Source organism: Streptomyces sp. NPDC030798, from assembly GCF_055572275.1.
In genome coordinates this window covers 1-54,821 of record NZ_JBVIDR010000019.1, presented here as the reverse complement: position 1 = coordinate 54,821, position 54,821 = coordinate 1, and the positions used below count along the sequence as shown (strand labels likewise).

Here is a 54,821-nt window from a genome sequence, read left to right as displayed (position 1 = left end):
ACCCGCAGCCGGACGCCCTGCGCGACCAGCGGAGCCAGCGTCTGAAGGCCGAGGGTGCTCATGAACTCCGCGGGCCCGGCCAGGTGCACCGGTAGCGCGTTGCTGCACGGCTCCTCGCCGGTGATCTCGGCCAACTGATCCAGCGGCCCCGACAGGCGCATGGCAAGCATGTCCGCGTGGGGCAGCGGAGTGACGCCGTGCGCCCGGCGTTCGAACAGTTCACGGCCCAGGCGGTTCTCCAGCGCCCGGATCTGCGTGGTCACGGTGGACTGCGACAGGCCCAGCCGTCGTGCAGCGGCGGTGAAGGACCCCAGGCGGTGCACGGCAAGGAAGGTGCGCAACAGGTTCAGGTCCAGCGGACCGAACCCATGAGTGTCCTGATCGCTCACGGCATCGAGCCTACGGGTCTGCACGGCAGCCACCAGCCCGTCTGTCCCCGTGCAGGGCATCGGTTCGTCGATACCTGGTATCGATGCCTTCATTGGCGCGATTACTTCAGCAGCTTTAGCTTCGAAAGCCAGAACGCGCTGACGTTCGCAAGTCGGAACGTCAGCCGTGAACCCCCGGCTCCCGGAGACCACACCATGTCGAAGATCCTTTTCGTGATGACTGGCGCCGACCACTGGACGCTGGCAGACGGCAACAAGCGCCCGACCGGCTTCTGGGCCGAGGAGGTCGTGGCCCCGTACCAGGCGTTCACGGCCGCCGGCCACGAGATCGTCGTCGCCACACCCGGCGGCGTCGTACCGCCTCTGGACCAGGGCAGCCTGGCGCCCGAGTTCAACGGCGGCCAGGAGGGGGCGAAGAAGATGACGGACGCCCTCGCCTCGATCGGCGAGATTCAGCACCCCATCAGGCTGGAGGACGTCGACCTCGACGACTACGCCGTCGTCTTCTACCCCGGTGGCCACGGCCCGATGGAAGACCTGGCCGTCGATGCCACCTCCGGCAATCTCCTCATCGATGCCCTCGCCTCGGGCAAGCCGCTCGGCGTGGTCTGCCACGCCCCGGCCGCCCTACTGGCCGCCACCAAGGCCGACGGCAGCAATGCCTTCGCCGGCTATCGGCTCACCGGTTTCAGCAACGCCGAGGAGACCCAGACCGGCCTGGCGGCCAAGGCCAAGTGGCTGCTCCAGGACCGCCTGGTCGAGATCGGCGCGGACTACCAGGAGGGCGAGCCGTGGGCCCCGAACGTGGTCGTCGACCGCAACCTGGTCACCGGCCAGAACCCCGCCTCCGCCGGACCCGTCGCAGCCGAGATCCTCAAGAAGCTGGCCTGAACTTCGCACATCCGATTGCTGGGGCGACCAGACGCTGCTCTCGCCGGCCGGCCCCGTACGGGCGCAGTGCGCCACGCGGATGACATCGGCCGGCAAGCCGGGTGCGGGGCCGCCCTTCCACATCGGCGCCGGCGACGGCGACCCGTCCGCCTTCCAGCGCATCAACAGCGAGCAGTACCGGGCCGCCACCGTTCCCGAGCCGTTGACGCAGCAGGGCCGGCAGATCGTCGACGAGTTCCACCGCGCCTTCTCCGGCCGCCCCCCAGCGGCCATGTCGCCCCGGTCCACGTCAGCACGGCCGGCAACAGCGCCGGGGCGACGGCCTGGGACCCGCCGGGCTACCGGGAGGCGTACCGGAGGATCTGGGGCGGCTGAGCCACTCCCGCCGGGAGCGTCGGGCCGGTCCGCCCGGCGTCAGGATCCCCCGGCCGCGTACCGGACGCCGAAGCCGAACGCGCGGCGCCCGCCGGGTTCCAGAGAGAGCGCGGCGGCGTGTTCCGGGCGGTTGAAGGCGTCGGTCATCGCCTCGACGGGTTCCAGTGCGACGGCGGCCCGGCGGTCGCGCGCCAAGGTGTCCCCGGTGAAGACGTGCAGGTAGCCGCTGTGCTGCCAGACCGTCAGTTCCTCGCCGGTCGCCGGATCGCTCAGTACGGTCTCCGCCCGGCCGCCGGGGCCCGGGCACAGGTCGGCGAAGCAGGCGTCGATGACCGCGTCGCCGAGCCGTTTCGGCGTCCGGAAGTCCATGCCGGGGCAGTCGTCGAGCGGGAGCAGGGCGGCCTCGCCGGGCAGCGGGATGAGGGAGGCGTCGGTGCGCACCAGGGTGCGGGCGGGGATCCGCAGGACGAGGTCGTCGACGGGGCGCGACAGGGTGAAGTAGGGGTGCCAGCCCGCCGCGTAGGGGGCGGTGGTGTCGCCCACGTTCGTCGCGCGGACGGTGATGTCCAACTCCCGCCCGGAAACGGTGTATTCCACGGCGAGGTCGACGGCGAACGGGTAGCCGGGGTGCCGGCCCGGCCTGATGGCCGCACTGTGCAGCAGCAGGCGCGCGGAGTCGGCTGTCGTCGTGGCGTGGACGAGTGCGAACGGCGTCTCGCGGGCGAAGCCGTGGTAGATCGTGCGGTCGCCGTGGCGGCCGGGCAGCAGGTCGTGGTCCTGTCCGCGGTAGCGGTAGCGGCCGTCGGCGACGCGGTTGGGGAACGGGGCCAGCAGGCCGGCGCGTACGCCGTCCTGCGCCAGGAGTTCCGCTTCGTCGCGGTAGCCGTCCGTCAGCTCCGTGAGCCGGGTGTCCCCCGCGCCTTCGCGCCTGACCTGCCAGCTCAGCAGCGTCGCCCCGCGCAGGGCGATGACGGCGCGTGCGCCGCCGTCCGGCGCGGAGACGACAAGGGTGGGTTCGCCGCCGAGGCGGCTCTCGGCGATCCGGTACTCGGCGGTCATGACCCTCGGTGTTCCCCTCAGCCCGCTTCCGGGGCAAGCTTCTTGGCGCCCGTCATGATGGCCACCGCGTCCTCCATGGAGTGGGCCTGCGGGGTGATGACGCCGGCGCAGGCGCCGAGGCGCTGGATGTGGATGCGGTCGGCGACGTCGAAGACATTGGGCATGTTGTGGCTGATGAGGATGACGCCGAGGCCCTGGTCGCGCAGGTCCCGGACCAGCTTGAGGACCTGGCCGGTCTCCCGGACGCCGAGGGCCGCGGTGGGTTCGTCGAGGATGACGACCCGGCCACCGAAGGCACCCGCGCGGGCCACGGCCACGGACTGCCGCTGGCCGCCGGAGAGCGTCTCCACGGCCTGGTTGATGTTCTGCAGGGTGCTGATGCCCAGCCGCTTGATGTGGTCGGACGCCTGCTTCTTCATCTCGCCGGTGTCGAGCATGCGGAACACCGAGCCGAGCACGCCCTTGCGGCGGATCTCGCGGGCGAGGAAGAGGTTGCTGGCGATGTCCAGGGCGGGAGCGACGGCCAGGGTCTGGTAGACGGTCTCGATGCCGGCCTCGCGGGCGTCCTGGGGCCGCTTGAAGTGGACCTCCTTGCCGTCGACGAGGATGCTGCCCTGGTCCGGCACGAGGGCTCCGGACAGGCACTTGATCAGGGTGGACTTGCCGGCGCCATTGTCGCCGATGACGGCGAGGACCTCGCCGGGGTAGAGGGTGAGGTCCACGGCGTTCAGGCCGACGACCTTGCCGAAGACCTTGACCAGGCCCTTGGCCTGCAGGACGGGGGCGGTGCTGGTCGTCACGACTTCACACTCCGGATCCACTGGTCGACGGAGACAGCCGCGATCACCAGGATGCCGACTGCGAGGACTTGGTAGTTGGGGTCGATCCCGGCCAGCGCCAGGCCGTTGACGAAGACCTGGACGATGAGCGCGCCGATCAGCGAACCGACCACCACGCCGCGCCCGCCGAACAGGCTGGTGCCGCCGATGACGACGGCCGTGATGGACTGCAGGTTGGCGTTCAGACCGCTGTTGGGGTCACCGCCGCCGACCCGGCCGACCAGGATCCAGGCGCCCACGGCGATGGCGAAGCCGCCGACCAGGTAGGCGCTCATCAGCACCCGGTTGACGGAGATGCCGGCCAGCCGCGCGGCCTCGATGTCGTCGCCGACGGCGTACAGGTGCCGGCCCCAGGCGGTGTAGCGCAGGGCGTAGCCGATCACCGCGTACAGGGCGATCATGAGCAGCACGCCGTACGTCAGGTTCAGCTGCCCGATGGAGATCGTCTGGCCGCTCCACATCAGGATGTTGCCCGGCTGCAGCGAGATGGTCTGGCCCTTGGCGTAGATGAGCGTGATCGCGGTGAAGACGCTGAGGGTGCCGAGGGTGACGATGAACGGCGGCAGCTTGATCTTCGTGACCAGCAGTCCGTTGACGGCCTGGGCGGCGATGGCGACGACCGCCCCGGCGAGCAGGGCCGCGAGGCCCGGCAGATGGTTGTCGGCGACCAGCTTCGACATCAGCAGCGAGGCGAGCACCATGACCGCGCCGATGGACAGGTCGATGCCGGCGGTGAGGATGATGACCGTCTGGCCGACGGCGAGCGAGCCGATGACGGCGACCTGCTGGGCGACCAGCGACAGGTTCTGCAGTGCGTAGAAGCGCTCGTTGACCAGGGAGAACACGATCGCGGCGAGCACCAGGACGATGGCCGGGCTGAGGGCCGGCTGACGGTGCAGGACGGAGTGGATGCGCTGGGGCAGGGTGGCCGGCCGGTTGAGGAACTCCTCCACCGGTGCCGGTATGGCTTCGCTGTCCACGGGGGTGGTCACAGGGGGTCCTTCCGGTTCTGTCCCTCATACGGGCCTTCGTACGGCGTGCGTACGGCGTGCGTGCGGGCCTTCATACGGGCTGGTTCGCTCGTGCGGTGCGGGTGCGCCGCCGGGGTCGGGGTCCGGCGGCGCACCCGGCACGGATCGGGGGTCAGCTGCCCCAGCAGGCGGACGCGGCCTGCGACGGGGACTGGACGGTGACGCCGCCGACGGACTTGGCGGCGACGAGGGCGGTGCCGGTGTCGTAGAACGACTTGCCGTTGGTCACGCTGGGCTTGCTGCCGCCGCGGGCCAGCTTGGCGATGGAGCTGACGCCGAGGGCGGCCATCTTGCCCGGGTACTGCACGGCGTCCGCGGCGAACTTGCCGCTGGTGACGTTCTTCAGGCCCGCGCAGCTTCCGTCGATCGCGTAGATCGCGACCTTCTTCTCCTTGCCGGCCGCCTTCAGGGCGTTGTAGGCGCCCTCACCGGCGGGCTCGTTGATGGCGTAGACGACGTTGATGTCCGGGTTGGCCGACAGGCAGTTCTCCATGGCGGTGCGTCCGCCGTCGACGGCGCCCTGGGTGGGCTGGTGGCAGGCGATGGTGTACGTGCCGCCCTTGCCGCCGGTGTACTTGCCGGTCTTGGCCTCCTTGCCGTTCTCGGTCTTGCTGCCCGGGTCGATGCCCATGCCCTCGAGGAAGCCGTGGTCGCGGTTGATGTCGACGGAGACGACCTGGTTGTTGAACAGGTCGAGCATGGCGATGACCGCCGGCTTGCCGTTCAGGGCCGCCGCCGCGTACTGGCCGTCGAGCTTGCCGGCCTGCTCGTTGTCGGTGGCGTAGGTGATGTCCGCGACGTTCGCCGGGTTGGGCGCGGTGTCCAGGGCGATCACGAAGAGGCCGGCCTGCTTGGCGCGCTTCAGCGCGGCGTTGACCGCGTCGCCGTTGGTGGTGATGAGGATGCCCTTGTCGCCGCGCGAGATGGCGTTGTCGATGGCGGTGATCTGGGTCTGGGTGTCGCCGTCGCTGTTGCCCGCCGCCACCGTGAGGCTCACCTTGTCCTTGGCGGCCTGGGCCTTGGCGTCCTTCTCCATGCTGACGAAGTAGGGGTTGGTCAGCGTCTTCAGGATCAGCGAGACGCCCACCTTCCCGCCGCCCGAGCCGGATGCGGAGGAGCTCGAGTCGGAGGAGCCGCAGGCCGCGAGCGTGGCGCCGAGGCACACGGTGACGCCGATCGCTGCCGCCCGGATGCGCCGGCTGCGGCGGCCCGACGCCTGGCTGGTGGAGATGTTCATGGCTTGATCCCTTTCGGAGCCGTCCCTTGGCCGACGCTGAGACAACGTTGACTGACCGGGATACTGGGCCTCTATGGACGACTCCGTCAAGACACTGGTAAACATGCGTCCGCAACGAGTAGGTAACGCGCGATCGGTTGGAGACAACGATGACTCAGGGCGAGCCGCCGCCCCGGTCCACCCGCAGCCGCCCCACCATGCGTGAGGTGGCGGCGCTGGCCGGCGTGGCCATCAAGACGGTCTCGCGCGTCGTCAACGGCGTCCCCACCGTCGATCCGGCCATCGCCGCCCGGGTGCGCGAGGCCGCCGACAAACTCGGCTACCGGCCCAACCTGACCGCCAGCAGCCTGCGCCGCGGAGACGGCCGTACGGCCACGATCGGCATGCTCGTGGAGGACGCGGCGAACCCCTTCTCGGCCGCCCTGACCCGCACCGTGGAGAACGTGGCGCGAGAACGCGGGGTGCTGGTGCTGGTCGGCAGCCTGGACGAGGACCCGGCCCGGGAACGGGAGTTGGCCCAGGCGCTCATCGACCGGCGGGTGGACGGCCTGGTGATCGTCCCGGCGGGACGCGACCAGAGCTATCTGATCAGTGAGCAGCGCTCGGGCACCTGCATGGTGTTCGTCGACCGCGAGGCCGGGCTGCTCGACGCGGACGCCGTCGTCTCCGACAACCGGCAGGGCGCCGTCACCGCCGTCGACCACCTGCTGCGGGCCGGCCACCGCCGCATCGCCTACCTCGGCGACCGTGCGTCCATCCCCACCGCCGCGCAGCGCTTCGACGGCTACCGGCACGCCCTGGAGCTCGCGCACCTCCCCTACGACGAGGAGATCGTCCGCCACATCGGCTCCAGCGAGGCGGCTGCCATCGCCGCGACCGAGGAGGTCCTGGCGCTGCCGGATCCGCCGACGGCGCTGTTCACCAGCCAGAACTTCGTGACCATCGGCGCCCTCCGGGCGCTGCGCGCCAAGGGACTGCAGGACAGCGTCGCCCATGTGGGCTTCGACGACTTCCCCCTGGCCGACATCCTCAGCCCGGGCATCTCCGTCATCGCCCAGGACATCGAGCAGGTCGGCAAGACGGCCGCCGAGATGCTCTTCCGCAGACTGGACGGCGACCCGTCCGCCACCCGCACCGTCACCGTGCCGACCCGGCTGATCGAGCGGGGCTCCGGCGAGATCCCGGCCCCGAGGAGCACACCATGACCGCACCGACGCCCGCGGCGCAGGAGCCGCCCGCCGTGACCGTGATCGGTGAGGCCCTCATCGACATGGTGCAGTTGGGGGCGCCCGGCGACTACCGCGCGCATCCGGGCGGCAGCCCGTTCAACGTCGCCGTCGGTCTGGCCCGGCTGGGGCACCGCACCGCCCTGATGGCCCGGCTCTCCGACACCACCTTCGGCCGGCTGCTGCGATCCCACGCCACCGCCGAGGGCATCGACCTGACCCGCTCCCCGCACGCCACCGAGCCGACCACGCTGGCCGTGGTCTCCATGGACCCGCAGGGCCGGGCGAGTTACGACTTCTACCTCGACGGCACCGCCGACTGGCAGTGGACCGCCGCCGAGACCGCCCGCGTCCCCGACGGCACCGCCGTACTGCACTTCGGCTCCGTCGCCTCCTGGACGCCACCGGGCAGCGAGCACCTGCACACCGCCGCCGAACGGCTGCGCGCCCGCGACACGGCACTGATCAGCTACGACCCGAACGTCCGCCCCGCCCTGCTGGGTGACCCGGAGCGCGGCAGGCAGGCCGTCGAGCGCAGCGTGGGCGTCGCCCACCTCGTCAAGGCCAGCCGTGAGGACGTCGAGTGGCTCTACCCCGGCACCTCCCTGGACCGGATCGCCGCCCGCTGGCTGGACCTCGGCGCACTCCTCGTCGTGATCACCGACGGCCCCGACGGCGCCCACGCGTACACGGCCACGGGGAGCTTCACCCGCCCCGGCCGCGAGGTCGCCGTGGTCGACACCGTCGGTGCGGGCGACGCGTTCACCTCCGGGCTGCTCGGCGCCCTTCTCCGCCGCGGCCTGCACACCCCGCATCGCCTCTCCTCCGCCGGCCCGGCCGCGCTGTCGGCCGCCGTGGACGACGCGGTCCTCGTCTCCGCCCTCACCTGCGAACGCATGGGCGCCAACCCGCCCACCGCCCTGCCCCGCCCGCACCTCTCGGCCGACGCCCCCCTGACAGCGGCGGACTTCGCCTTCGCCGACAGAACCGCCGAGGACACCGGCGAGGGGGCCGGCACGCCGGACACCGCGCAGGCGGTCAGGAGCTGACGGTCCCTTCCCCCTTTCCCCGCTGCTGCTGAACGACCCTCACGCGTCGCTGCGCAGCAGGCGGTACGCCGCTCCCGTCAGGGCGAGCGCGGTCCAGGCGAGCAGGACCAGGAGGCCGGGCAGGGGGGAGAGGGTGGTGGGGTCGGGGGTCAGGGTGAACAGGGACTGGCCGGCGTGGCTGGGGAGGTAGGGGCTGATGTCGTTCTGCCAGGAGGTGGGCAGGAGCGAGGTCAGGCCGGGGATGAGCATCAGAGCGGCGACCAGGACCGAGATCCCGGCGGCCACGGATCGCAGCAGGGCGCCGAGGGCGGTGCCGATGACGCCGACCAGGGCGAGGTAGAGGCCGGCGCCCAGCAGACTGCGCAGGACTCCCGCGTGACCGAAGGCCATCGCGGCCGGCGTGTCGGCGACGATGCGGCTGCCGGAGAGGAAGGCGGTGAAGGCGCCCAGGGTGCCGACCGCCAGCGCGACCAGGCCGTACACGGCCGCCTTGGACCACAGCACGGGCAGCCGGCGCGGTACGGCCGTGAGGGTCGAGCGGATCATGCCGGTGGAGTACTCCCCCGCCGTGACCAGCACGCCGAGGACGCCGAGGGCCAGCTGGGCGAAGTTGGTGCCGAAGAGGGACAGGCTGAGCGCCGTCGACCGGGCGAACTCCTGGTCCATGCGCGGGGAGCCGATCAGGGACCGGTAGCGGATCGCGGCGATGAGCCCGAACGCCACGAGGAAGAGCAGGGCCAGGCCGAGGGTGATCCAGGTCGAGCGCAGGGACCACAGCTTGGCCCACTCCGCGCGCAGCACGCGCACCCCGGTCACCCGGTAGGCGGGGCGGGCCGTCCGGCCGGTGCCGGCGGTCTCGGTGAGGGTGCCGCTCATGCCGTCCTCCCGGCGGGCTCGGTCTCGCTCGTGACGGCCGACATGGAGCCGTGGTACTCCACCGCGTCCCGGGTCAGCTCCATGAACGCCTCCTCCAACGACACGCTGCGCGCGCTCAGTTCGAACAGGGGGATCCCGTGTTCCGCCGCCTTCAGCCCGATCTCGCGGGCGGTCAGGCCGGTGACCTGCAGTTCCTCCGAACCGGGCCGGCCGGTGACGTCGACGCCCGGGCCGGCCAGGACGTCCCGCAGCCGGGCCGGGTCCTGGGTCGCGACCTGCACGGTGGAGCCGTCCGCCGCGCGGACGAGGTCCTGCACGGTGGTGTCGGCGAGCAGCCGGCCCCGGCCCACGACGATCAGGTGGTCCGCCATCTGTGCCACCTCGCTCATCAGGTGGGAGGAGACGAACACCGTCCGACCCTCGGCCGCGAGGGAGGTCAGCAGGGTGCGGATCCAGCGCACGCCCTCCGGGTCGAGCCCGTTGACCGGCTCGTCCAGCATCACGGTCTGCGGGTCGCCGAGCAGCGCCGCCGCGATGCCGAGCCGCTGCCCCATGCCGAGGGAGAAGCCACCGGTCCGCTGCCTGGCCACGCTGCCCAGGCCGGCCAGGTCGATGACCTCGTCCACGCGGCGGCGGGGGATGCCGTGGGTCAGCGCCAGCGCCCGGAGGTGGCCGTAGGCCGAGCGGCCCGGGTGCACGGACTTCGCCTCCAGCAGCGCTCCGACCTCCTGCAGCGGCGCCCGGTGGCGGGCGTAGGGCCGTCCGTTGACGGTGACGGTGCCGCTGGTCGGGGCGTCCAGCCCGACGATCATCCGCATGGTCGTGGACTTCCCCGCGCCGTTCGGCCCCAGGAAACCGGTGACCGTGCCCGGCTTCACGACGAAGTCCAGCCCGTCCACGGCCGTCTTCTCCCCGTATCTCTTTGTCAGCTGCCGTGCGTCGATCATGCGCGCCCTCTCTCTCGGACCGGGCGCCCTTCGCGTCTGACGCCTCACCCGCAACGCTAGAGTCCGAATTGCCCTAGTTCCGTGGTATCGGGGGCTGAACGGGCCACAGAGGCGCGTGTGCGGGTCACCGGCTGCTCCGCTCGAGCCGATGCGTCACGGCTCGAGCGGCCATGGCTCCGGCCTCAGGCGGGGTGCGCGCGGAGCCAGTCCAGCACCTGCTCGGCGTGGTCACCGGGCGGAAAGACCGGATAGAAGGTGTGCTCGACCGTGCCGTCGCGGACGATCAGGGTCAGGCGCCGGAACAGCCGGGTGCCGGCCGCCTCGAAGGTGGGCAGGCCGAGGGCCGACGCCAGGGCCAGGTCCGGGTCGGAGAGCATCGGGAACGGCAGGTGCAGGCGGTCCACCAGCTCGCGCTGGTAGTCGGTGTCCTGGCTGGAGAGCCCGAGGACACGGCCGGCACCGGCGGCCAGGAGCTCCTGGAAGTGGTCGCGGAACGCGCATGCCTCGACGGTGCAGCCACGGGCGCCCGGAATCGAGTTCCAGCCCTCGGGGAGATCGGTGCCGGGACGGCCGCTGAGCGGGTACACGTAGATCACCGTCCGGCGCGGGCCGAGGGCGTCCAGCCGGACCCGGCGGCCCGTGGTGCTGGGCAGCGTGAGGGGTGGCAGGGCGGAGCCGGGGAGGTGGTCCGCCGCGCCGTCGTCCTGCGGGGACGGCAGGTCCGGGGGCAGTCGCAGATACTCGTCCGCGCGCGCTCCCGCACCGCCCACCGCGCGGTGGGCGGCCGCGTTGAGGTGCGAGATCAGTACGCTGCGGCGGGCGGTCAGCGCCTCGATCCGCTCGGTCAGTTCGTCGATGGCCTCGCGGTAGCCGGCCAGCGAAGCCGGGCAGTCGTCGCCGTGCGGGCGGCCCGCCGCGAGGCACTCCAGGAACGGCCGGGTGCGCTCGACGGCAATCCCCAGCTCGCGCAGGGCCCGGATCTCCCGGACCAGGCGCAGCTGTTCCTCGCCGTAGCTGCGGTAGCCGTTCGGCAGCCGCGCGGGCGTGATCAGACCCAGGGACTCGTAGTACCGCACCGCTTTGACCGTCGCCCCGGCCCGCTGGGCCAGCTCACCTATCCGCATGCCGCTCATGGCAGCGCACGCTAGACCCTGCCCCGAGGGGCAGGGTCAAGGGCGGGCTCAGTCGAGCCGAAGGCGGTCCGCGAGGCCGGCCCGCTCGAACGCGGCGACGACGTCCTCGCGTGTCTCCGTGAAGTGCGCCCAGCTGTCGCAGTGGGCCGGTACGACCCGCCGGGCCCCGAGGAGCTGGGCCGCCGTCGCGGCGCCGGCGGCGTCGAGGACCAGGAGGGCGTCGTCCAGGACGGCCAGCCGGGGAGCGCCCGCGAACAGCACGGCGGTGTCGACCGGGCCGTACCGGTCGGCGATCTCCTGGACCAGTTCCAGCGAGGCATTGTCCCCGCTGACGTAGACGGAGGGCAGGTCGGCGGAGGTCAGCAGGAAGCCGGTGACCTCGCCCACGACCGGCTCGGAGCCCTTGGGTCCGTGCAGGGCGGGCGCGCCGGTCACGGTGACGGTGCCGCCGTCGGGGCGGCTCAGCTCGACCGCCTCCCAGGGAGTGAGCGCCCGGGCGGTGCCGCCGAGGCGTTCGGCGGCGCTCGGGGTGGTGAGGGTGCGGGGCACCTCGGCGAGCAGGGCGCGGCCGGAGTGGTCGAGGTTGTCGGCGTGCTGGTCGTGCGAGAGCAGGACCACGTCGACCGGGCCGAGCTCGGCCCGGGTCGTCCGGGGCGGTGCGGTCTTGGTCAGGACGCGGCCGCTGGGCGCGGGGTAGTCGCCGGGGCCGTCGAAGGTCGGGTCGGTGAGGAAGCGGAGTCCGCCGTACTCGACGAGGACGGTGGGACCGCCGAGGACCCGGACGGGGATGCGCTCGTTCACCTGGGCGGGGGCCGGGTCGGCAGAAGCCATGATGCACCTCACGGTCGAAGTTTTCTCACGGATGAATACTCCTCCATCCGTGAGACGACGGTAGCCGTTTCTCACGGATGGGCGCAAGCCGTACCATGAGACTCATGAGAGGGAGCGTGGATGAGGAGCCGGCGCCGCCGCCCGCGCCGGGCGCGGAGCAGTACCCGGCCCTGGACCTCGCCAACAGCGCCGTCGCCCTGCCCGGCGGCCAGTCACTGGACCTGATCGGCACGCCGGCCGCGGCCAACCAGTGGCTCACGCGGCACGGCATGGCCCCGGCCGACGCCGGCATGCGCGAGGTCTGCGCGTCCCGGCTGCGCGCCCTGCGCGAGCAGATCCGCGCCCTGCTCGCCTCCCACGTCGAGGGCCGGCCCGCCCCCGCCGACGCCATGGACGCCCTCAACGACGCCCTCACCCGTGCGCCCGCGGCCGCCCTGCTGCACTGGCATCCCGAGCGGGGGCTGTACCGGGCGGCCGCCCATCCCACCGCGCAGATCGTCGAACACGCCCTGGCGGTCCTCGCCGCCGACGCCGCCGACCTGCTCACCGGGCCCGACGCCGAGCGTCTCACCGCGTGCGGCTCCAGCCCCTGCAACCGCTACCTGCTGCGCCACGGCCGCCGCCACTGGTGCTCCACCCGCTGCGGCGACCGCGCCCGTGCGGCCCGCGCCTACGCCCGCCGCACGGGGTCCGGCACGGCATAGACCCACGGCGGGCCGCTTCTCGCCGCAGACGCCTCGGCAGTACGGCGGCCGACTGGTCGGTGCGGAGGCCACGCCCATCCGACCGACGCGTCCCACGCCGTCATCTCCGCGCACGCCGCGTCGTCACCCGTGAGGGCCACCACCGGGGCGCCGAGGGCCGCCGCGGTGGCGTGGGCGAGGCCGATCTCGCCGGCGGGCGGCCGTCCGGCCACATGTCCTGTACAGCGCCTCGGGGAGCAGATTGCACATGGGGCCGCGGGCGTCGTTCACCAGGGCGGCGCCCGCCCCTGCCGCCAGCGCGCCTCGTACGGCCGCGTTGGCATCCTCGGCCATCATGGAGCGGCCCCGCTCGGAGTCCCGCCCGCCGGGCTGGACGTCGTCGGAGTCCACCAGTCCGGTGACGCCTTCCATGTCGACGCTGACGTAGATCTGCATGGAGCCGACCCCAACCCGACCCTACGTAATGTAGGTTCCCAACCGCCAACGGCCACTTGTCTGTTCAACGGGGGACACATGCAGGACACGGAGACGGAGCCCGGCCCGGTGGGGCGGATCGGCGTGCGCGGCCTCGCCCCGACGCTAACCCTGCTGGTGGTCAGCCTGATGGTCGCCGCCGTCGGCGTGTACGAGCTGTGCGGCTTCGGGCTGCACAGCCTCGACCGGCGCCCGCACCTGTTCAGCGACGGTCTCGCCACCGGCGGGGTGATCGTCGCCGTGGTGGCGGCCGGGGCGGCGGTCGGCAACCTGGCCTGGACCCTGGCGTCGGCCCGACGCGGCACGGAGGCCTCCGGCGGGTAGCGGGCTGTGCGACCCTGTGCACCGGACGGGGCCGCGTCGGCACCCGCGCTACCCTACACGTTGTAGGGTCAGCGTTGCCCCGTCCCCTTCCCCAAGGTGCCCGTCACCATGCCCGCTCACCAGTCGAGCCTGATCTCCCCACAGGTTCCCGCTCAGCGCAAACTCCCCCTCCCCGCCCTGCCCGGCGGCGACGACCGGCTCCGCGCCCGCGCCGCGGCGGCCACCGTCTGGTATCTGCGGCTGCAGGCGGTGCTCAACATCGCTGCGGTGCTCTCGCTGCCGTTCCGCGAGGAGGTGCACGAGCACAACGCGGGCGAGTTCTTCACCCCGTACCTGGCCACCGCCGGCCTGGTCTCGGCGGCCCTCGCCCTGTTCCTCGCCGTGGTGATGCGCCGCCGCAAACGCGCCGCGTGGGTCTTCAACCTGCTCCTGGCCGGCCCCCTCTTCGGCCTCTACGTCCTCGCGCTCACCCGCGCCCCCTACCGCGAGCACCTCTTCAACTGGCTCTCCGCCGCTCTGACCGGCCTGTTCGTGGCGGCTCTGCTGCTCGGCCGGCGCGAGTTCGACGCCGTCGGCGACCGCTCCAACCCGCGTCTCGCGCTCGCCGTCGGCACGGGCGGCGTCCTGGTCAGCGGCACGCTCGGCACGCTGCTGGTGCGCGCGACGAACACGCTGCCGGGTGCCGGCCTCAAGGACGAGATCGCCTACACCCTGCTGCGCGGCATCAGCGTCGGCCCGCTCGCCGACCGCGTCGACGCCGTGCACGCGCCCCGCTGGGTGGACGTGATCGTCAACTTCCTGATCGCCGCGACCTTCCTGCTCGTCCTCTACGCCTGCTTCCGCGCCCCGCGTGGCGCGTGCCTGCTCGGCGCGCAGGACGAGGACCGGCTGCGGGAACTGCTCGACCGGCACGGGGAGCGGGACTCCCTGGGCTACTTCGCGCTGCGCCGCGACAAGGCGGTCATGTTCTCCCCGAGCGGCAAGGCGGCCGTGACCTACCGTGTCGTCGGCGGGGTCAGCCTGGCCTCCGGCGATCCCATCGGCGACCCCGAGGCGTGGCCCGGCGCCATCGACGCCTGGCTCGCCGAGGCCCGCCGGCACGCGTGGACGCCGGCCGTCATGGGCGCGAGCGAGGAAGCGGGCACGATCTACGCCCGGCGCGGTCTGGACGCCCTCGAACTCGGCGACGAGGCGATCGTCGACCTCGCGGACTTCACCCTGGAGGGGCGGGCGATGCGGGTCGTCCGGCAGGCCCACAACCGGGTGCGCCGGGCCGGGTACACCGTCCGCATCCGGCGCCACGAGGACATCCCCGCCGAGGAGATGGCCGTGCTCGTCGACCGCGCCGACCACTGGCGCGACGGCGCCACCGAGCGGGGCTTCTCCATGGCCCTCGGCCGCCTCGGGGACCCGGCGGACGGGCGCTGCGTGATGCTGGAGTGCCGGGACGCGGAGGGGCAGCCGCGGGCGCTGCTCAGCTTCGTGCCCTGGGGCGAGCACGGGCTCTCCCTGGACCTGATGCGTCGCGACCGGGCCTGCGAGAACGGGCTGATGGAGTACATGGTGGTGGAACTGCTGCTCCGGGCCGAGGAGTTGGGCATCCGCCGGGTTTCCCTGAACTTCGCGATGTTCCGCTCGGTCTTCGAACGCGGCTCCCGTCTCGGCGCCGGTCCGGTCCTCCGCCTCTGGCGCTCGACGCTCACCTTCTTCTCCCGCTGGTGGCAGATCGAGTCCCTCTACCGCGCCAATGCCAAGTACCGCCCCGTCTGGGAACCCCGCTTCCTGCTCTTCGCCAAGACCAGCGACATCCCGAGAATCGGACTGGCCAGCGCCCGAGCGGAGGGCTTCCTGACCCTGCCGGGCCTGGGCGGCCGCTAGCGAGGACCGGCGCACCGACGACTCCGGTGCGGCCCGGCGGGCACCGGCGTACGGCCACCGGCCGCCCGCCGCCCGCACCCCACGGCGCCGCACCCGCCGACGCGCGGCCCAGGCCCCTCGGCCCACGCCGGATGCCCCTCAGCCGCCCCCTCGGGCATGACCGCTCCCACTCCCCGCGAGCCCTCCGCCCACAGTGAAGCCGATGACCGCCCCGCCGCCCTCCCGCCGGAAGGCGAACGGCGCCCCGCCGTGCGCCATGGCGACCTCGCGCACGATGGACAGCCCGAGCCCGGACCCGGGCAGGGAGCGCGCGTCGGCGGCCCGGTAGAAGCGGTCGAAGATGCGGATGAGGTCGCCCTCGGCGATGCCCGGCCCCCGGTCGAGGACCTCGACGCGCACCGTGCCCGACCGCGCGGGCCCGGTGATGTTGATCTCGATGGGCGCGCTGCCCTCCCGGTCGAACTTCGCCGCGTTCTCGACCAGGTTCGACATCGCCCGCTGCAGCATCCCCGGCCGCCCCTCGGTGCTGGTCTCGCCGCTGACCCGCAGCACGATCTGCCGGCCGGTGCGCCGCTTGGCCAGCCCCACCACGTCCTCGGCGAGGTCGGCGAGGTCCACCCGCTGCGGCGGCTCGGCGTCGGACTGCCCGGCCGCGAGATCGACCAGCTCGTTGACGAGGTCGGTCAGCTCGCGGGCCTCCTGGGTGAGGTCGGCGACCAGATCCTCCCGAGTGGCGGGCGGCAGCTCGTCGATGCGCCGCAGCAGCGAGATGTTGGTGCGCAGCGAGGTCAGCGGGGTGCGCAGCTCGTGTCCCGCGTCCTGGACCAGCCGCCGCTGGTCCTCCTCGGACTGGGCGAGCCGCCCCAGCATGCGGTCGAAGGCACGGCCGAGCCGGCCGACCTCGTCCAGGCCCGCGACGGGCACCTCGATGCCGAGCTGCCGGGTGCGGGCCACGTCCTCGGCGGCGGAGGTCAGGACCACCAGGCGACGGGTGATGCGGCGGGCGAGCCACCAGCCGAACAGCCCGGCGGCGACGACGACCGCCGCCATCAGGATCAGCGTGCGCTGCTGCAGCGCGCGCAGCAGGTCCTCGGTGTCGCTGAACTCCTGCGCGACCTGCACGGCGCCCTTGCCGTCGCCGAGCGCGACGGTGGCGATGCGGAACAGGTCCTCGCCGACCCGGACGTCCTTGTGCTCGACCAGTCTCCCGGCCGCCCGCGCGCGGGCCACGCCCTTGTCGCGGGCGGTGACCGGCAGCACCGGGCTGCCGTGGTCGACGATCTCCCCGCGCGCGCCGAGCACCTGCACATCGGTGCGGGCCGGCCGGACCAGGTCGTGGCCCGGCCGCGAGGAGGAGAAGTCCTCCGGGACCATCTCGTGCTGCCGCACCTCGTCCTGGACGTCCTGCACGACCTGCGTGAACACCGACTGCTGGTCGACCCGGACGAGCCGGGCGGCGGAGCCGTACGACAGGATGCCGGTGAGGATCGTGACGGCGGCCGTCACGGCGGCGAAGGACACGGCGAAGGTGGTGCGCAGGGAAACCAGCTTGGGCCGTGGCCCGGCCGGCGGCCAGCCGCCGGCCACTAGTCCTCCCGCAGCACGTAACCCACGCCCCGCACCGTGTGGATGAGCTGCGGGGCGCCGGGCTCGTCGAGCTTGCGGCGCAGGTAGCCGACGTACACGGCGAGGTTCTTGGAGCCGGGGCCGAAGTCGTAGCCCCAGATGCGGTCGTAGATAGTGGAGTGGTCGAGCACGATGCCCGCGTTGCGCACCAGCAGTTCCAGCAGCTCGAACTCCGTGCGGGTCAGCTCCAGCTCGCGACGGCCGCGCCAGGCCCGGCGGGCCTGCAGGTCCATGAGGATGCCCGCGGCCTCCACCTGCCGGTCGGAGGCCGGCGCCTCCCGTCCGCCGTCGCCGCCCGCGCCGGCGCCCCCCGCGGGCACGGGGCTGGTACGGCGCAGCAGCGCGCGCAGCCGGGCGAACACCTCCTCGACGTCGAACGGCTTGACCACGTAGTCGTCGGCGCCGGCGTCCAGGCCGGCGATCCGGTCGGCGGTCTCCACCAGGGCGGTGAGCATGAGGATCGGCGTGCGGTTGCCCTCGGCGCGCAGCACCCGGCAGACCTGGAGCCCGTCGATGCCCGGCATCATCACGTCGAGGACGAGGACGTCCGGCGGGGTCTTGTGGGCCTGCGCCAGTGCTTCCACCCCGTCGGCGACCGCCGTCACCTCGTAGCCCTCCAGGCTCAGGGCACGCTCCAGGGCATGACGGATGGCACGATCGTCTTCGGCGAGCAGCACATTCTGGGGCACGCCCCCAGTCTGCCAAGGCCCGCGGCGGTTGGGCCGGGGCGATCGGGCGTACGATCACCCTTTTTACCCGCCTCTCACCGTCACAGAGGCAACCGCGAGGACGCGCCCTACCGTCTTCTCACCGCGACTGCTCGCCCGCCCGGGCCATGAGCGCGGCGTGCGTGGGCGCCTCGGGCACGTCGGCCGGGCGCCCGACGGCGAACTCCTTGCGCAGTACCGGTACGACCTCCTCGCCCAGCAGGTCGATCTGCTCGAGCACGGTCTTGAGCGGAAGCCCGGCGTGGTCCATCAGGAAGAGCTGGCGCTGGTAGTCGCCGGCGTACTCGCGGAAGCCCAGCGTCTTCTCGATCACCTGCTGCGGCGAGCCCACGGTCAGCGGGGTCTGCTCGGTGAACTCCTCCAGCGACGGCCCGTGGCCGTACACCGGGGCGTTGTCGAAGTACGGCCGGAACTCCCGGACCGCGTCCTGCGAGCGGTGCCGCATGAAGACCTGGCCGCCGAGCCCGACGATCGCCTGCTCCGGGGTGCCGTGACCGTGGTGGGCGTACCGGGTGCGGTACAGCTCGACCATGCGCCTGGTGTGGTCGGCGGGCCAGAAGATGTTGTTGTGGAAGAAGCCGTCGCCGTAGAACGCGGCCAGCTCGGCGATCTCCGGGGAGCGGATCGAGCCGTGCCAGACGAACGGCGGTACCCCGTCCAGCGGGCGCGGCGTGGAGGTGAAGCCCTGCAGCGGGGTGCGGAACCTGCCCTCCCAGTCGACGACGTCCTCGCGCCACAGCCGGTGCAGCAGGGCGTAGTTCTCGACGGCGAGCGCGATGCCCTGCCGGATGTCCTGGCCGAACCAGGGGTAGACCGGCGCGGTGTTGCCCCGGCCCGTCATCAGGTCCACCCGGCCGTCGGCCAGGTGCTGCAGCATCGCGAAGTCCTCCGCGATCTTCACCGGGTCGTTGGTGGTGATGAGGGTGGTGGAGGTGGAGAGGATCAGCCGCTCGGTCCGGGCGGCTATGTGACCGAGCAGGGTGGTCGGCGAGGAGGGCACGAACGGCGGATTGTGGTGCTCGCCGGTGGCGAACACGTCCAGCCCCACCTCCTCGGCCTTGAGCGCGATCGCGACCATCGCCTTGATCCGCTCGTGCTCGGTCGGGGTGCGCCCCGTCGTGGGGTCCGGCGTGACGTCGCCGACCGTGAAGATCCCGAACTGCATGGCCGCTCACCCTCCAGGTTGTTTACTGTTCAACTATACAGATCGAACAGTCACCCTCGGGATCCGTATTCCAGTACTCGACGACCAGGCCCGGACCGGGCGGGCTACGCGGGGCGGCGCAGGCGGGCGAGCTGCTCCCCGCTGAACTCCACCGTGCGCTCCATGTGCCGGACGATCACGGCCAGCTCGGTGTCGTCCAGCTCGTCGAAGATCCGCGACCAGTCACCGGCCAGCGCGTCCCACATCCGCCCGAACTCGGCGATCCGCTCCGGCACCGTCACGACCATCACCCGCCGCCGGTCCGCCTCGTCCCGACGCCGCACGACGTACCCCGCCCGCTCCAGCCGGTCCACCAGCCGGGTCGCCGACCCCGTCGTCAGCCCCGTCAGCTCCGCGACCCGGCCCGTGGTGACCGGCTCCGCCTCCAGCGTCAGCAGGTTCAGACACTGCAGATCGGTGGGGTGCAGCCCGATGCGGTCGGCGACGGCCTGGTTGAACAGGGCGTAGGAGGCCATGTACCGCCGGGACACCACCGCCAGCTCCGCCAGCAGCCCGGACCGCCCGGTCCCGTTCCCGGCCATGCCGCACTCCCCTTCGCCCGCTGCGCCCGCGTGAAGCAGCGATCGTACGACGCCGAGAGCATCGGCGACCGGCGGCTCAGAAGGCGTACGCGTCCCCGGTGTCCAGGACCAGCACCTTCATCCGGTCGTTCGTCCGGTCCTTGTCCACCGCGCCCCCGCCCCAGGCGGTGTCCACCTCCAGCGTCACCTCCGACGGCTTCTCCTTCAGCCGCACCCCCACCTCGATCTCCTTCCCCGCCCCGCCCGCCGACAGCGCCCCGGTCCCGCACACCACCGTCCGCTCGTCCGTGCGCGCGCACCTGTCCGGCACCTGCTGCTCCGGCGCGAGCGGCACCGACCAGCGCAGCAGCACACTCGCGCCGGACACGGCGGACGGCCCGTTGTCCCGCGGAGTGAGCCGCACCTGCACCTGGTCCCCGTGCATGACGGCACTCCCGTGGAAGGCCAGATCCGCCTCCGGCGCCGGTGCCGCCCAGGCCGCCGCGCCCACGCCCACGGCCACGGCCCCGCACACGCTCACGCTCACGCCCAGCATCCACGTCCGCCTCATCCGCACGCCACCTCGCCTCGGCCCTCGCTCGTCCCTGTGCCGTACGGATGTATGCCACGCGCACCGGCTCCCAGGCGCCCTCGAACAGGTGACGCGGCCCCGGCGTGCGAAGCTGCCCGCATGCCGATCGTCCGCTCCGCCGCCCTCTTCGTCCTCGCCGCGCTCTTCGAGATCGGCGGCGCCTGGCTGGTCTGGCAGGGCGTACGCGAACACCGCGGCCTGCTCTGGATCACCGGCGGGGTCCTCGCCCTCGGCGCCTACGGCTTCGTCGCCACCTTCCAGCCCGACGCCCACTTCGGCCGCGTCCTCGCCGCGTACGGCGGCATCTTCGTGGCCGGCTCACTGCTGTGGGGCGTGGTCGCCGACGGCTACCGCCCCGACCGCTGGGACATCACCGGCGCCCTGATCTGCCTGGCGGGCATGGCCGTCATCATGTGGGCGCCGAGGAACGGCTCCTGAGCCTCACCTACCCTGGACGCAGCGACGATCCCGTACCCCCAGGAGCAGCCCATGGCCCCCGCCGCCCCGTCCGCCGCCTCCCGCATCGCCGTCGTCACCGGTGCGAGCAGCGGCATCGGCGCCGCCACGGCCCGCCGGCTCGCCGAGGCCGGCTACCGGGTCGTCCTCACCGCCCGTCGCAAGGACCGCATCGAGGCCATCGCCGAGGAGATCAACTCCGCCGGGCACGCCGCCACCGCGTACCCGCTCGACGTCACGGACCGTGCCGCCGTCGACGAGTTCGCGACGGCGTTCAAGACGATCGGCGTCCTGGTCAACAACGCCGGCGGCGCGCTGGGCGCCGACCCGGTCGCCACCGGGAACCCGGACGACTGGCGCACGATGTACGAGACGAACGTCATAGGCACCCTGAACCTCACCCAGGCCCTGCTGCCGAAGCTGGAGGCCGGCGGCGACGGCGTGGTGGTCGTCGTCTCCTCCACCGCCGGCCACGGCACCTACGAGGGCGGCGCCGGCTACGTGGCCGCCAAGCACGGCGCCCATGTCCTCGCCGAGACGCTGCGCCTGGAGATCGTCGGCAGGCCGGTCCGCGTCATCGAGATCGCCCCCGGCATGGTCAGGACCGACGAGTTCGCCCTGACCCGCTTCGGCGGCGACGCGGAGAAGGCCGCCAAGGTCTACGAGGGCGTGGCCGAGCCCCTCACCGCCGGCGACGTGGCCGACACCATCACCTGGGCGGTCACCCGCCCCAGCCACGTCAACGTCGACCTCCTCGTCCTGCGTCCCCGCGCCCAGGCCTCCAACACCAAGGTCCACCGGGAGCTGTGATGCCCACCCCCGACGACTCCCTCGAAAAACGCCGCCTGGCCCAGGAGACCAAGGACGAACGCCAGGTCTGGTACTTCCTGGCCTACTTCCTCTTCGGCATCCACATCGTGGCCTTCGTCATGATCTACGCGGTACGGCACGCGAAGTGAACGAGGGTTCTGCTCCGGGGGTCAGCCCTTGACGCAGACGACCTGCTTCAGCTTGGCCACCACCTCGACCAGGTCGCGCTGCTGGTCGATGACCTGGTCGATCGACTTGTAGGCGCCCGGGATCTCGTCCACGACGCCGGAGTCCTTGCGGCACTCCACGCCCCGGGTCTGGTCCTCCAGGTCCTTGGTCGTGAAGCGGCGCTTGGCCGCGTTGCGGCTCATCCGCCGACCCGCGCCGTGCGAGGCCGAGTTGAAGGACTTCTCGTTGCCGAGGCCCTTCACGATGTACGAACCCGTGCCCATGGAGCCCGGGATGATGCCGTACTCGCCGGAGCCGGCGCGGATGGCGCCCTTGCGGGTGACGAGCAGGTCCATGCCGTCGTACCGCTCCTCCGACACGTAGTTGTGGTGGCAGGAGATCTCCGGCTCGAAGGTCGGCTTCGCCTTCTTGAACTCCTTGCGGATCACGTCCTTCAGCAGCGCCATCATGAGCGTGCGGTTGTGCCTGGCGTACTCCTGCGCCCAGAACAGGTCGTTGCGGTAGGCCGCCATCTGCGGGGTCTCCGAGACGAAGACCGCCAGGTCACGGTCGACCAGCCCCTGGTTGTGCGGGAGCTTCTGGGCCACGCCGATGTGGTGCTCGGCGAGTTCCTTGCCGATGTTCCGGGAGCCGGAGTGGAGCATGAGCCAGACAGAACCGGTCGTATCTGTGCACACTTCGACAAAATGGTTGCCGCTTCCGAGCGTTCCCATCTGCTTCACAGCACGTTCCTGACGGAACCTCACCGCATCGGCCACCCCGTCGAACCGCCCCCAGAACTCCTCCCACCCTGCGGTGGGCAGCCCGTGGAAGTCACCCGGCTCCACGGGGTTGTCGTGCATCCCCCGTCCCACCGGAATCGCCTGCTCGATCTTCGAGCGGAGGCGGGAGAGGTCACCCGGGAGGTCGTTGGCGGTCAGGGACGTCTTCACCGCCGACATTCCGCAGCCGATGTCCACGCCCACCGCCGCCGGGCACACGGCGCCCCGCATCGCGATGACCGAGCCGACCGTCGCGCCCTTGCCGTAGTGCACGTCGGGCATGACGGCGAGGCCCTCGATCCAGGGCAGGGTGGCGACGTTCTGGAGCTGGCGCAGGGCCACGTCCTCGACCGTCGCGGGGTCGGTCCACATGCGGATCGGGACCTTCGCGCCCGGCATCTCCACGTACGACATACGTTCCTCATTCCCCCGACGAAGACAACAAAAGAAGCAAAGAGCAGGAAAACGCAAAAGCCGCATCGAAGTCGATGAAAAGGGACAAGGGACCGGCGTCCACGGCAGTGCGTGCGATACACATTGTCTCCAGGGGACGCCCCGCCGCAGCAAGCGAATAACCTGCGGGGACCCCGCGACACCCAGCGAACGCACACCGTCGAGAGGAGCCCGACCGTGCAGCGGAAGGCGTACGTGACCGGTACCGCCGCCCTCCTCGCGGCGCTGCTGGCCGGCTGCACGAGCGGGTCGGGAGGCGGTGACCGGACGGACGACGCCAATCCGGGCGACGCCGGTACGGCGACGGTGGCGGCTCAGCCCGGCAAGTACCGCAGCCTCCCGGAGCCCTGCGGCGCGGTCGACCACGACACGCTGGACTCCCTGCTGCCCGGCATCAAGCAGATCACCGACCCCGACCAGCGGGACAAGGCGTACCAGGGCGATGCGTCGCTGACGTACAACACCGACCGCAAGACGGGCTGCCGTTGGAAGGTGGAGTCCGCCGACGCCACCGACCGTCTGTCGGTGGACTTCGAGCGCGTGGTGTCGTACGACAACGCCGTCAGCGACGACGACCAGGCGCAGAAGCTGTTCCAGGAGAAGGAGACGGCCGCCGACCTGCCCGCGCCCAGTGCCACGTCGTCCGCGCCGAGCCCCACGGCCACGGCGAGCGGCAGCGCCTCCCCGTCCGTGTCGGCGTCCGTGTCGGCGTCCCCGTCCGGCTCCGACTCCGCCTCCGCCTCCGCCTCCGGTGCCACCGCTGCCGATCTGCAGCCGCGTGTGCTGACCGGTCTCGGTGACGAGGCGTATCTGGACGACGCGCTGAGCACCTCGGGTTCGACGGCCGAGCAGCGGACGGTGACTGTGGTGTTCCGCACGTCCAACGTCATCGTGACCATCGAGTACGAGGAGCAGCCGATGGCCACGGGAACGGTCCCCGACAGCAAGGAAATGCAGGACAGGGCCCGTAATCTGGCGTCTCAACTGGACGACGCGCTGGGCGAGTGAGGGCCTGTCGGGTCCCGTCCGCCCCCGCCCGCAAAGCGAGCGAACCGAAACCGCACGGCTCCTTCACCGCGTACCGTGGCCCCGCAGGAACCCGCACGAACACCGAGCGTCATGAGTGAAGGAACCATGCAGCGAGCAGCCCAGCGAGCCGACCGTGTCCAGCGCGATCAGGGAGCCAGGCGCCTTCGCCGTGCTCTCCTCTGCGCGGCAGCCGTTCCCGCGATGCTGATCACGGCCGCCTGTTCCTCGGATTCCGGCGACTCCCAGGGCAAGGGTGGTGACGGCACCCGGCAGTCCGCGGCCGGCGGTGCGTCGCAGGCGCCCTCGGCGAGCGCGTCCCCGACGGTGCAGGCGGCCGCGTACAGCAGGATTCCGCAGGCGTGCGCGGTGCTGTCGAAGAAGACGCTGACCGATCTGGTGCCGAAGGGGGCCAAGTCGGGCAAGGCGGGCAGCAATGAGGAGGCCGGGACCCGTGGCTCCTGTTCCTGGAGCAGCCTGGACAACAACGGCGTGAAGGGCTCGCAGTTCCGCTGGCTGAACGTCTCCCTGCTGCGTTTCGACTCGGACCCCGGTCGCGGCGCCGGTGACAAGCAGGCACACGCGTACTTCACCCAGCAGGTCAAGGACGCGCAGAACGTGGCCGGTGCGAAGAACACCAAGGCGCAGCCGGTCGCCGGGGCGGGCGCGGAGGCGACGCTGGTGCGCTACGACCTGAAGAAGAAGGAAGGCACCTTCAAGCAGCAGACGGTGGTCGCCCGGGTCGAGAACGTCGTGGTGACGCTGGACTACAACGGTGCCGGTCTCGCGGGTGACAAATCCCCCGACGCCGGTGACCTCTCGAAGGCCGCGGAGAAGGCCGTCAAGGAGGCGGTCGGGTCCGTCTCGGCGGCCAACGGTGAAGGTTCTGCGCAGAGTTCGTCCTCGACGGCGCCCGCCTCTCCGTCCGCCCCGGCCTCGAAGACGCCGTCGAAGTCGGCGTCCAAGTCCCCGTCCGCGAGCGCGTCCCCGTCGAAGTCGGCAGCGAAGAAGGGCTGACCGGGCTCACGTGCGCCGCACACGTGTGCCACTCTGTTGCGCGCACCAACACGCAAGGGGAGGGGAGAACGAGTGGCGGCGCCACTGCGGCTGACTCGGATGCACCGCATACTCATCGGCGTGGTCGTGACCGGCGCGTTGATCATCGCCGGCATCGGCTTCGCCGGTTCGTACGCGGCCGTCCGTGAGCTGGCCATCAAGAAGGGCTTCGGGAACTTCTCCTATGTGTTCCCGGTCGGTATCGACGCGGGCATCTGTGTGCTCCTGGCCCTGGATCTGCTGCTGACCTGGATCCGGATCCCGTTCCCGCTGCTGCGCCAGACGGCCTGGCTGCTGACCGCGGCGACGATCGCGTTCAACGGTGCCGCCGCCTGGCCGGACCCGCTGGGTGTGGGGATGCACGCGGTGATCCCGGTGCTGTTCGTGGTGTCCGTCGAGGCGGCGCGGCATGCCATCGGCCGGATCGCGGACATCACGGCGGACAAGCACATGGAGGGTGTCCGTCTCACCCGCTGGCTGCTGTCCCCGGTGCCCACGTTTCTGCTCTGGCGCCGGATGAAGCTGTGGGAGCTGCGCTCCTACGACCAGGTGATCAAGCTGGAGCAGGAACGTCTCGTCTACCAGGCCCGCCTGCGTTCCCGCTTCGGGCGCGGCTGGCGCCGGAAGGCTCCGGTGGAGTCCCTGATGCCGCTGCGGCTGGCCCGTTACGGCGTTCCCCTGGCGGAGACGGCTCCTGCGGGTCTGGCGGCTGCGGGTATCGAGCCGGTGGTGGTGCCGGCGGTGGCGGCGGGTGCTCGTGCCGCCGTACCGGCGTCCGTCCCCCGGCAGACGGCACCCGGCGCCGAGCGGCTCCCGGAGCTGCCGGCGGAGGAGGAGAGCCCCTGGTTCCAGGCTCCGCGCGAGGTCGACTACCACGGCGGCTACGACCCGACGTACGACCCGGTTCCCGACCCCCAGTACGTTCCCGAGGAGCAGTACGAGGAGTGGTACGAGGAGCAGCCCCCGGAGCAGTTCCAGCAGCCCTCCCCGGAGGAGACGGGCAGCTTCCCGATCCCGGTGGGCCCCAACCGCACCCGGGAGCTGGGCGAGGGCGGCGGCCCGCCGGAGCCGGACGAGGAGGCGTACTACCAGGTGTTCCGTCAGTCGATCGACGGCAGCTATCCGACGCCGCGCGTCCTCGGTGACAACATCGAGGCGACCTACGGCACGAAGCTGAGTCCCAGCGCGCTGAAGGAGCTCGCGGAGCGCTTCCAGCAGCGCCACTCGGCGGAGCTGGAGGAGGACCACATCGCGTAACGCGTGCCCGGTACGGCGAAAGGGGGCGCCCGGTGACACCGGGCGCCCCCTTTCCCATGGGCCTACGCTCCCTACTCGCCGAGCAGGGCCCGCACCCGCTCCTGGCCCACGGCCAGCAGCAGCGTGGGGAGGCGGGGGCCGGTGTCCCGGCCGACCAGCAGGTGGTAGAGCAGGGCGAAGAAGGTCCGCTGAGCCGTCTTGATCTCCGGCGGGAGCTCCTTGGGCGTGGCGTCGGCGGAGAAGCCGGCCTGCACCTTGGGCACGCCGTAGACGAGGTGGGTCAGCCCGTCCAGGGACCAGTGGTCGGCGAGTCCGTCGAGCAGCAGCCGTACGGACTGCTGGGACGGCTCGTCCAGGGACTTCAGCAGTTCGGCGTCGGGCTCGTCGCGCACGATGGTCCGCTGGTCGGCGGGGACGTGCGTGTTGATCCACGCCTCGGCCTTGTCGTACCGGGGACGGACCTCGTCCAGGGCGGTGAGCGGCTGCTCCGGGTCCAGCTCGGACAGGATGCGCAGCGCCTGGTCCTCGTGTCCGGCGGTGATGTCGGCGACGGAGGCGAGGGTGCGGTACGGCAGCGGGCGCGGCGTCCTGGGCAGCTCACCGGCGGCGGTGCCGACGGCCCGGGTGTACGCGGCCACGTCACCGGGCAGGGCGGAGCCGTCGGCGACCTTGGCCGCGAGCTTGTCCCACTCGTCGTAGAGCCGCTGGATCTCCTGGTCGAAGGCGATCTTGAACGACTGGTTGGGCTTGCGGCGGGCGTAGAGCCAGCGCAGGATCTGCGGCTCCATGATCTTCAGCGCGTCGCCCGGGGTGGGCACGCCACCGCGCGAGGACGACATCTTGGCCATGCCGCTGATACCGACGAAGGCGTACATCGGGCCGATGGGCTGCTTGCCGCCGAAGATGCCGACGATCTGGCCGCCGACCTGGAACGACGAGCCCGGCGAGGAGTGGTCGACACCGCTCGGCTCGAAGACCACGCCCTCGTACGCCCAGCGCATCGGCCAGTCGACCTTCCAGACCAGCTTGCCGCGGTTGAACTCGCTGAGCCGGACGGTCTCGGCGAAGCCGCAGGCGGTGCACGTGTACGACAGCTCGGTGGTGTCGTCGTCGTAGGAGGTGACCGTGGTGAGGTCCTTCTCGCAGGTGCCGCAGTACGGCTTGTACGGGAAGTACCCGGCGGAGCCGGAGCTGCCGTCGTCCTCGGACGCGGCGCCCGAGCCCTCCTCGGCCTCCAGTTCGGCCTCGTCGACCGGCTTCTGCGACTTCTTCGCCGGGGCCTTCTTCGTCCGGTACTGGGCGAGGATCGCGTCGATGTCGCCGCGGTGCCTCATGGCGTGCAGGATCTGCTCGCGGTAGGTGCCGGAGGTGTACTGCGCGGTCTGGCTGATGCCGTCGAACTCGACGCCGAGCTGGGCCAGCGACTCGGTCATCGCGGCCTTGAAGTGCTCGGCCCAGTTCGGGTACGACGACCCCTTCGGCGCCGGGACGGAGGTCAGCGGCTTGCCGATGTGCTCGGCCCAGGAGTCGTCGACCCCGGTGATGCCCTGGGGCACCTTGCGGTAGCGGTCGTAGTCGTCCCAGGAGATCAGGTGCCGGACCTGGTGCCCGCGGCGGCGGATCTCGTCGGCGACCAGGTGCGGGGTCATGACCTCGCGGAGGTTGCCGAGGTGGATGGGCCCGGAGGGGGAGAGTCCGGACGCGACGACGACCGGTTTGCCCGGGGCACGGCGCTCCGACTCTTCGATGACCTCATCCGCGAAACGGGAGACCCAGTCGGTGGTCTCGGTGCTCTGAGCCACGATCGGCACGTCCTTCTTTCTGAACGGGTGACACTCCATTGTCACAGACCGGGATGCGACCGGGAAAACCGCTTTACCCGCCGTGGGATACTGGCCGGGACTATCCATTCCCACGAGGAGAACGGCACCCATTCCTATGGCCTCGGTCACGTCCCTCAGCGATTCCGTCCAGCAGCGCCTCGCGTCCGCCCTCTCGGCCACTCTGCCGGAGGCCGCCGGCGCGGACCCGCTGCTGCGACGAAGCGACCGGGCCGACTTCCAGGCCAACGGGATCCTGGCGCTGGCCAAGAAGGCGAAGGCGAACCCCCGGGAGCTGGCGACGCAGGTCGTCTCCCAGGTGGCCACGGGTGATGTGATCAAGGACGTCGAGGTCTCCGGCCCCGGCTTCCTCAACATCACGGTCGCGGACCGGGCGATCACCGCGAACCTGGCCGCGCGGTACGCGGACGACACCGGCCGCCTCGGCGTGCCGTACGCCGCGAACCCGGGCACGACGGTGATCGACTACGCCCAGCCGAACGTGGCCAAGGAGATGCACGTCGGCCACCTGCGGTCGGCGGTGATCGGCGACTCGGTGGTGCAGCTGCTGGAGTTCACCGGCGAGAGCGTGGTCCGGCGTCACCACATCGGCGACTGGGGCACCCAGTTCGGCATGCTGATCCAGTACCTGGACGAGCACCCGCACGAGCTGGACCACAAGGACGCCCGGGTGACCGGTGAGGAGGCGATGTCCAACCTGGACCGCCTCTACAAGGCCGCGCGCAGGCTGTTCGACTCCGACGAGGAGTTCAAGACGCGGGCCCGGCGCCGGGTGGTCGACCTGCAGGCCGGTGACCCGCACACGCTCGCCATGTGGCAGAAGTTCGTCGACGAGTCGAAGATCTACTTCTTCTCCGTCTTCGAGAAGCTGGACATGGAGATCCGCGACCCGGACATCGTCGGCGAGTCGGGGTACAACGACATGCTCGCCGAGACCTGCCGCCTCCTGGAGGAGTCGGGTGTCGCGGTCCGTTCCGAGGGCGCGCTGTGCGTCTTCTTCGACGACATCAAGGGCCCGGACGGCAAGCCGGTCCCGCTGATCGTGCAGAAGTCGGACGGCGGCTACGGCTATGCGGCCACCGACCTCTCGGCCATCCGCGACCGCGTCTTCAACCTGAAGGCGAACACGCTGCTGTACGTGGTGGACGCCCGCCAGTCGCTGCACTTCAAGATGGTCTTCGAGACCGCCCGCCGGGCCGGCTGGCTGAACGAGGACGTCAAGGCGCTGCAGCTCGCGTTCGGCACGGTGCTGGGCAAGGACGGCAAGCCGTTCAAGACGCGTGAGGGAGAGACGGTGCGCCTGGTCGACCTCCTCGACGAGGCGATCGACCGCGCGTCGGCGGTGGTCCGGGAGAAGGCGCAGGACCTCTCCGAGGAGGAGATCGCCGAGCGGGGCGCCCAGGTGGGCATCGGCGCGGTGAAGTACGCGGACCTGTCGACGTCGGCGAACCGGGACTACAAGTTCGACCTGGACCAGATGGTCTCGCTGAACGGCGACACGTCCGTCTACCTCCAGTACGCCTACGCCCGTATCCAGTCCATCCTGCGCAAGGCCGGCGAGGTCCGCCCGGTGGCGCACCCGGAGCTGGAACTGGCGGAGGCGGAGCGCGCCCTCGGCCTGCACGCCGACGCGTTCGCGGAGACGGTGGCGGAGGCGGCGGCGGAGTACGCACCGCACAAGCTGGCGGCGTACCTCTACCAGCTGGCGTCGCTCTACACGACCTTCTACGACAAGTGCCCGGTCCTGAAGGCCCAGTCCCCGGAACAGGTGGAGAACCGCCTGTTCCTCTGCGCCGTCACGGCCGACACCCTGCACCGCGGCATGGCCCTGCTCGGCATCCGGACCCCGGAGAAGCTGTAGCGGTCACGGCCCCTCGACGGCCCGTCCCCTTCACCGGGGGCGGGCCGTCGCCCTTCCCGGCGCCCGGCCAACGCCGTTGTCAGTGGCTGCCCTTACAGTCACCGGCATGGCTACTCTTCCCAACCCGCTGCCCAGGCTGGCCACTGACCCCAGTGGGCGTTCCGTCGGGCTTCAGCTTCCGCCCGGCCGGCTGGTCGAGGTGACCGGCTGCGGCCCCGTGCTGTGGCACGCGGAGAAGCAGGCCGCGCCCGGGACCTGGCGGGCGCTCGGCGCCCCGGCCGGCCGTGCGGGACTGCTTCCGCTGCTGGTGGACCTCGGTGGGCCTCAGGGCACCCTGGAGAGCTGGGAGTTGATGCCCGACGAGGTGTCGTACCCGGGGGATCACGACGCCGAGGACGTCCTCGCCGAGTACTGGGAGGACGAGGCCGGTGAGAGCCCGGCCGAGACGATCGAGCCGTTCGGAGACGACTGGCCCGGTCTCGCGCCCTCCCCCACTCTCGCCGCCGAGCCGGACCTGCGCGCCTCCCAGGTCGCCGACTCGCTGTCGGACGGCACGGTTTCCTGGTTCAAGGAGCCGCATCTGGCCCTGGTTCCGGCCCGCCGGTCCGCCGACATCCCGGCCGCGATCGGCTGGGCGGGGTCCGTCGGCTACGACGACGACGTGGCCCGGCTCTGTGCCGTGCTCCGCTCCTGGGAGGACCGCTTCGGCATACGCGTGGTCGGCCTGGGCTTCGACACCCTGGTGCTGTCGGTCGCCGCCCCGCCGACCACCCTCCCGGAGGCCGAGGCGGTGGCGGCCGAGCACTTCGCGTTCTGCCCGGACAACATCACCCAGTCCACCCCGGGCGACCTGCACAGCTACGCCAAGGACCTGATCGCCGACCCCACGTGGACCTTCTGCTGGGACTGACCGGTCCGGCCGTTGTCACCAGCTGATGGCGTCGTCCATCGACTGCTGCCAGTACGTGACCTTGAGCGAGTCGTCGATGTAGACACCCTTCGCGGGCAGCGAGGGGTGGGCGCCCCTGCCGACGCTCTCGTTGCCGGAGCGGCCCTGGAAGGAGACGGTCAGGGACTTCTCGGTGTGGCCGTGGTCGGCGCTGCCGTCGGCGGCGGACAGGTTGACGGAGGCGTACCCGGACTCCCCCGGCTTGAGCGTGACGACGGCCTGCGGCTTGGAGTCCTCGATGACCGGCGGCACGGCCTGGGCCTCACCGAAGCGGACGGCAGGGTAGCCGTACAGGTAGCAGGTCTTGCTGCCGGTGTTCGTGACGGTCAACAGCATGTGGTTCACGGGGCGGTTGAGCGGCGCCGCGACGGTCCTGGTGGTGGAGCCCTCGCAGGTGACCGGCTTGCTCGACCCGGAGCCGCTCCCCGTGTGCCGCGAAACGGCCGGCGTCGGCCTGGCTCCCGAAGAGCCCGAAGAGGAGGTGCCGGACGAGCCGGACGAGGTGGAGGAGCCGGACGCTGCGGCGGTCGTGGACGTCGACGGTGACGCCGCGGGCGAGGAGTCGGGCTTGGCGGACGTGGACGAGGTCGCCGCGGTGGACGCGCCCTCGTCGACCGTGCCCGTTCCGTCGTTGCACGCGGTCAGGGAGAGCGCGGCCAGGGCGACGGTCGTCGCGGCGGTGAGGATACGGGTGCGGGAGTTCCGGATGCCGGCCATGGTGGTCGAGCCCCTTCGGTGTTCGGGTCGGGTTGGTGCTTGGATGACTCGAAGCCTGTGGGGTGATCCGTCCCAGCCGGTAGCGATGGCGGCCAGTTGGGGACACTGGAACACTGAAACAGCCTGTGACCAGGGGGAATACAGCGCGCCTGGAACGCGCGAACGGGACACCGGGGGATGGAGGAACGGGTGCCGGAGACGACAGGACCCGAGGAGGCGGAGGCGTTCGCGCGGCTGCTGCGGGAGCTGAAGGACCGCTCGGGACTGAGCTACGGGACACTGGCCAAGCGGCTCCACATGAGCACGTCGACCCTGCACCGGTACTGCAACGGCGCTGCCGTGCCGACCGACTACGCACCCGTGGAACGCCTCGCCCGGGTCTGCCGGGCGACACCGCAGGAGCTGGTGGAGCTGCACCGGTACTGGATCCTGGCGGATGCGGCACGGGGGCGTGGGACGGAGCAGCGGCCGGCTGCGCCCACGTCCGGGGAGGCGGACACGGGCGTGGACGCGGGCGTCGGCGGCGCGGTCACGCCCGACCCGGACTCCGCCGGGCAGGAGGACAAGGACGCGCGACTTTCCGCGTCCGGGCTCCCGGACGTCAGTCCGCTCCCGGGTGTCGTACCGCCCCGGCGCCGGCGCCGTACCGCGTTGATCGTCTCGGCGGCCGCGGCCACGGTCGCCGCCGTACTCGGTGCCGTCGTGCTCGTCGTGAACCCGCCCTCCGGTGGAGGCCGCAGGGACGCCGGCGGCCAGCAGGCCGCCGGGGCCACCGCGGCAGCGCAAGGAGCGGACGGCGCCAAGGCGCCCTCCGCCTCCGCCTCACGATCCACCACCCCCTCCCCGAGCGGGGGGAACCACAGCCGCGAGCCGTCCGCCCCTGTCTCGGCCTCCGCCCCCGGCTCGCACACGGGCGGGCCCGGTGCCCGGGACCGCGGCACCGGCGCCGTACCCGTCACCGTGGGCACCCGCCCCTACGTCTACGACAGTCCGTGCAGCCAGCACTTCCTCGTCGACAGCGAGCCCGCACAGGTCGGCCCGCCCGCGAGCGAGCAGGACGCCCCGCGCTGGGCCGCCGCGTACGGCGCCGTGTCCTCCGGGGAGCAGCGGGTCGCGCTGACCGTGCAGGGCACGGGTGCGGACACGGTCGTCCTGGAGGCGCTGCACGCGCGGATCATCTCCAAGGGCGCGCCGCTGGCCTGGAACGACTACTCCATGGGCGTGGGCTGCGGAGGCGGAGTCGACAGCAAGTCGTTCGACGTCGACCTGGACGACGGCAGCCCCGCAGTCACCGTGAAGAACGGCCAGCGGGACTTCCCGTACAAGGTGAGCGAGTCGGACCCGGAGGTCTTCTACGTCACCGCGCACAGCAAGGCGCACGACGTCCGCTGGGACCTCACGCTGGAGTGGTCCAGCGGGAGCCGGCACGGCACGGTGCACATCGACGACAACGGCGTTCCGTTCCGTACGAGCGCCGATGTCGACCGGCCCGGTTACGACTACCCGCTGGGCGGCAGCGAGTGGATCAAGCGGGAGGGCGGGGCGTAGTCAGGGGGCTCGTTCAGCCGGCGAGTCCCCGGCCCAGCCTGCGCAGCCCCTCCGCGATCTCCTCCGGTGTCTGGGTGACGAAGCAGAGCCGGAGGGTGGCGCGGTCGGGGTCGGCGGCGTAGAAGGGCGCGCCGGGGACGTAGGCCACCTCCTCCTTCACCACCCGGGGGAGCAGGGCGGTGGTGTCGTACGACTGGGGGAGCCGGGCCCAGAGGAACATGCCGCCCTCGGGGCGGCTCCAGGTCGAGCCCTCGGGAAGGGCGCCGGGCAGGCCGGCCAGCATGGCGTCGCGGCGTGCGCCGTACACCGCCCGCACGCGGGCCACGTGCGTGTCCAAGCCGCTCAAGTAGCGGGCCGCGGCGAGCTGGTTGAGCGTCGGGGTGTGCAGGTCGACGGCCTGCTTGGCGAGGGCGCAGGCCCGGCGCAGGTCCGCCGGGGCGCGGAGCCAGCCGAGGCGCAGGCCGGGGGCCATCACCTTGGAGAAGGAGCCGAGCAGGACGGCCCGGTCCTCGGCGCCGGGGAGGGAGGCGATCCAGGGGACGCGGTCGCCGTCGTAGCGGAGATCGCCGTAGGGGTCGTCCTCGACGATCCACAGGCCCCGGCGTGCGGCCACGGCGGCGACGGCCTCGCGGCGTGGCGCGGGCATCGTGCGGCCGGTGGGGTTCTGGAAGGTGGGGACGACGTAGAGCAGCTTGGGGCGCTCGCGGACGACAAGGTCCTCGAGGGCGTCGGGGTCCAGCCCGTCGGCGTCACCGGGCACGGCCACCACCCTCGCCCCCGCGAGTCCGAACACCTGAAGTGCGGCCAGATAGCAGGGGTTTTCGACCAGCACGGTGTCACCGGGTTCGAGCAGGGCGGTCGCCAGCAGGGACAGCGCCTGCTGGGAGCCGGTGGTGACGAGGAGGTCGTCGGCGGACGTGGCCAGACCGCGCCCGGTGATGCGGGCCGCGAGACCCGAGCGCAGGACCGGTTCGCCCTCCGTGGTGGAGTACTGCAGCGCCTGCGCCGGCGTCTCGGCCAGCACGTCCCGGAACGCGGCGGCTATGCCGTCCCGGTCGAACAGCTCGGGAGCGGGAAGCCCGCCCGCGAAGTTGATCACCTCGGGGCGCGCGGTGACCGCGAGAATGTCCCGCACCGGCGAACCCCCCACCCTGCGGGCACGGTCCGCGAGCGGCGGAAGCGGGGCACGGGGCGGCGCGGGCTCGGCGACGGTCATGACGCGGTTCTCCTTCGACTCCGGAAACGCTCTTGCGCGGAGCCTAGGGACTTACATGCCCCCTACACCCGTAATTCCGCGATCCGGACGCCATGAGGAGTGCCCCGAAGTGACCGGACTGCCGCGAGGGGCCTGGGAGTGCGAGTGCGTCAGCGCAGCATGCGTGCCGCTTCGGTGGCCCAGTAGGTGAGGATGGTGCGCGCTCCGGCGCGCTTGATGCCGGTCAGGGTTTCGAGGATGGCGCGGTCGCGGTCGAGCCAGCCCTTCTCGGCGGCGGCCTCGACCATCGCGTACTCGCCGGAGATCTGGTAGGCGGCGACCGGCACGTCCACCGCGTCGGCGACCCGGGCGAGGATGTCGAGGTAGGGCCCGGCGGGCTTGACCATCACCATGTCGGCGCCCTCGGCCAGGTCCAGCTCCAGCTCCCGCAGCGACTCGCGCCAGTTGGCGGGGTCCTGCTGGTAGGTCTTGCGGTCGCCCTGGAGGGAGGAGGCGACGGCCTCGCGGAAGGGGCCGTAGAAGGCGGAGGAGTACTTGGCGGTGTAGGCGAGGATCGCGACGTCCTCCCGGCCGATCTGGTCGAGCGCGTCCCGGACGACCCCGATCTGCCCGTCCATCATCCCGCTCGGCCCGACGACATGGGCGCCGGCGTCGGCCTGCACCTGGGCCATCTCGGCGTACCGCTCGAGGGTCGCGTCGTTGTCCACCCGCCCCTCGGCGTCCAGTACGCCGCAGTGGCCGTGGTCGGTCGTCTCGTCGAGGCACAGGTCGGACATCACCAGCAGCTCGTCGCCGACCTCGGCGCGGACGTCGCGGAGGGCGACCTGGAGGATGCCGTCGGGGTCGGTGCCGGGCGTGCCCAGCGCGTCCTTCTTCGACTCCTCCGGCACCCCGAACAGCATGATCCCGGAGATCCCGGCCTCCACGGCCTCCGCCGCGGCCTTCTTCAGGCTGTCCCGGGTGTGCTGCACGACACCGGGCATGGCCGCGATCGGCACCGGCTCGCTGACGCCCTCGCGGACGAAGGCGGGGAGGATGAAGTCGGCGGGGTGCAGCCGCGTCTCGGCCACCATGCGCCGCATGACGGGCGTGGTCCGCAGCCGCCGAGGACGCGTACCGGGGAAGGATCCGTACTTCGTCATGCCCTCTACGCTACGCCCGCCACTCCCGTGCCTTTGCCGACGCCGAGTCGGCTGCCGGACCGCCCTCCTCACCACCGTCGCTGCCGTCCGCGTTGTCCTCCAGCAGTTCCCGGGTCCGACGGACCAGGGCCTGCCGGACGGCCTGCGGGCCCAGGACCCGCAGGGGCGTGGCCAGGCCGAGGAGGTAACCGGCGAGTCCGTCCGCGTCGGGGCCGCCGACGTCCACGAGGGTGGCCCCGGGGCCGTCGGGGCGGTGGGTGCCGACCGTCGCCGGGATCAGCCGCAGCGCCCGGTCCATGGGCAGCGGCAGCCGGATCGTCGCGGTCAGGGGGTAGGGGCCGTTCGCGGTGGAGCGGGAGACGAGCTGGGCCGGGTCGGGTGGGTCGGTCAGTTCCACCGGACGCCCGGCGGGCTGGAGCCGTACGACCCGGTCGGCGCGGAACGTACGCCATCGGTCGCGTGTCACGTCCCGGGCGACGAAGTACCACCGGCGTCCGGTGTGGACGAGGCGGTAGGGGTCGACCTCCCGGAGGGTGGCCCTGCCTTTGCCGTCCCGGTACGACAGCCGGGCCCGCTCGCCCCTGCGACAGGCGGCGGCCAGTTCCAGCAGCATCCCCGGCGGGATCTGCGGCTCGCTGGTCCTGGGCGTGTGCACGAAGGCCGCGTCCATCTCCGCCAGCCGCTCCGCGATCCGCCGGGGCAGCACCTGACGCAGCTTCAGCAGGGCCGAGAGCGCCGCCTGATCACCGCCCAGCGCACCGCTGAGCGCCGCCTCGCGCAGCCCGACGGCCACGGCGAGCGCCTCCTCGTCGTCCAGGATCAGCGGCGGCACCCGGGAGCCGGCGCGCAGCCGATAGCCGCCCCACGGCCCCGGATCGGACTCGACGACGTAGCCGATCTCGCGGAGCTTGGCGACGTCCCGCCGCACCGTGCGCTCGGTGACCCCCGTCCGCTCGGCCAGCTCGGCGCAGGTCCACGACGGCCGGGCGGCCAGGACGGAGACCAGTCGAAGCAGGCGGGCGGAGGCACTGATCACGGCTCGGAAGTCTTCCACAGGCCTGCGGAGACCAGGACCGGAACTGTCCTGGTCCCGTCATACGGTCGTCACCATGAGCGCTGAGAACAGCAACTCCGCACCGGTTTTCCGCTATGTGGCCGTCACCTTCGACTGCCCGGACCCCGCCGAACTGGCCCGCTTCTACGGCGAGGCCCTCGGCCTGGCCGTCGCCTTCTCCACCGACGACTTCGTCCTGCTCGGCCAGGACGGCGCGGCGGGCCTGGGGTTCAACCGGCTGACGGACTACCGCCGCCCCACCTGGCCGGACCCCGCCCAGGAGAAGCAGGCCCACCTGGAGATGGGCGTGGACGACCTGGATGCCGCCGAGACCCGCCTGCTGTCCCTGGGCGCGCGCAAGCCCGACCACCAGCCGGACCCCGACCGCTGGCGCGTCCTCCTCGACCCCGCCGGCCACCCGTTCTGCATCACCACCCTGGCCTGAGCCGGGCACAACCGGGCGGGACGCACCCCCACGGCACGTCCCGCCCGGCCCGCGGATGCGGACCGGCCTCCCACTCCGGAGGTGCGCCGCCGGGCCACGACCGTCGGTTCGGGGCACGGCAGAGGGCGGCGGTCCGGTGACCGCCGCCCTCTGCCGTGCCCGGGATGTCAGATCCGGGACATCACGTCGTGGACCGGCGCCGACGCGCCCCCGGCCGCCGCTCGCTCGGCCTCGTCACCGGGTCGCCCGCCTCCAGGGCGGCGGCGCGGCGCTTCATGCCGAAGTCGGCCAGGGCCTCGGCCAGCTTGTGGACCGACGGTTCCGGGGCCATGACGTCGACCCGCAGACCATGTTCCTCGGCCGTCTTGGCGGTGGCCGGACCAATACAGGCGATCACCGTGACGTTGTGCGGCTTGCCTGCGATGCCGACCAGGTTGCGGACCGTCGACGAGGACGTGAAGAGGACCGCGTCGAAGCCGCCGCCCTTGATGGCCTCACGCGTCTCCGCCGGCGGCGGCGAGGCGCGGACGGTCCGGTAGGCGGTGACGTCGTCGACCTCCCAGCCCAGCTCGATCAAACCGGCCACCAGGGTCTCGGTGGCGATGTCCGCGCGGGGCAGGAAGACGCGGTCGATCGGGTCGAAGACCGGGTCATAGGGGGGCCAGTCCTCCAGGAGGCCCGCGGCCGACTGCTCTCCGCTCGGCACCAGGTCCGGCTTCACCCCGAAGGCGATCAGGGCCTTCGCCGTCTGTTCGCCCACCGCGGCCACCTTGATGCCCGCGAAGGCGCGGGCGTCCAGGCCGTACTCCTCGAACTTCTCGCGGACCGCCTTCACCGCGTTGACCGACGTGAACGCGATCCACTCGTAGCGGCCGGTGACCAGGCCCTTGACGGCACGCTCCATCTGCTGCGGGGTGCGCGGGGGCTCCACCGCGATCGTGGGCACCTCGTGCGGCACGGCGCCGTAGGAGCGCAACTGGTCGGAGAGCGAGGCCGCCTGCTCCTTCGTGCGCGGGACGAGCACCTTCCAGCCGAACAGCGGCTTGGACTCGAACCACGACAGCTGGTCGCGCCGGGCGGCGGCGGAGTGCTCGCCGACCACGGCTATCACCGGCCGGCCGCCGTCCGGGGACGGCAGCACCTTGGCCTGCTTCAGGGTCTGCGCGATCGTGCCGAGCGTCGCCGTCCAGGTGCGCTGGCGGGTCGTCGTACCGGCGATGGTGACCGACAGGGGGGTGTCGGGCTTGCGGCCCGCGGAGACCAGCTCACCGGCCGCGGCGGCCACCGCCTCCAGCGTCGTGGAGACCACCACCGTGCCGTCGGACGCGCCCACCTCGGTCCAGCAGCGGTCGGAGGCGGTGCGGGCGTCGACGAAGCGGACGTCCGCGCCGTGCGGGTCGCGCAGCGGCACACCGGCGTACGCGGGCACGCCGACCGCGGCGGCGACACCGGGCACGACCTCGAAGGGCACCCCGGCGGCGGCGCAGGCGAGCATTTCCTCGGCCGCGTACGTATCAAGTCCCGGGTCCCCGGACACCGCACGCACGACCCGCCTGCCGCCCCGCGCGGCCTCCATGACAAGATGAGCGGCATCCCGGGCAGCGGCCGGGGGAGCGGCGGTGGTTGACGTGCCGTCAACGACCGTCAGCTGGGGCGTGCCCGTGCCCGGCGGCGACACCGAGGAGGAGTCGCCGTCCGTCGGCACGACGGAGACGCCCTGTCGGGCGTGCGTCCGGATCACGTCGAGCACCTCGTGCTCGGCGACCAGGACGTCCGCGCTCGACAGCGCCTCCACGGCGCGCAGAGTCAGCAGTCCCGGATCCCCGGGTCCGGCACCGAGGAAGGTGACGTGCCCGTGTTCCGGACCGGCGGCGGGAAGAGTGGTGGGGCTCAATGTGCTCGCTCCCCCATCAGACCGGCCGCGCCCTGGGCGAGCATCTCGGTGGCGAGTTCGCGACCGAGTGCCCACGCCTGGTCGTGCGTCTGGGGCACGGGACCGGTGGTGGACAGCTGCACCATGCGGGTGCCGTCGGTCGTGCCGACGACGCCCCGCAGGCGCATTTCCTTGACAGTCTGCCCGTCGGCCTGGTGGTCCCCCCGCTCGAGCGGAGCCGAGAGGGGGGGAAGGTCGGCCAGCGCGCCCACCGGGGCGCTGCAGCCGGCCTCCAGGGCGGCGAGCAGTGACCGCTCGGCGGTCACGGCGGCCCGCGTGAACGGGTCGTCGAGTTCACCGAGCGCGGCGACGAGGGCAGCGTCTTGGGCGGTGTGCCCCGCCCTGCACTCGATCGCCAGGGCCCCCTGGCCGGGGGCGGGCAAAACCGTGTCGACCGACAGGAAGTCGGTCACCTCGTCGGAGCGGCCCATGCGGTTCAGGCCGGCCGCGGCCAGCACCACCGCGTCCAGCTCGCCCTGGTGCACGAAGCCGATGCGCGTGTCGACGTTGCCCCGTATCGGGACGGTCTCTATGTCCAGGCCGTGCGCGCGGGCGTACGCGTTGAGCTGCGCCATGCGCCGCGGCGAACCGGTGCCGATGCGGGCGCCGCGCGGGAGGTCCGTGAACTTCAGCGCGTCGCGCGCGACGATCACGTCCCGGGGGTCCTCGCGCTCCGGTACGGCGGCCAGGACGAGTTCCTCGGGCTGCGTGGTCGGCAGGTCCTTGAGCGAATGAACCGCGAAGTCGACCTCGCCGCTCAGCAGCGCGTCGCGCAGCGCCGTGACGAAGACGCCGGTGCCGCCGATCTGCGTCAGGTGCTCGCGGGAGACGTCACCGTGCGTGGTGATCTCGACCAGCTCGACCGGGCGCCCGGTCACCCGGGTCACCGCCCGGGCCACCTGCCCGGACTGGGCCATGGCGAGCTTGCTGCGCCTGGTCCCCAGTCTCAAAGCGTTCTCTGTCATGCCGGTCGGTCCTTCTTGTCTGTGCTGTCCCCGGCCCGGGAGACGGCGGCGACCGTCTCGGGGTCGAGGTCGAACAGGGTGCGCAGCGCGTCCGCGTACCCGGCGCCGCCGGGCTCGGCCGCGAGCTGCTTGACCCGTACGGTCGGCGCGTGCAGGAGCTTGTCGACGACCCGGTGCACGGCCTGGCGGATCTCGCCGCGCTGGCGTTCGTCCAGGTCGGGCAGGCGGCCGTCGAGCCGCGCGATCTCACTGGCGACGACGTCGGCGGCCATGGTGCGCAGCGCGACCACGGTCGGAGTGATGTGCGCCGCCCGCTGGGCCGCGCCGAACGCGGCGACCTCGTCGGAAACGATACGCCGGACCTGGTCGACGTCGGTCGCCATCGGGGCGTCGGCGGAGGCGTCGGCGAGGGACTCGATGTCCACCAGGCGCACCCCGGCCAGCCGGTGCACGGCCGCGTCGATGTCGCGGGGCATGGCGAGGTCGAGGAGGAACAGGGCCGGCGCCGGGCGCGGGATCCCGGCGACCGGTTCGGGCTTGCGGCGCTCGGGGATGCGGCCGACGGTGGCGGCGGTCGCGGCGAGCGCGGCGATCAGCTCGGCGTCGGCCTCGGGGGTACGGCGCTCCCGGCGGTCCACGGTGCCGCCCGCGACCCAGGCCGCGTGCTGCTCGAGGGTGGCCGCGTCCATTCCGGCGACGGCGCCCTCGCCCATGACGGAGAAGCCGGGCTGTACGGCGGCGAGGTCGAGCGGGCAGTTCTCGTCGGCGCCGGCGGCCTGCGGCTGCTGCGGCTTGGGCTGCTCGGCCTCGGGGGCGAGTTCGGCGACGGGCTGCCCGGTGCGGCCCTCGACCGCCCGCGCGACCGCGTCCGCCGTCAGTACCAGGCCCGTGGCGCCGGTGCAGGAGACGACGACGTCGGCACGTGTCAGCTCGCCCGGCACCGCGTCCATCGGTACCGCGCGGGCCGCCACGGTCGTCCCGTCGGCCTCCGTGATGATCTGCGCCAGGCGCTCGGCGCGCTCGAAGGTGCGGTTGGCGACGACGACCTCGGCGACCCCGACGCGCGCGAGCGTCGCGGCGGCCAGCGAGGACATCGATCCCGCGCCGATGACCAGCGCCTTCCGCCCGGCCGCCCAGTCCCGTATGGCGCCGCCCGCGGCCAGCTGCTCCAGGCCGAAGGTGACCAGGGACTGTCCGGCGCGGTCGATACCGGTCTCGGAGTGGGCGCGCTTGCCGACCCGCAGGGCCTGCTGGAACAGGTCGTTCAGCAGCCGGCCGGCGGTGTGCAGCTCCTGGGCGCGGGCCAGGGAGTCCTTGATCTGGCCGAGGATCTGCCCCTCGCCGACGACCATCGAGTCCAGCCCGCAGGCCACCGAGAACAGGTGGTGGACGGCCCGGTCCTCGTAGTGCACGTAGAGATAGGGAGTGAGTTCCTCCAGGCCGACCCCGCTGTGCTGGGCGAGCAGCGTGGACAGCTCGGCGACACCGGCGTGGAACTTGTCCACGTCGGCGTACAGCTCGATGCGGTTGCAGGTGGCGAGGACGGCGGCCTCGGTGGCCGGCTCGGCGGCGACCGTGTCCTGCAGCAGCTTGGCCTGGGCGTCCGCGGCCAGGGCGGCCCGCTCCAGCACGCTGACCGGGGCGCTGCGGTGGCTCAGCCCGACGACGAGGAGACTCATGCCGGCATCACGGCGGGTACGTCCCCGTCGGGTCCCTGGTCGGCGGAGTCCTCGCGGGTGGCGGCCGCGGGCAGCGCTCCGTCGCCGGCGGCGGTCTCCTCACCGGCCTTGCGCTGCTCGTGGAAGGCGAGGATCTGCAGCTCGATGGAGAGGTCGACCTTGCGCACGTCGACGCCGTCCGGGACGGACAGCACGGTCGGGGCGAAGTTCAGGATGGAGGTGACCCCGGCGGCCACGAGCCGGTCGCAGACCTGCTGGGCGGCGCCGGCGGGGGTGGCGATCACGCCGATCGACACGCCGTTGTCCTTGATGATCTTCTCGAGCTCGTCGGTGTGCTGCACCGGGATGCCGGCGACGGGCTTGCCGGCCATCGCCGGGTCGGCGTCGATCAGCGCGGCCACGCGGAAACCACGGGAGGCGAACCCGCCGTAGTTGGCGAGGGCGGCGCCGAGGTTACCGATACCGACGATCACAACCGGCCAGTCCTGGGTCAGGCCGAGTTCCCTGGAGATCTGGTAGACGAGATACTCCACGTCGTAGCCGACACCGCGCGTTCCGTAGGAGCCCAGGTAGGAGAAGTCCTTGCGCAGCTTGGCGGAGTTGACCCCCGCTGCGGCGGCCAGCTCCTCGGAGGAGACCGTGGGGACCGAGCGCTCCGACAGTGCGGTCAGGGCTCGGAGGTACAGCGGAAGACGGGCGACGGTGGCCTCGGGAATCCCTCGGCTACGGGTCGCCGGTCGGTGTGTTCGGCCAGTTGCCACGGTGCTCCTGCGGGTTGAGCGGGGCTGCAGGCGGTCATACGTCCCCAGACCGCCCCGTCGACAGCAGGCTATGTCTTTGTGAACGCGTGCACAAAGATGGTGTCCGATTTGCCCGGCCAACGTGACCGGGGTCACGCGTCTCTCTCCCGGGGCCCAGTGTGGGGGCAAAGCAGCACACTCCTTGCGAATCCCGCCCCCGAGACCAACCGGCTCGATCCTAAGCGACGCCCGGCGCGGTCTTGTACTACTCGGTCAGTTCCTTGCGCAGACGGCCCTCGTCCACCCGCCAGAACGTGTGCTGACGGCCGTCGACGAGGACGACGGGGATCTGCTCCCAGTACTGGTCGTGCAGCGCGCGGTCCTCGGTGATCTCCTTGCGCTCCCACGGGACGCCGAGTTCGCCGCACACCTTCTCGATCACGGCCTGCGCGTCGTCGCACAGATGACAGCCGGGCTTGCCGATGAGGGTGACCAGCCGCTCCTGGGGGGCGGGCCGGCGCCGGAAGAGGGGACTCATGTCAGCCATTCTCGCGCCTTCTCGACGACGCGGTCGCGGAGAGTTCACACCCTTAGAACCTCGCCGCACCGGAACCACCGAACAAACTGGCTATGCTCACGCCATGGCCGCTCTCGGATGGCTCACTCCCCGTAGGCGCTCCGCCACGGCGCGGAGCGTGTTGGCAGGCGAGGCCTCGGCGGAGGCTGCCCGCAAATCCTCCCAGGAAGCGCAGGAGGCGCCCGCCGTCGAGGAACCGGAGTTCCCGGTCCTCGGCGACGACAAGGCCGCCGCCTTCTTCGACCTCGACAACACCGTGATGCAGGGCGCCGCACTGTTCCACTTCGGGCGGGGCCTGTACAAGCGGAAGTTCTTCGAGACGCGCGACCTCGCCCGGTTCGCCTGGCAGCAGGCGTGGTTCCGGCTGGCCGGCGTCGAGGACCCCGAGCACATGCAGGAGGCCCGGGACTCGGCCCTGTCCATCGTCCAGGGCCACCGCGTCGCCGAGCTGCAGACGATCGGCGAGGAGATCTACGACGAGTACATGGCCGACCGCATCTGGCCCGGCACCCGCGCCCTCGCCCAGGCGCACCTGGACGCCGGGCAGAAGGTGTGGCTGGTCACCGCCGCCCCGGTGGAGATCGCCCAGGTCATCGCCCGGCGCCTCGGCCTGACGGGCGCGCTCGGCACGGTGGCGGAGTCGGTCGGCGGCGTCTACACGGGCAAGCTGGTGGGCGAGCCGCTGCACGGCCCCGCCAAGGCGGAGGCGGTGCGCGCCCTGGCCGCTGCGGAGGGGCTGGACCTCTCCCGCTGCGCGGCCTACAGCGACAGTCACAACGACATCCCGATGCTGTCCCTGGTCGGGCACCCGTACGCCATCAACCCGGACGCCAAGCTGCGCAAGCACGCCCGCGCCAAGGACTGGCGCCTGCGGGACTACCGGACGGGGCGCAAGGCGGCGAAGGTGGGGATTCCGGCGGCGGCCGGGGTCGGGGCGGTCGCCGGCGGCACGGCGGCGGCGATCGCGCTGAGCCGGCGCCGCCGGTAACTTCCGTCGTTCCGCACTCTGCCCCGGGGCGCGGCTTCGCGCGCCCGATTATGCCGCGGCCATTTCAACACGCCTTGTACTTCACCGAAACGTGCCCTCTTCCGATCAACAAACGGTCATTCTGCGTAACTTGATGCGGTGTCAATCCGCAACAGAAGCGACGCACTCGGTGATTTGAGCAACTCGGTGTAGCAGTGCCTGCACGAAGCGTTATTCTCCTCAGACGCAAACCGGTACCTCTCCGTCGCCACGACGGGTGAACGGTTCCGCACTGCACGTGATGGAAGCTCTGCCTCTGGGAGTCCCGTGTACCCACACGTCGGGGTTGACGCCTCGGGCCTGGCTACGCTGCGCACAGCAGTGGCAGCGGTCAAAGAGACGCTGCGCGGCTTCGTCCCCACCGCGTACGCCGTCCCCGCCTTCGCCACCGCCGCGCCCGCCGGCCCGTGCTACGCACTGGCCGAGGGCAGCGCCGCCGTCGGCAGACGCGGCCGCGTGGCCGGCGCCGCCACCGCCCGCCGCCCGGCCGCCGACAGCGACAGCGCCCGGATGATGGACCTCGTGGAGCGCGCCCAGGCCGGCGAGGCCGAGGCCTTCGGCCGTCTCTACGACCAGTACAGCGACACCGTGTACCGCTACATCTACTACCGCGTCGGCGGCAAGGCGACCGCCGAGGACCTCACCAGTGAGACCTTTCTGCGCGCCCTGCGCAGGATCGGCACCTTCACCTGGCAGGGCCGCGACTTCGGCGCCTGGCTGGTGACGATCGCCCGCAACCTCGTCGCCGACCACTTCAAGTCCAGTCGCTTCCGGCTGGAAGTCACCACCGGCGAGATGCTCGACGCCAACGAGGTCGAGCGCTCCCCGGAGGACTCCGTCCTGGAGTCCCTCTCCAACGCCGCCCTGCTCGACGCCGTGCGTCGGCTCAACCCCCAGCAGCAGGAGTGCGTGACGCTCCGCTTCCTCCAGGGCCTCTCGGTCGCCGAGACCGCCCGCGTGATGGGCAAGAACGAGGGTGCCATCAAGACCCTCCAGTACCGCGCCGTGCGCACCCTCGCCCGGCTCCTGCCGGACGACGCCCGCTGACCGACGGCCACGCGGGGTGATGGACAACTCACCGTGCGTTAAGGCGCGTTGACTTTCTGATCCGCTCATCCGTCGTCCGTAACCGAAGTGCCGAGCCGCTCGTTGTGCGGGATACAGGCTCCCTGTGGTCACGTCCGGCCAACCCCGATCACTCGATCGTGTGGAAGTGGCCGTGGCGTGCAACCCTCAGGACCCCCTGGGGAGTCGACCGTCATGACGAGAGGAGGTGCCGCCAGTGATCGCGAACGTATCGGCGCACCGGCGGGCGAACGCCTTCGCCCAGGCCCTGGAGGAGCAGTCCGACCGGGACACGGCGGCCGAGCAGTCCGCAGCACCGGCGGGATCGCCGCCGACCACCGAGGAACACCCCGAGCAGGGCGCGCTGTTGGCCCTCGCCGCGGGCCTCGGCGCGCTGCCCAGGCCGCAGCTCGACCCCGAGGTCAAGGTCGTCCAGCGCGCCCAGCTGGTGGCCGCGATGGAGGCCATGCTCCAGGAGGGCGGAGCGGCGGATGCGTCCCTACCCGAGCAGCGCTCCCGTTCCCGCGGCGCACACCGGGCGAGTCCGCTGGGCAAACTCCGGCCGCGCTCGCGGCTGACCAAGGGGCTCGCGGCCGGCGGGCTGAGCGTCGGCGTGGCCGCCGGAGCCTTCGGCGGGGTCGCCGCCGCGAGTTCCAACGCCCTGCCCGGTGACTCGCTGTACGGCCTCAAGCGCGGCATCGAGGACTTCAAGCTCAACTACCTGAGCGACGGGGACGACGAGCGCGGCCAGACCTACCTCGACCAGGCCTCGACCCGGTTGAACGAGGCCCGCCGGCTGATGGAGCGCGGCCGCGGCGGCCACCTGGACCACGAGTCCATCGGCGAGATCCGCCGCACCCTGTCCGGGATGCAGCGGGACGTCACCGAGGGGCACCGGCTGCTGCACGCCGCCTATGAGGCCGACCCCGGGTCGCTGGGCCCCATCCAGGCGCTGTCCACCTTCTCCCGGTCCCACCGGGAGGTGTGGGCCACGCTGAGCGACAAGCTGCCGGTGCAGCTGCACGATGTGAAGCAGCAGGTGTCGTCGGTCTTCGACGCCATAGACGAAGAGGTCGCCCCGCTGCAGTCCCTGCTCCCGCCCTCGCCCGCCCAGTCCGGCGACGGCACCCCGCAGGGCAGCGGCTCGGCGTCCACCGGCGCCTCCGGCAGTCACCGGTCGGCCGGGCCCAGCGCGGGCAACTCGCCCTCCGCCGGCAAGCACGCGAGCCCCGGCAGCCCCAGCGGCTCCGCCACCCGCGACAGCGGCGACAGCCTGCTCGGTGGCAACACCGGCGGCCTCCTGGACCCCCCGAAGACCGGCTCCGACGGCACCTCGACGTCCACCACCAAGCCCCCGACGGGCCCCCCGGACGTCACCGTCCCGCCCCTCCTCCCGGGTCTCCTCCCCGGCCTGGGCATCGACAGCCAGGACACCAACTGACACCCCAGTGGGGGCGCCCCTCTCCGAGCGGGGACGCCCCCACTGCCGTGTGAAACCCTGAGAAGCCCTGGACCCCTCGTCAGAAGAACACCGACCGCCAGGAGCTTGGCCTCTCCTGTCTGCTGCCCTTGCACCGCTTCGCGGGCCGCGGACAGCTGCGCCGGCCTCCGACCGGCAGCGCCCGACGAGCCCGCCGGGGCATCACTCGTCAGAAGAACACCGACCACCGCTGCACCAGGAGCTTGGCCTCTCCTGTCTGCTGCCCTTGCACCGCTTCGCGGGCCGCGGACAGCTGGGCCGGCCTCCGACCGGCAGCGCCCGACGAGCCCGCCGGGCATCACTCGTCAGAAGAACACCGACCGCCGCTGCACCAGGAGCTTGTACAGCGTGTGCTGGATCTGTTCGCGGACCTGGTCGGTCAGGTTGAACATCAGCATCGGGTCCTCGGCGGCCTCCGGCGGGTAGCCGTCGGTGGGGATCGGCTCGCCGAACTGGATCGTCCACTTGGTGGGCAGCGGGACCGCGCCCAGCGGGCCGAGCCACGGGAAGGTCGGCGTCAGCGGGAAGTACGGGAAGCCCAGCAGCCGCGCGAGCGTCTTGGCGTTGCCGATCATCGGGTAGATCTCCTCGGCACCGACGATCGAGCACGGGATGATCGGCACCCCCTGCCGCAGAGCGGTCGAGACGAAGCCACCCCGGCCGAACCGCTGGAGCTTGTACCGCTCGCTGAAAGGTTTCCCGATGCCCTTGAAGCCCTCCGGCATCACCCCGACCAGCTCACCCTGCGCCAGCAGCCGCTCGGCGTCCTCCGCGCACGCGAGCGTGTGCCCCAGCTTGCGGGCCAGCTCGTTGACCACCGGCAGCACGAAGACCAGGTCGGCCGCGAGCAGCCGCAGATGCCGGTCGGCCGGATGGTTGTCGTGCACCGCCACCTGCAGCATCAGCCCGTCCAGCGGCAGCGTCCCGGAGTGGTTCGCGACGATCAGCGCACCGCCGTCCGCCGGAATGTTCTCGATGCCCTTCACCTCGACCCGGAAGTACTTCTCGTACACCGGACGCAGCAGCGACATCAGGACCTGGTCGGTCAGCTCCTCGTCGTAGCCGAAGTCGTCGACCTCGTAGTCCCCGGTCAGCCGGCGGCGCAGAAAGGCCAGGCCGCCCGCGACACGCCGCTCCAGCCCACCGTCCCGCGGCCTGGCCGGCGGCTGCTCCTCCCGGGTCACGGGATCATCATCCTGCACCATCGCCCTGGTGGGCAGGGGCTGGACCTCACGGACCGGCCCCACCGGCCCGCTCTCCCCCGCCGCCCCCCGCCTGCTCGTCCCGCTGCGGCGCCGCGACGGCCGCTGGGCGGCACCCCCGCGGGACCGGTCGTCGTCGAACGGAATGACCTTGGCGTCCGCCATCGTTGCTGCGCTCCTCAGTTGGCGCTCTGGTTGGCGCTCTGCGTCGGGAGGTGCCCGCTGTCCCGCGCGGCCAGCGCGGCCAGCCGGTCCACGGCCCCCGCGAGGGCCTCCGGCGGCAGCAGCCCGGGGCCCTGGCTGCGCGCGAAGTCCGCGAACGTCTCCGCCGTCGTGTACTTGGGCGTGAACCCCAGCGTCTCGCGCATCTGGTCGGTGGCCACCACCCGCCCGTGGGTGAGCAGCCGGATCTGCTCCGGCGAGAAGTCCGTCATGCCCAGCGTACGCACCAGGGAGCCGGCCCAGGTGACCGCGGGCAGCAGCAGCGGCACGATGGGCCGCCCGAGCCGCCGGGAGCACTGCGAGAGCAGCAGCACCCCGTCCCCGGCGACGTTGAACGTGCCGCTGTTGAGCGTGCCCCGGCGCGGTTCGTGCGAGGCGATCCGCAGCACCTCGATGACGTCGTCCTCGTGCACGAACTGCAGCCGCGGGTCGTAGCCGAACACGGTCGGCAGGACCGGCAGCGCGAAGTACGAGGCGAGCGGGGTGTCGGCCGTCGGCCCGAGGATGTTCGCGAACCGCAGCACGCACACGGCCACGTCCGGCCGCCGCCGCGCGAAGCCGCGCACATAGCCCTCGACCTCCACCGTGTCCTTCGCGAACCCGCCGCTGGGCAGCGACTTGGGCGGCGTGGTCTCCGTGAAGACGGCGGGATCGCGCGGCGCGGACCCGTACACGTTGGTACTGGACTTGACCACCAGCCGCTGCACGGCCGGCGACTTCTGGCAGGCGCCGAGCAGCTGCATGGTGCCGATGACGTTGGTCTCCTTGACCGTGGCCCGGCTGCCACCGCCCAGCGCGGTGCCGGTCACGTCCAGGTGGACGACCGTGTCGGCGCCCGTCTCGGCGAGCACCCGGGCGATCCCGGGCCGGCGGATGTCGGCCTGGATGAAGTCGGCTCCGCCCAGATGGTGCGCCGGCGGCACCGCGTCCACGGCGATGACCCTCTCCACCTCGGGGTCCCGCTGGATCCGCCGCACGAACCGGCCGCCGAGCTGCCGGGCGACTCCGGTGACGAGCACGACCTTCCCCAAGATCAGCGCCTTCCTTCCCGACCTCGTGCGAAACCTGGTCCCAGCCGCGTTCCCCGTCTGCGGCCAACTTAGCGGGTCGATGTTGCGCTGTGATGACCACGCGAGGCGCGAGGCGACGGAATTTCCCCAGTCGGAATATGCCGGTGCCGCGCGGCACGGTCCGGACACGCCTGTGGCCCCCCGCCGTTGCCGGCCGGGGGGCCACAGAGACACGCTCTCGCGGCGCCGCTTACTTCTTGTTGCGGCGCTGAACGCGCGTGCGCTTCAGCAGCTTGCGGTGCTTCTTCTTGGCCATCCGCTTGCGCCGCTTCTTGATAACAGAGCCCACGACTACCCTCGCTCACTTCTCATCACTCGGTTGTTTGGGCGCCATGGGCCCACACGACCTACGAGGGGCTAGCCTACCCCCCTGAGCGCTGCGCTTGTAATCGAGGGGTGCTCCCGAGCCATCCGGAAGCGCCGTCAGGCAGTGTCCACCCCCACATAACTCTCGCGGAGGTACTCGTGTACCGCTTGCTCCGGGACGCGGAAGGACCGCCCCACCCGGATCGCGGGCAGATGACCGCTGTGCACCAGCCGGTACACGGTCATCTTCGACACTCGCATCACCGAGGCGACCTCCGCCACGGTAAGGAACTGAACCTCGTTCAGAGGCCTCTCGCCAGCTGCAGCCATGACACACCTGAACCTTCCGCACTCGACGGCCACCGGCTTCCCCTTCCGGTGACTCTTCGTCGTTGCGTGCTCACTCCCCAATGTAGGGGCGGGTGATGCGAGTGGGGAAGAGGTGCACCCATCGGCGGCCTACTGTGACAGACATGCTCGTTTGAGTACGTAGCGGGTAAGCGGCCGGTAGTGACCAGACCGCACGCCATCATCAACCGGAACGGCGACGGACACGGTCCCCTCGGCCTCCCCGACGAACAGCGCCGGATCGTCCGTGTCGGCCAGACCGATCGCCTCGAACCCCAGCTGACCTGCACCGCAGACCCAGCCATGATCCCCGATCACCAGCTCGGGCAGGGGCCCGCCGGCGTCGGCGGCGGCGGCCAGGGCGAGCCGAACCGGCAGCGGTGAATGGCTGTGCGCACCCGGCTCACAACCGGGGCGCTCGTCGACCGGTTCCCGCACCAAGGCAACACCTCGTGCGTAGTCGAGGCGGTATGTACGTAGACCGAACTGGGTCAATATGTCGACACAGCGACCCTGCGCGGGGGTGAGCACCTCACACCCCACCGCCGACAGCGCGTCCGCCAAGCCGCCGTAGAACCCGAGCAGCCGATGCGGATGCCCGGTGCCGAGCAGCACCGGCGCCCGGCGCCGGGCCACGCTCCGGATGCGCTCCGCGAACGCGTGCAGCGCGGCCAGTGTCCGCTCCGGATCGATCAGGTCCGGCCCCGAGGTGTGCAGCGGATCGGCGGACACCCCGCACTTCTCCGCCATCAACGAGAGCAACTCCCGCTGCCCCCAGACCCCTTCGGGATCGAGCCCGATCAGCACCCGGGGATCCCGCGCGGCGAACAGCCGATAACTCCGCAGACTCTGCTCCCGCGTGGTCCCCACCCACCCGGCCATCCTGGCCGCCAGCAGATGCGCACGGAGCTGCCCACGGGGGCCCTGGGGGGTCAACACGGGTGCGATGGTGGTGGATCGGACGGGGCGGGGGGCCCAGAACGGGGGAAGAGGGCACGGTTGGCCTAATGGAACCGGTTCAGCGGCACGCTGCCACCGACCGAATCCCGGGCGGCGAAAGGGAGCAGTCGGACGACGGCCCCTCGACCGACAGGCATCGACCCCTCAGTCGGCGGGCGTCGGCCCCTCGGCCCGCGGACATCGCCCCTCGACCGGCGGACATCGCCCGTCGGCCCGCGGACATCGCCCGTCGGCCCGCGGACATCGACCCTCGACCCGCGGACATCGACCCCTCGACCGGCGGACATCGCCCCTCGGCCGACGGGCATCGACCCCTCAGTCGGCGGACATCGACCCCTCAGTCGGCGGACATCGACCCCTCAGTCGGCGGACATCGCCCCTCGGCCCGCGGGCGTCGGCCCCTCGGCCGGCGGGCATGTGAGCAGCCCGGCCGGGGTGCTGTCTCTCGTCCGAGTCACGTGGGTGGGAGACGGGGAGGGCCAGCGGGTCAGTCCGGTGGTCGTTACGGCAGCAGGCCCCGCAGGGGGAACGCAGCGCGTCGGGTGGCCAGTACGGCCTGATCCACCCGGTCCGCGGGGTCGTACCCCTCCTCCCACGACGCCCAGGCCACCGGCCACCGCCCATCCGTCATCCGCCACGGCCCCGTCTGCCGGGTCCGTGCGAACACCTCCTGCCGCCACCCCTCGGGAATCATCGTCTCCGGCGCCACAGCCCTCCCCGCCGCGATCCCCACCAGATGCGTCCACGACCGGGGCACCACCTCCACCACCGCGTAGCCGCCGCCCCCCAGCGCGACCCACTTGCCGCCCGCGTACTCGTGCGCCAGCTCGTGACACGCCACCTGCACCGCCCGCTGCGCGTCCAGCGACACGGCCAGATGCGCCAGCGGATCCTCGAAGTGCGTATCGGCCCCGTGCTGCGACACCAGCACCTGCGGCCGGAACTCCGCCAGCAACTCCGGCACCACCGCGTGGAACGCCCGCAGCCACCCCGCGTCCCCGGTGCCCGCCGGCAGCGCGAGGTTCACGGCGGCCCCTTCTCCCGCCCCGCCCCCGGTCTCCTCCGGCCACCCGGTCTGCGGGAACAGCGTCCGGGGATGCTCGTGCAGCGAGATCGTCAGTACCCGGGGGTCCTCCCAGAACGCCGCCTGCACCCCATCCCCGTGATGCACGTCGACGTCCACGTACGCCACCCGCTCCGCCCCCAGCTCCAGCAGCCGGGCGATGGCCAGCGAGGCGTCGTTGTAGATGCAGAACCCCGACGCGCCCCCGGGCATCGCATGGTGCAGCCCGCCCGCGAAGTTCACGGCGTGCTCGGCGTCCCCGCGCCACACCGCCTCGGCCGCGCCCACCGACTGCCCCGCGATCAGCGCGGACACCTCGTGCATCCCGGCGAACGCGGGATCGTCCATCGTGCCGAGCCCGTACGACCCGTCGGCCGATCCCGGATCCGCCGAAGCGGCCTTCACCGCCTCGATGTAGTCCGGCCGGTGCACCAGCCGCAGCGTCGACTCCCCGGCCGGTTTCGCCGCGACGACCTCCACCTCCCGGTCGAGCCCGAAGGCACCCACCAGCTTCCGGGTCAGCTCCAGCCGGACCGGATCCATCGGATGGTCCCGGCCGAAGTCATAGCCCGTTACCGCTTCGTCCCACATCAGCCGTGCGCGCCCGCTCATGCCCGCCACCGTATCGGTCCGGTTGAGCCGCGAACGACCTGGCGTACACCAACGTCACCAGCACCAACACCATCGGTACGAGCATGGCCCCCCGGTAGCTCCAGGCGTCCCCGAGCGCTCCCACCAACGGCGAACCGACCAGGAAACCGACGTAGTTGAAGATGTTGAGCCGGGCGATCGCCGCATCCGACGACCCGGGGAACAGCCGCCCCGCCGCCGCGAACGTCTGTGGCACCAACACGCACAGTCCGAGCCCCAGCAGGGTGAACCCGAGCATCCCGACCCACGCGTCCGGCGCCGCGGACACCACCGCGAACCCGCCGGCCGCCACCAGCGCCCCGAGCCGTACGACCGCGGCCGCCCCGAACCGCCGCACCCCGAAGTCCCCGATGGTCCGCCCCAGCAGAGTGGTGACCATGTACACGTTGTACGGCACCGTCGCCAGCTGCTCCGAGCTGCCCAGCACATCCTTCAGGTACTTCGCACTCCAGTTGGAGACGGTCGAGTCCCCGATGTACGCGAAGGTCATCACGAGACACAGCGGCAGCAGCAGCTTGAAGACGACACCGCCGCCCCCCTGCCCCTGCTCCCGCTCCTCCGGGGCCGCTGCGGCCCCTCCGTCGACGTACCACCGGCTCCCGACCAGGGTCGCCGGCAGCAGTACGGCGGCCACCGGCAGGTACGACACCCACAACGTGAGATGCCAGTGTGCCCCGACCCAGGCCAGCGAGGCCCCGAGGATCCCGCCCAGGCTGTAGGCGGCGTGGAAGCTCAGCATGATGCTGCGCCCGTACGTCCGCTGCAGGCTCACCCCGAGCATGTTCATCGAGGCGTCCAGCGCCCCCACGGCCAGCCCGAACGCGGCCAGGGCCACGCCGAGCTCGCCCAGCGCCTCGCCCGCCCCGACGCCGACGAGCGCCAGCAGCACCACCGGCTGGGACCAGCGCAGCAGTCGGCTGGGCCGGATCCGCCGCACCAGTTGCTCGGTCGTCACGCTGCCGACCCCGGCGAGGATCGGTACGGCGGCCAGGAAGGCGGGCAGCAGCGCGTCGGAGACGCCGTACCGGTCCTGGATGGCCGGAATGCGCGTCACGAGGAGGGCGAAGGTGACGCCTTGCGCGAAGAAGCTGAACGCCAGCGAGGCCCTACCGCGCCGCAGCACATCTGTCATGGCGGCGAGCGTAGGGCCCCAGGCTACCTGTGGGTAGATCCAGCCAAAGATGAATTTCCTTCAGCTTCAGGCGGGTTCAGGATCACACGGCCACGGGTTCAGCGGCCTCGGCGTCGCCGGTCTCGACCCCGGCCCCGGCCCCGGCCTCGGCCTTGAGCATCTTCTCCATCGGCTCGATGGCCAGGCCACCGCCGACGAACATGCCGGCCCCGATCGCGCCGACCAGGAACACCGTGCCGAGCCAGACCATGGTGTCCACGGGGACCGTGTAGGCGCCCACGACCCGCGCGATGCACTCGGCGAGCAGCGCCACGCCCCAGACGACGGAGTAGGCCCGTTCCTTGCGCAGGAAGGCCGCGGACTGGGCCGCCGCCCCGGATGTCAGCCGTGCCCAGGCGGCTTCCTTGGCCGCGTCGGCCTTGACCAGGAAGGGCTTCAGGCCTGCGGTCATCATCGGCCTGCCCAGCCTGACGGAGAGCAGGATGCCGATCCCGACGGTGCTGCTGACCGCGCCGTCCTTGGCCAACATCAGCCGCGGGTCACCCGAGACGAAGGTCAACAGCAGCGAGACGAGGTTGACGACCAGGATCAGACCGGCCAGGGCGTTGGACTTCCGCTCCTTCACCAGGCTCCACACGGTCCGCACCGCAGGGACCGCGCTGCTCCAGGCGAGCGCCGCGAACGTGCTCGTCCCGAAGCCGTCCTTGAGGAGGTAGTACGAGCCGAGCGGCACCGCCACATCGACGAGCAGCGGAATGAAGTTGTCCAGCGCGCTCGGGTTCTGCTTCTGGCCCTCGCTGCGGCCCTGGGCCCCCGTGTTCTTCGTCATGCCCTCAGCTTCGCGGTGGGAAGGGGTCCGGCAGTAGAAACGATCGTCCGGACGTCCGCATGACAAATGTCAGGGCCGACCGATGGCTCAGCTCATACCAGCAGGTCAGCCAACTCACCCATGCTCGAGAAGAGTTGGTGCGCCCGGGCCAGCCTGTCCGCCGGGGTCATCGCGGTGAACCCGTAGACGTCCATGCCGGCTGCCAGGGCCGCCTGCACGCCCAGGGGAGAGTCCTCTATGACCAGGCACCGCTCGGGCGCGACCCCCATCCGCTCGGCGGCGTACAGAAACAGATCCGGCGCCGGCTTGCCCCGCCCCACATCCTGCGAGCTGAAGACCCGCTGCTCCTCGAACCACCGGTCCAGCCCGGTCGTCCGATGCCCCACCCGGATGCGCTCATGGCTCCCGGAGGAGGCCACACAGTACGGCACGCCGTCCGCGGCCAGCTTCTCCAGCACACCGGCGACGCCGGCCACCGGCTGCAACTCCCGCTCGAACGCGGCGAACACACGCGCATGGAAGACATCGTCGAACTCGTCGGGCAACCGCTGCCCGCTCCGCTCCAGGACCAGTTCATGGATCCGGTGCATCGCCGACCCCATGTAGTCCCGAATGGACTCCTCGTACGACGTCGGGTACCCCAGCTCGGTGAGATAGGCGGCCAGCAGCCGGTTGGAAATGGGCTCGCTGTCGACGAGGACGCCGTCGTTGTCGAAGATGATCAGGTCGTAGCGCATGCCTCGACCCTAAAGGACCCGTAACGCAGAAAACCCCCGCATCGATTGATGCGGGGGTTTTCCCAATAATTGTTCGGCGGTGTCCTACTCTCCCACAGGGTCCCCCCTGCAGTACCATCG

At 71.7% G+C, this 54,821-nt stretch carries 55 protein-coding genes and 1 pseudogene (1 of these 56 running past the window's edge); 20 read left to right on the top strand and 36 right to left on the bottom strand.

Translation table 11 applies throughout. The annotated features are described in order from the left end of the window. Positions 1–389 carry the beginning of a LysR family transcriptional regulator gene (locus tag ACZ404_RS33255; protein WP_468446475.1) on the bottom strand. Its footprint begins 520 nt before the window's first position, so 389 of the gene's 909 nt are visible here — the first part of the coding sequence; its start codon is at positions 387–389; its stop codon lies beyond the left edge, outside the window. 195 nt (positions 390–584) lie between these two features. Here ACZ404_RS33255 and ACZ404_RS33250 point away from each other — a divergent pair, with 195 nt between their 5' ends. Both ACZ404_RS33250 and ACZ404_RS33245 read left to right on the top strand, forming a co-directional pair. Next, the gene (locus tag ACZ404_RS33250; RefSeq protein ID WP_468446473.1) at positions 585–1,280 is read left to right on the top strand and encodes a type 1 glutamine amidotransferase domain-containing protein; all 696 of its coding nucleotides are present in this window, start codon (positions 585–587) and stop codon (positions 1,278–1,280) included. A gap of 85 nt (positions 1,281–1,365) precedes the next feature. Next, a pseudogene (locus ACZ404_RS33245) lies at positions 1,366–1,655 on the top strand (substrate-binding domain-containing protein); the annotation flags it as partial. A gap of 39 nt (positions 1,656–1,694) precedes the next feature. Here the strand turns inward: ACZ404_RS33245 and ACZ404_RS33240 are convergent. The 4 genes from ACZ404_RS33240 to ACZ404_RS33225 all read right to left on the bottom strand — a co-directional run bounded on the left by ACZ404_RS33240 (position 1,695) and on the right by ACZ404_RS33225 (position 5,821). Continuing rightward, the gene (locus ACZ404_RS33240; protein WP_468446471.1) at positions 1,695–2,714 is read right to left on the bottom strand and encodes an aldose epimerase family protein; all 1,020 of its coding nucleotides are present in this window, start codon (positions 2,712–2,714) and stop codon (positions 1,695–1,697) included. Between the two features lie 17 nt (positions 2,715–2,731). Next, a complete protein-coding gene (locus ACZ404_RS33235; RefSeq protein ID WP_468446470.1) occupies positions 2,732–3,514 on the bottom strand; it encodes an ATP-binding cassette domain-containing protein in 783 nt (260 codons plus the stop codon). Further along, entirely contained in the window at positions 3,511–4,545 is a 1,035-nt protein-coding gene (locus tag ACZ404_RS33230) for an ABC transporter permease (RefSeq protein ID WP_468446468.1), read from the bottom strand. The genes ACZ404_RS33235 and ACZ404_RS33230 overlap by 4 nt, the downstream gene beginning before the upstream one ends. A 151-nt stretch (positions 4,546–4,696) precedes the next feature. Next, positions 4,697–5,821, bottom strand: a complete 1,125-nt coding sequence (locus tag ACZ404_RS33225) for a substrate-binding domain-containing protein (RefSeq protein WP_468446466.1) — start codon at positions 5,819–5,821, stop codon at positions 4,697–4,699. A 149-nt stretch (positions 5,822–5,970) separates the two neighbouring features. On the opposite strand from ACZ404_RS33225, the gene ACZ404_RS33220 reads away from it, so the two are divergent. Together ACZ404_RS33220 and ACZ404_RS33215 are read left to right on the top strand one after the other, a co-directional pair. Next, positions 5,971–7,026 carry a LacI family DNA-binding transcriptional regulator gene (locus ACZ404_RS33220; RefSeq protein WP_468446464.1) on the top strand — a complete coding sequence of 352 codons (1,056 nt, stop codon included), beginning with the start codon at positions 5,971–5,973 and terminating at the stop codon, positions 7,024–7,026. Then, positions 7,023–8,096 carry a carbohydrate kinase family protein gene (locus ACZ404_RS33215; RefSeq protein ID WP_468446462.1) on the top strand — a complete coding sequence of 358 codons (1,074 nt, stop codon included), beginning with the start codon at positions 7,023–7,025 and terminating at the stop codon, positions 8,094–8,096. Before ACZ404_RS33220 ends, ACZ404_RS33215 begins: the two co-directional genes overlap by 4 nt. Before the next feature lie 39 nt (positions 8,097–8,135). Here ACZ404_RS33215 and ACZ404_RS33210 read toward each other — a convergent pair whose 3' ends face one another. From ACZ404_RS33210 to ACZ404_RS33195, 4 genes are all read right to left on the bottom strand, one after another. Further along, a complete protein-coding gene (locus ACZ404_RS33210; RefSeq protein WP_468446460.1) occupies positions 8,136–8,972 on the bottom strand; it encodes an ABC transporter permease in 837 nt (278 codons plus the stop codon). Beyond that, positions 8,969–9,919, bottom strand: a complete 951-nt coding sequence (locus tag ACZ404_RS33205; protein ID WP_468446458.1) for an ABC transporter ATP-binding protein — start codon at positions 9,917–9,919, stop codon at positions 8,969–8,971. The genes ACZ404_RS33210 and ACZ404_RS33205 overlap by 4 nt, the downstream gene beginning before the upstream one ends. Positions 9,920–10,101: 182 nt before the next feature. Further along, a complete protein-coding gene (locus tag ACZ404_RS33200; protein WP_468446612.1) occupies positions 10,102–11,043 on the bottom strand; it encodes a redoxin family protein in 942 nt (313 codons plus the stop codon). A 57-nt stretch (positions 11,044–11,100) separates the two neighbouring features. Next, entirely contained in the window at positions 11,101–11,883 is a 783-nt protein-coding gene (locus ACZ404_RS33195) for an MBL fold metallo-hydrolase (RefSeq protein ID WP_468446456.1), read from the bottom strand. A gap of 95 nt (positions 11,884–11,978) precedes the next feature. Between ACZ404_RS33195 and ACZ404_RS33190 the strand changes: the two genes are divergently transcribed. Next, the gene (locus ACZ404_RS33190) at positions 11,979–12,587 is read left to right on the top strand and encodes a CGNR zinc finger domain-containing protein (protein ID WP_468446454.1); all 609 of its coding nucleotides are present in this window, start codon (positions 11,979–11,981) and stop codon (positions 12,585–12,587) included. Here the strand turns inward: ACZ404_RS33190 and ACZ404_RS33185 are convergent. Both ACZ404_RS33185 and ACZ404_RS33180 read right to left on the bottom strand, forming a co-directional pair. Next, entirely contained in the window at positions 12,554–12,799 is a 246-nt protein-coding gene (locus ACZ404_RS33185; protein ID WP_468446452.1) for a M55 family metallopeptidase, read from the bottom strand. The genes ACZ404_RS33190 and ACZ404_RS33185 overlap by 34 nt on opposite strands. Then, positions 12,711–13,022, bottom strand: coding sequence for a M55 family metallopeptidase (locus tag ACZ404_RS33180; protein WP_468446450.1), 312 nt, complete (start codon positions 13,020–13,022; stop codon positions 12,711–12,713). Before ACZ404_RS33180 ends, ACZ404_RS33185 begins: the two co-directional genes overlap by 89 nt. 78 nt (positions 13,023–13,100) lie before the next feature. Between ACZ404_RS33180 and ACZ404_RS33175 the strand changes: the two genes are divergently transcribed. Then, the gene (locus ACZ404_RS33175) at positions 13,101–13,385 is read left to right on the top strand and encodes a hypothetical protein (RefSeq protein WP_468446449.1); all 285 of its coding nucleotides are present in this window, start codon (positions 13,101–13,103) and stop codon (positions 13,383–13,385) included. 108 nt (positions 13,386–13,493) lie between these two features. Then, positions 13,494–15,263 carry a phosphatidylglycerol lysyltransferase domain-containing protein gene (locus ACZ404_RS33170; protein ID WP_468446447.1) on the top strand — a complete coding sequence of 590 codons (1,770 nt, stop codon included), beginning with the start codon at positions 13,494–13,496 and terminating at the stop codon, positions 15,261–15,263. A gap of 138 nt (positions 15,264–15,401) precedes the next feature. On the opposite strand, the gene ACZ404_RS33165 is transcribed toward ACZ404_RS33170, so the two are convergent. The 5 genes from ACZ404_RS33165 to ACZ404_RS33145 all read right to left on the bottom strand — a co-directional run bounded on the left by ACZ404_RS33165 (position 15,402) and on the right by ACZ404_RS33145 (position 19,913). Continuing rightward, complete coding sequence (locus tag ACZ404_RS33165) at positions 15,402–16,850, bottom strand: sensor histidine kinase (RefSeq protein WP_468446445.1); 1,449 nt, start codon at positions 16,848–16,850, stop codon at positions 15,402–15,404. Continuing rightward, a complete protein-coding gene (locus ACZ404_RS33160; RefSeq protein ID WP_468446443.1) occupies positions 16,850–17,578 on the bottom strand; it encodes a response regulator transcription factor in 729 nt (242 codons plus the stop codon). Before ACZ404_RS33160 ends, ACZ404_RS33165 begins: the two co-directional genes overlap by 1 nt. 118 nt (positions 17,579–17,696) lie before the next feature. Continuing rightward, positions 17,697–18,782 (bottom strand): LLM class flavin-dependent oxidoreductase, encoded by a 1,086-nt coding sequence (locus tag ACZ404_RS33155; RefSeq protein WP_468446441.1) that lies wholly within the window; start codon positions 18,780–18,782, stop codon positions 17,697–17,699. A 104-nt stretch (positions 18,783–18,886) separates the two neighbouring features. Next, positions 18,887–19,363, bottom strand: a complete 477-nt coding sequence (locus ACZ404_RS33150; protein ID WP_468446439.1) for a MarR family winged helix-turn-helix transcriptional regulator — start codon at positions 19,361–19,363, stop codon at positions 18,887–18,889. 76 nt (positions 19,364–19,439) lie between these two features. Beyond that, positions 19,440–19,913: a hypothetical protein gene (locus ACZ404_RS33145; RefSeq protein WP_468446437.1), complete on the bottom strand. Its 474-nt coding sequence runs from the start codon at positions 19,911–19,913 to the stop codon at positions 19,440–19,442. 120 nt (positions 19,914–20,033) lie between these two features. On the opposite strand from ACZ404_RS33145, the gene ACZ404_RS33140 reads away from it, so the two are divergent. From ACZ404_RS33140 to ACZ404_RS33130, 3 genes are read left to right on the top strand one after another with little or no spacing between them, the layout of a single operon-like run. Next, positions 20,034–20,372 (top strand): YnfA family protein, encoded by a 339-nt coding sequence (locus ACZ404_RS33140; protein ID WP_468446435.1) that lies wholly within the window; start codon positions 20,034–20,036, stop codon positions 20,370–20,372. Positions 20,373–20,423: 51 nt separating this feature from the next. Continuing rightward, a complete protein-coding gene (locus tag ACZ404_RS33135; RefSeq protein WP_468446433.1) occupies positions 20,424–21,200 on the top strand; it encodes an SDR family NAD(P)-dependent oxidoreductase in 777 nt (258 codons plus the stop codon). Then, positions 21,200–21,349, top strand: coding sequence for a hypothetical protein (locus ACZ404_RS33130; RefSeq protein WP_468446431.1), 150 nt, complete (start codon positions 21,200–21,202; stop codon positions 21,347–21,349). Before ACZ404_RS33135 ends, ACZ404_RS33130 begins: the two co-directional genes overlap by 1 nt. 21 nt (positions 21,350–21,370) lie before the next feature. On the opposite strand, the gene ACZ404_RS33125 is transcribed toward ACZ404_RS33130, so the two are convergent. Then, the gene (locus tag ACZ404_RS33125; RefSeq protein WP_468446429.1) at positions 21,371–22,564 is read right to left on the bottom strand and encodes an RtcB family protein; all 1,194 of its coding nucleotides are present in this window, start codon (positions 22,562–22,564) and stop codon (positions 21,371–21,373) included. 216 nt (positions 22,565–22,780) lie between these two features. Between ACZ404_RS33125 and ACZ404_RS33120 the strand changes: the two genes are divergently transcribed. The 3 genes from ACZ404_RS33120 to ACZ404_RS33110 all read left to right on the top strand — a co-directional run bounded on the left by ACZ404_RS33120 (position 22,781) and on the right by ACZ404_RS33110 (position 25,942). Continuing rightward, on the top strand, positions 22,781–23,611 hold the full coding sequence (locus ACZ404_RS33120) for a DUF3558 domain-containing protein (RefSeq protein ID WP_468446427.1): 831 nt from the start codon (positions 22,781–22,783) through the stop codon (positions 23,609–23,611). A gap of 111 nt (positions 23,612–23,722) precedes the next feature. Beyond that, positions 23,723–24,646 carry a DUF3558 domain-containing protein gene (locus ACZ404_RS33115; protein ID WP_468446425.1) on the top strand — a complete coding sequence of 308 codons (924 nt, stop codon included), beginning with the start codon at positions 23,723–23,725 and terminating at the stop codon, positions 24,644–24,646. A gap of 99 nt (positions 24,647–24,745) precedes the next feature. Next, positions 24,746–25,942: a DUF2637 domain-containing protein gene (locus ACZ404_RS33110; protein WP_468446423.1), complete on the top strand. Its 1,197-nt coding sequence runs from the start codon at positions 24,746–24,748 to the stop codon at positions 25,940–25,942. Between the two features lie 71 nt (positions 25,943–26,013). On the opposite strand, the gene lysS is transcribed toward ACZ404_RS33110, so the two are convergent. Continuing rightward, positions 26,014–27,753 carry a lysine--tRNA ligase gene (gene lysS, locus ACZ404_RS33105; RefSeq protein ID WP_468446421.1) on the bottom strand — a complete coding sequence of 580 codons (1,740 nt, stop codon included), beginning with the start codon at positions 27,751–27,753 and terminating at the stop codon, positions 26,014–26,016. Between the two features lie 127 nt (positions 27,754–27,880). On the opposite strand from lysS, the gene argS reads away from it, so the two are divergent. Both argS and ACZ404_RS33095 read left to right on the top strand, forming a co-directional pair. Then, positions 27,881–29,644 (top strand): arginine--tRNA ligase, encoded by a 1,764-nt coding sequence (gene argS, locus ACZ404_RS33100; protein WP_468446419.1) that lies wholly within the window; start codon positions 27,881–27,883, stop codon positions 29,642–29,644. 106 nt (positions 29,645–29,750) lie between these two features. Next, entirely contained in the window at positions 29,751–30,554 is an 804-nt protein-coding gene (locus ACZ404_RS33095; protein ID WP_468446417.1) for a DUF4253 domain-containing protein, read from the top strand. 15 nt (positions 30,555–30,569) lie between these two features. On the opposite strand, the gene ACZ404_RS33090 is transcribed toward ACZ404_RS33095, so the two are convergent. Beyond that, positions 30,570–31,310 carry a DUF4232 domain-containing protein gene (locus ACZ404_RS33090; protein ID WP_468446415.1) on the bottom strand — a complete coding sequence of 247 codons (741 nt, stop codon included), beginning with the start codon at positions 31,308–31,310 and terminating at the stop codon, positions 30,570–30,572. Positions 31,311–31,487: 177 nt separating this feature from the next. On the opposite strand from ACZ404_RS33090, the gene ACZ404_RS33085 reads away from it, so the two are divergent. Further along, the gene (locus tag ACZ404_RS33085) at positions 31,488–32,858 is read left to right on the top strand and encodes a helix-turn-helix domain-containing protein (protein WP_468446413.1); all 1,371 of its coding nucleotides are present in this window, start codon (positions 31,488–31,490) and stop codon (positions 32,856–32,858) included. A gap of 13 nt (positions 32,859–32,871) precedes the next feature. On the opposite strand, the gene ACZ404_RS33080 is transcribed toward ACZ404_RS33085, so the two are convergent. The 3 genes from ACZ404_RS33080 to ACZ404_RS33070 all read right to left on the bottom strand — a co-directional run bounded on the left by ACZ404_RS33080 (position 32,872) and on the right by ACZ404_RS33070 (position 36,252). Then, the gene (locus ACZ404_RS33080) at positions 32,872–34,074 is read right to left on the bottom strand and encodes an aminotransferase-like domain-containing protein (protein ID WP_468446411.1); all 1,203 of its coding nucleotides are present in this window, start codon (positions 34,072–34,074) and stop codon (positions 32,872–32,874) included. Positions 34,075–34,223: 149 nt separating this feature from the next. Then, on the bottom strand, positions 34,224–35,216 hold the full coding sequence (gene hemB, locus ACZ404_RS33075; RefSeq protein WP_468446409.1) for a porphobilinogen synthase: 993 nt from the start codon (positions 35,214–35,216) through the stop codon (positions 34,224–34,226). A 10-nt stretch (positions 35,217–35,226) separates the two neighbouring features. Beyond that, entirely contained in the window at positions 35,227–36,252 is a 1,026-nt protein-coding gene (locus tag ACZ404_RS33070) for a helix-turn-helix transcriptional regulator (RefSeq protein ID WP_468446407.1), read from the bottom strand. Positions 36,253–36,325: 73 nt separating this feature from the next. Between ACZ404_RS33070 and ACZ404_RS33065 the strand changes: the two genes are divergently transcribed. After that, positions 36,326–36,715, top strand: coding sequence for a VOC family protein (locus tag ACZ404_RS33065; protein WP_468446405.1), 390 nt, complete (start codon positions 36,326–36,328; stop codon positions 36,713–36,715). A 181-nt stretch (positions 36,716–36,896) separates the two neighbouring features. Here the strand turns inward: ACZ404_RS33065 and ACZ404_RS33060 are convergent, their stop codons facing one another. The 5 genes from ACZ404_RS33060 to ACZ404_RS33040 form a co-directional block, all read right to left on the bottom strand. Further along, a complete protein-coding gene (locus tag ACZ404_RS33060) occupies positions 36,897–38,609 on the bottom strand; it encodes a bifunctional uroporphyrinogen-III C-methyltransferase/uroporphyrinogen-III synthase (protein WP_468446403.1) in 1,713 nt (570 codons plus the stop codon). After that, a complete protein-coding gene (hemC, locus tag ACZ404_RS33055; protein WP_468446401.1) occupies positions 38,606–39,613 on the bottom strand; it encodes a hydroxymethylbilane synthase in 1,008 nt (335 codons plus the stop codon). Before hemC ends, ACZ404_RS33060 begins: the two co-directional genes overlap by 4 nt. Further along, positions 39,610–41,292 (bottom strand): glutamyl-tRNA reductase, encoded by a 1,683-nt coding sequence (locus ACZ404_RS33050; RefSeq protein WP_468446399.1) that lies wholly within the window; start codon positions 41,290–41,292, stop codon positions 39,610–39,612. Before ACZ404_RS33050 ends, hemC begins: the two co-directional genes overlap by 4 nt. Further along, positions 41,289–42,053, bottom strand: a complete 765-nt coding sequence (locus tag ACZ404_RS33045; RefSeq protein ID WP_468446397.1) for a redox-sensing transcriptional repressor Rex — start codon at positions 42,051–42,053, stop codon at positions 41,289–41,291. Before ACZ404_RS33045 ends, ACZ404_RS33050 begins: the two co-directional genes overlap by 4 nt. A 244-nt stretch (positions 42,054–42,297) precedes the next feature. Further along, complete coding sequence (locus tag ACZ404_RS33040; protein ID WP_468446395.1) at positions 42,298–42,579, bottom strand: glutaredoxin family protein; 282 nt, start codon at positions 42,577–42,579, stop codon at positions 42,298–42,300. A gap of 94 nt (positions 42,580–42,673) precedes the next feature. Between ACZ404_RS33040 and ACZ404_RS33035 the strand changes: the two genes are divergently transcribed. From ACZ404_RS33035 to ACZ404_RS33025, 3 genes are all read left to right on the top strand, one after another. Then, positions 42,674–43,597 carry an HAD family hydrolase gene (locus tag ACZ404_RS33035; protein WP_468446393.1) on the top strand — a complete coding sequence of 308 codons (924 nt, stop codon included), beginning with the start codon at positions 42,674–42,676 and terminating at the stop codon, positions 43,595–43,597. Between the two features lie 306 nt (positions 43,598–43,903). Beyond that, positions 43,904–44,683: an ECF subfamily RNA polymerase sigma factor, BldN family gene (locus tag ACZ404_RS33030; RefSeq protein ID WP_468446391.1), complete on the top strand. Its 780-nt coding sequence runs from the start codon at positions 43,904–43,906 to the stop codon at positions 44,681–44,683. Positions 44,684–44,918: 235 nt separating this feature from the next. Then, positions 44,919–46,142 (top strand): DUF5667 domain-containing protein, encoded by a 1,224-nt coding sequence (locus ACZ404_RS33025; protein ID WP_468446390.1) that lies wholly within the window; start codon positions 44,919–44,921, stop codon positions 46,140–46,142. A gap of 344 nt (positions 46,143–46,486) precedes the next feature. Here the strand turns inward: ACZ404_RS33025 and ACZ404_RS33020 are convergent, their stop codons facing one another. From ACZ404_RS33020 to ACZ404_RS32980, 9 genes are all read right to left on the bottom strand, one after another. Then, positions 46,487–47,548 (bottom strand): lysophospholipid acyltransferase family protein, encoded by a 1,062-nt coding sequence (locus tag ACZ404_RS33020; protein ID WP_468446388.1) that lies wholly within the window; start codon positions 47,546–47,548, stop codon positions 46,487–46,489. Positions 47,549–47,562: 14 nt separating this feature from the next. Continuing rightward, positions 47,563–48,636, bottom strand: a complete 1,074-nt coding sequence (locus ACZ404_RS33015; protein ID WP_468446386.1) for an NAD-dependent epimerase/dehydratase family protein — start codon at positions 48,634–48,636, stop codon at positions 47,563–47,565. A 229-nt stretch (positions 48,637–48,865) separates the two neighbouring features. After that, positions 48,866–48,964 (bottom strand): 30S ribosomal protein bS22, encoded by a 99-nt coding sequence (locus ACZ404_RS33010; RefSeq protein WP_003948845.1) that lies wholly within the window; start codon positions 48,962–48,964, stop codon positions 48,866–48,868. A 134-nt stretch (positions 48,965–49,098) separates the two neighbouring features. Then, positions 49,099–49,311, bottom strand: a complete 213-nt coding sequence (locus ACZ404_RS33005; RefSeq protein WP_157842153.1) for a helix-turn-helix domain-containing protein — start codon at positions 49,309–49,311, stop codon at positions 49,099–49,101. A gap of 129 nt (positions 49,312–49,440) precedes the next feature. Beyond that, the gene (locus ACZ404_RS33000; RefSeq protein WP_468446610.1) at positions 49,441–50,265 is read right to left on the bottom strand and encodes a phosphatase; all 825 of its coding nucleotides are present in this window, start codon (positions 50,263–50,265) and stop codon (positions 49,441–49,443) included. Positions 50,266–50,791: 526 nt separating this feature from the next. Beyond that, complete coding sequence (locus ACZ404_RS32995; RefSeq protein WP_468446384.1) at positions 50,792–51,964, bottom strand: acetoin utilization protein AcuC; 1,173 nt, start codon at positions 51,962–51,964, stop codon at positions 50,792–50,794. Beyond that, positions 51,915–53,135, bottom strand: a complete 1,221-nt coding sequence (locus tag ACZ404_RS32990; protein ID WP_468446382.1) for an MFS transporter — start codon at positions 53,133–53,135, stop codon at positions 51,915–51,917. The genes ACZ404_RS32995 and ACZ404_RS32990 overlap by 50 nt, the downstream gene beginning before the upstream one ends. A gap of 82 nt (positions 53,136–53,217) precedes the next feature. After that, positions 53,218–53,964: a VC0807 family protein gene (locus ACZ404_RS32985; RefSeq protein ID WP_468446380.1), complete on the bottom strand. Its 747-nt coding sequence runs from the start codon at positions 53,962–53,964 to the stop codon at positions 53,218–53,220. A 92-nt stretch (positions 53,965–54,056) separates the two neighbouring features. Continuing rightward, entirely contained in the window at positions 54,057–54,701 is a 645-nt protein-coding gene (locus tag ACZ404_RS32980; RefSeq protein WP_468446378.1) for an HAD family hydrolase, read from the bottom strand. Positions 54,702–54,821 lie beyond the last annotated feature (120 nt).

Coding starts and splice junctions, on each gene's coding strand:
- ACZ404_RS33130 (WP_468446431.1), top strand. CDS start 21,200: ATGCCCACCCCCGACGACTCCCTCGAAAAACGCCGCCTGGCCCAGGAG.
- ACZ404_RS32980 (WP_468446378.1), bottom strand. CDS start 54,701: ATGCGCTACGACCTGATCATCTTCGACAACGACGGCGTCCTCGTCGAC.
- ACZ404_RS33220 (WP_468446464.1), top strand. CDS start 5,971: ATGACTCAGGGCGAGCCGCCGCCCCGGTCCACCCGCAGCCGCCCCACC.
- ACZ404_RS33205 (WP_468446458.1), bottom strand. CDS start 9,919: ATGATCGACGCACGGCAGCTGACAAAGAGATACGGGGAGAAGACGGCC.
- ACZ404_RS33095 (WP_468446417.1), top strand. CDS start 29,751: ATGGCTACTCTTCCCAACCCGCTGCCCAGGCTGGCCACTGACCCCAGT.
- argS (WP_468446419.1), top strand. CDS start 27,881: ATGGCCTCGGTCACGTCCCTCAGCGATTCCGTCCAGCAGCGCCTCGCG.
- ACZ404_RS33145 (WP_468446437.1), bottom strand. CDS start 19,913: ATGAGGCGGACGTGGATGCTGGGCGTGAGCGTGAGCGTGTGCGGGGCC.
- ACZ404_RS33125 (WP_468446429.1), bottom strand. CDS start 22,564: ATGTCGTACGTGGAGATGCCGGGCGCGAAGGTCCCGATCCGCATGTGG.
- ACZ404_RS33240 (WP_468446471.1), bottom strand. CDS start 2,714: ATGACCGCCGAGTACCGGATCGCCGAGAGCCGCCTCGGCGGCGAACCC.
- ACZ404_RS33175 (WP_468446449.1), top strand. CDS start 13,101: ATGCAGGACACGGAGACGGAGCCCGGCCCGGTGGGGCGGATCGGCGTG.
- ACZ404_RS33210 (WP_468446460.1), bottom strand. CDS start 8,972: ATGAGCGGCACCCTCACCGAGACCGCCGGCACCGGCCGGACGGCCCGC.
- ACZ404_RS33090 (WP_468446415.1), bottom strand. CDS start 31,310: ATGGCCGGCATCCGGAACTCCCGCACCCGTATCCTCACCGCCGCGACG.
- ACZ404_RS33170 (WP_468446447.1), top strand. CDS start 13,494: ATGCCCGCTCACCAGTCGAGCCTGATCTCCCCACAGGTTCCCGCTCAG.
- ACZ404_RS33035 (WP_468446393.1), top strand. CDS start 42,674: ATGGCCGCTCTCGGATGGCTCACTCCCCGTAGGCGCTCCGCCACGGCG.
- ACZ404_RS33155 (WP_468446441.1), bottom strand. CDS start 18,782: ATGCAGTTCGGGATCTTCACGGTCGGCGACGTCACGCCGGACCCCACG.
- ACZ404_RS33150 (WP_468446439.1), bottom strand. CDS start 19,363: ATGGCCGGGAACGGGACCGGGCGGTCCGGGCTGCTGGCGGAGCTGGCG.
- hemC (WP_468446401.1), bottom strand. CDS start 39,613: ATGACAGAGAACGCTTTGAGACTGGGGACCAGGCGCAGCAAGCTCGCC.
- ACZ404_RS32995 (WP_468446384.1), bottom strand. CDS start 51,964: ATGAGCGGGCGCGCACGGCTGATGTGGGACGAAGCGGTAACGGGCTAT.
- ACZ404_RS33215 (WP_468446462.1), top strand. CDS start 7,023: ATGACCGCACCGACGCCCGCGGCGCAGGAGCCGCCCGCCGTGACCGTG.
- ACZ404_RS33080 (WP_468446411.1), bottom strand. CDS start 34,074: ATGACCGTCGCCGAGCCCGCGCCGCCCCGTGCCCCGCTTCCGCCGCTC.
- ACZ404_RS33225 (WP_468446466.1), bottom strand. CDS start 5,821: ATGAACATCTCCACCAGCCAGGCGTCGGGCCGCCGCAGCCGGCGCATC.
- ACZ404_RS33200 (WP_468446612.1), bottom strand. CDS start 11,043: ATGCGGATAGGTGAGCTGGCCCAGCGGGCCGGGGCGACGGTCAAAGCG.
- ACZ404_RS33115 (WP_468446425.1), top strand. CDS start 23,723: ATGAGTGAAGGAACCATGCAGCGAGCAGCCCAGCGAGCCGACCGTGTC.
- ACZ404_RS33250 (WP_468446473.1), top strand. CDS start 585: ATGTCGAAGATCCTTTTCGTGATGACTGGCGCCGACCACTGGACGCTG.
- ACZ404_RS33085 (WP_468446413.1), top strand. CDS start 31,488: ATGGAGGAACGGGTGCCGGAGACGACAGGACCCGAGGAGGCGGAGGCG.
- ACZ404_RS33190 (WP_468446454.1), top strand. CDS start 11,979: ATGAGACTCATGAGAGGGAGCGTGGATGAGGAGCCGGCGCCGCCGCCC.
- ACZ404_RS33195 (WP_468446456.1), bottom strand. CDS start 11,883: ATGGCTTCTGCCGACCCGGCCCCCGCCCAGGTGAACGAGCGCATCCCC.
- ACZ404_RS33050 (WP_468446399.1), bottom strand. CDS start 41,292: ATGAGTCTCCTCGTCGTCGGGCTGAGCCACCGCAGCGCCCCGGTCAGC.
- ACZ404_RS33065 (WP_468446405.1), top strand. CDS start 36,326: ATGAGCGCTGAGAACAGCAACTCCGCACCGGTTTTCCGCTATGTGGCC.
- ACZ404_RS32990 (WP_468446382.1), bottom strand. CDS start 53,135: ATGACAGATGTGCTGCGGCGCGGTAGGGCCTCGCTGGCGTTCAGCTTC.
- ACZ404_RS33140 (WP_468446435.1), top strand. CDS start 20,034: ATGCCGATCGTCCGCTCCGCCGCCCTCTTCGTCCTCGCCGCGCTCTTC.
- ACZ404_RS33040 (WP_468446395.1), bottom strand. CDS start 42,579: ATGGCTGACATGAGTCCCCTCTTCCGGCGCCGGCCCGCCCCCCAGGAG.
- ACZ404_RS32985 (WP_468446380.1), bottom strand. CDS start 53,964: ATGACGAAGAACACGGGGGCCCAGGGCCGCAGCGAGGGCCAGAAGCAG.
- ACZ404_RS33180 (WP_468446450.1), bottom strand. CDS start 13,022: ATGCAGATCTACGTCAGCGTCGACATGGAAGGCGTCACCGGACTGGTG.
- ACZ404_RS33005 (WP_157842153.1), bottom strand. CDS start 49,311: ATGGCTGCAGCTGGCGAGAGGCCTCTGAACGAGGTTCAGTTCCTTACC.
- ACZ404_RS33110 (WP_468446423.1), top strand. CDS start 24,746: ATGCACCGCATACTCATCGGCGTGGTCGTGACCGGCGCGTTGATCATC.
- ACZ404_RS33135 (WP_468446433.1), top strand. CDS start 20,424: ATGGCCCCCGCCGCCCCGTCCGCCGCCTCCCGCATCGCCGTCGTCACC.
- hemB (WP_468446409.1), bottom strand. CDS start 35,216: ATGACGAAGTACGGATCCTTCCCCGGTACGCGTCCTCGGCGGCTGCGG.
- ACZ404_RS33020 (WP_468446388.1), bottom strand. CDS start 47,548: ATGGCGGACGCCAAGGTCATTCCGTTCGACGACGACCGGTCCCGCGGG.